This window comes from Jiangella gansuensis DSM 44835 (assembly GCF_000515395.1).
GTDB classification, from domain to species: domain Bacteria; phylum Actinomycetota; class Actinomycetes; order Jiangellales; family Jiangellaceae; genus Jiangella; species Jiangella gansuensis.
The window spans coordinates 56197-113867 of record NZ_KI911782.1; the positions used below are offsets into that span (position 1 = coordinate 56197).

General features: G+C 71.1%; 47 protein-coding genes and 3 tRNA genes (1 of these 50 running past the window's edge). 31 read left to right on the forward strand and 19 right to left on the reverse strand.

Annotated elements, in window-relative coordinates; all coding sequences use genetic code 11:
• From JIAGA_RS0100295 to JIAGA_RS0100320, 6 genes are all read left to right on the forward strand, one after another.
• On the forward strand, positions 1-689 hold the 3' portion of the coding sequence (locus JIAGA_RS0100295; RefSeq protein WP_157552452.1) for an ABC transporter permease subunit. 190 nt of this gene lie to the left of the window's left edge; only the last 689 of its 879 coding nucleotides appear in the window; its start codon lies beyond the left edge, outside the window; its stop codon occupies positions 687-689.
• The gene (locus JIAGA_RS0100300; RefSeq protein ID WP_157552455.1) at positions 686-1591 is read left to right on the forward strand and encodes a carbohydrate ABC transporter permease; all 906 of its coding nucleotides are present in this window, start codon (positions 686-688) and stop codon (positions 1589-1591) included. Before JIAGA_RS0100295 ends, JIAGA_RS0100300 begins: the two co-directional genes overlap by 4 nt.
• A complete protein-coding gene (locus tag JIAGA_RS26520) occupies positions 1588-4185 on the forward strand; it encodes a glycoside hydrolase family 2 protein (RefSeq protein ID WP_051425492.1) in 2598 nt (865 codons plus the stop codon). The genes JIAGA_RS0100300 and JIAGA_RS26520 overlap by 4 nt, the downstream gene beginning before the upstream one ends.
• A gap of 70 nt (positions 4186-4255) precedes the next feature.
• Entirely contained in the window at positions 4256-5638 is a 1383-nt protein-coding gene (locus tag JIAGA_RS26525) for a GH1 family beta-glucosidase (RefSeq protein WP_051425493.1), read from the forward strand.
• Positions 5639-5668: 30 nt separating this feature from the next.
• Positions 5669-7537, forward strand: coding sequence for an alpha-amylase family protein (locus JIAGA_RS26530; protein WP_051425494.1), 1869 nt, complete (start codon positions 5669-5671; stop codon positions 7535-7537).
• Positions 7534-9066: an FAD-dependent oxidoreductase gene (locus JIAGA_RS0100320; protein ID WP_026874138.1), complete on the forward strand. Its 1533-nt coding sequence runs from the start codon at positions 7534-7536 to the stop codon at positions 9064-9066. Before JIAGA_RS26530 ends, JIAGA_RS0100320 begins: the two co-directional genes overlap by 4 nt.
• Positions 9067-9153: 87 nt before the next feature.
• Here the strand turns inward: JIAGA_RS0100320 and JIAGA_RS26535 are convergent, their stop codons facing one another.
• Entirely contained in the window at positions 9154-10848 is a 1695-nt protein-coding gene (locus JIAGA_RS26535; protein ID WP_051425495.1) for a glycoside hydrolase family 84 protein, read from the reverse strand.
• Positions 10849-10872: 24 nt separating this feature from the next.
• Between JIAGA_RS26535 and JIAGA_RS0100330 the strand changes: the two genes are divergently transcribed.
• Positions 10873-12705 carry an MBL fold metallo-hydrolase gene (locus JIAGA_RS0100330; RefSeq protein WP_026874139.1) on the forward strand — a complete coding sequence of 611 codons (1833 nt, stop codon included), beginning with the start codon at positions 10873-10875 and terminating at the stop codon, positions 12703-12705.
• A gap of 11 nt (positions 12706-12716) precedes the next feature.
• Entirely contained in the window at positions 12717-13772 is a 1056-nt protein-coding gene (locus JIAGA_RS0100335; protein WP_211239449.1) for a LacI family DNA-binding transcriptional regulator, read from the forward strand.
• A gap of 27 nt (positions 13773-13799) precedes the next feature.
• Here the strand turns inward: JIAGA_RS0100335 and JIAGA_RS26540 are convergent, their stop codons facing one another.
• On the reverse strand, positions 13800-16391 hold the full coding sequence (locus JIAGA_RS26540; protein WP_084470154.1) for a glycoside hydrolase family 38 N-terminal domain-containing protein: 2592 nt from the start codon (positions 16389-16391) through the stop codon (positions 13800-13802).
• Positions 16392-16649: 258 nt separating this feature from the next.
• Here JIAGA_RS26540 and JIAGA_RS0100345 point away from each other — a divergent pair, with 258 nt between their 5' ends.
• From JIAGA_RS0100345 to JIAGA_RS26555, 7 genes are all read left to right on the forward strand, one after another.
• Positions 16650-18032, forward strand: coding sequence for an ABC transporter substrate-binding protein (locus tag JIAGA_RS0100345; RefSeq protein ID WP_026874141.1), 1383 nt, complete (start codon positions 16650-16652; stop codon positions 18030-18032).
• Positions 18019-18990: a carbohydrate ABC transporter permease gene (locus JIAGA_RS0100350; protein ID WP_084469362.1), complete on the forward strand. Its 972-nt coding sequence runs from the start codon at positions 18019-18021 to the stop codon at positions 18988-18990. The genes JIAGA_RS0100345 and JIAGA_RS0100350 overlap by 14 nt, the downstream gene beginning before the upstream one ends.
• Positions 18987-19907 carry a carbohydrate ABC transporter permease gene (locus JIAGA_RS0100355; protein WP_084469363.1) on the forward strand — a complete coding sequence of 307 codons (921 nt, stop codon included), beginning with the start codon at positions 18987-18989 and terminating at the stop codon, positions 19905-19907. The genes JIAGA_RS0100350 and JIAGA_RS0100355 overlap by 4 nt, the downstream gene beginning before the upstream one ends.
• A 76-nt stretch (positions 19908-19983) precedes the next feature.
• Positions 19984-20994 carry an ROK family protein gene (locus JIAGA_RS0100360; RefSeq protein ID WP_051425497.1) on the forward strand — a complete coding sequence of 337 codons (1011 nt, stop codon included), beginning with the start codon at positions 19984-19986 and terminating at the stop codon, positions 20992-20994.
• Positions 20987-21607 (forward strand): D-sedoheptulose-7-phosphate isomerase, encoded by a 621-nt coding sequence (locus JIAGA_RS26545; protein WP_211239450.1) that lies wholly within the window; start codon positions 20987-20989, stop codon positions 21605-21607. The genes JIAGA_RS0100360 and JIAGA_RS26545 overlap by 8 nt, the downstream gene beginning before the upstream one ends.
• Positions 21604-24207 carry an alpha-mannosidase gene (locus JIAGA_RS26550; RefSeq protein ID WP_051425498.1) on the forward strand — a complete coding sequence of 868 codons (2604 nt, stop codon included), beginning with the start codon at positions 21604-21606 and terminating at the stop codon, positions 24205-24207. Before JIAGA_RS26545 ends, JIAGA_RS26550 begins: the two co-directional genes overlap by 4 nt.
• Entirely contained in the window at positions 24185-26149 is a 1965-nt protein-coding gene (locus tag JIAGA_RS26555; RefSeq protein ID WP_051425499.1) for a YyaL domain-containing protein, read from the forward strand. The genes JIAGA_RS26550 and JIAGA_RS26555 overlap by 23 nt, the downstream gene beginning before the upstream one ends.
• A gap of 95 nt (positions 26150-26244) precedes the next feature.
• Here the strand turns inward: JIAGA_RS26555 and soxR are convergent, their stop codons facing one another.
• Positions 26245-26724, reverse strand: coding sequence for a redox-sensitive transcriptional activator SoxR (gene soxR, locus JIAGA_RS0100380; protein WP_026874145.1), 480 nt, complete (start codon positions 26722-26724; stop codon positions 26245-26247).
• A gap of 92 nt (positions 26725-26816) precedes the next feature.
• Between soxR and JIAGA_RS0100385 the strand changes: the two genes are divergently transcribed.
• Positions 26817-27803, forward strand: a complete 987-nt coding sequence (locus JIAGA_RS0100385) for a zinc-binding dehydrogenase (protein WP_026874146.1) — start codon at positions 26817-26819, stop codon at positions 27801-27803.
• An 18-nt stretch (positions 27804-27821) separates the two neighbouring features.
• Here the strand turns inward: JIAGA_RS0100385 and betC are convergent, their stop codons facing one another.
• The 4 genes from betC to JIAGA_RS0100405 are packed head-to-tail and all read right to left on the reverse strand — an operon-like array spanning position 27822 to position 32097.
• Positions 27822-29366 carry a choline-sulfatase gene (betC, locus tag JIAGA_RS26560; protein ID WP_157552461.1) on the reverse strand — a complete coding sequence of 515 codons (1545 nt, stop codon included), beginning with the start codon at positions 29364-29366 and terminating at the stop codon, positions 27822-27824.
• A gap of 35 nt (positions 29367-29401) precedes the next feature.
• Positions 29402-30415, reverse strand: coding sequence for an ABC transporter substrate-binding protein (locus JIAGA_RS26565; protein WP_051425500.1), 1014 nt, complete (start codon positions 30413-30415; stop codon positions 29402-29404).
• Between the two features lie 48 nt (positions 30416-30463).
• On the reverse strand, positions 30464-31252 hold the full coding sequence (locus JIAGA_RS0100400) for an ABC transporter ATP-binding protein (protein WP_026874147.1): 789 nt from the start codon (positions 31250-31252) through the stop codon (positions 30464-30466).
• Positions 31249-32097, reverse strand: a complete 849-nt coding sequence (locus JIAGA_RS0100405; RefSeq protein WP_084469365.1) for an ABC transporter permease — start codon at positions 32095-32097, stop codon at positions 31249-31251. Before JIAGA_RS0100405 ends, JIAGA_RS0100400 begins: the two co-directional genes overlap by 4 nt.
• Before the next feature lie 193 nt (positions 32098-32290).
• Here JIAGA_RS0100405 and JIAGA_RS0100410 point away from each other — a divergent pair, with 193 nt between their 5' ends.
• Positions 32291-33064: a GntR family transcriptional regulator gene (locus tag JIAGA_RS0100410; RefSeq protein ID WP_026874149.1), complete on the forward strand. Its 774-nt coding sequence runs from the start codon at positions 32291-32293 to the stop codon at positions 33062-33064.
• A gap of 108 nt (positions 33065-33172) precedes the next feature.
• On the opposite strand, the gene JIAGA_RS26570 is transcribed toward JIAGA_RS0100410, so the two are convergent.
• The gene (locus tag JIAGA_RS26570; protein ID WP_051425501.1) at positions 33173-34426 is read right to left on the reverse strand and encodes a PP2C family protein-serine/threonine phosphatase; all 1254 of its coding nucleotides are present in this window, start codon (positions 34424-34426) and stop codon (positions 33173-33175) included.
• Between the two features lie 376 nt (positions 34427-34802).
• Between JIAGA_RS26570 and JIAGA_RS32615 the strand changes: the two genes are divergently transcribed.
• Positions 34803-35480: a hypothetical protein gene (locus tag JIAGA_RS32615; RefSeq protein ID WP_051425502.1), complete on the forward strand. Its 678-nt coding sequence runs from the start codon at positions 34803-34805 to the stop codon at positions 35478-35480.
• A 100-nt stretch (positions 35481-35580) separates the two neighbouring features.
• On the opposite strand, the gene JIAGA_RS0100425 is transcribed toward JIAGA_RS32615, so the two are convergent.
• Positions 35581-36189, reverse strand: coding sequence for a dihydrofolate reductase family protein (locus tag JIAGA_RS0100425; RefSeq protein ID WP_026874150.1), 609 nt, complete (start codon positions 36187-36189; stop codon positions 35581-35583).
• 136 nt (positions 36190-36325) lie between these two features.
• Between JIAGA_RS0100425 and JIAGA_RS35130 the strand changes: the two genes are divergently transcribed.
• The 4 genes from JIAGA_RS35130 to JIAGA_RS0100440 all read left to right on the forward strand — a co-directional run bounded on the left by JIAGA_RS35130 (position 36326) and on the right by JIAGA_RS0100440 (position 42101).
• Positions 36326-38899 carry an ATP-binding protein gene (locus JIAGA_RS35130; RefSeq protein WP_211239451.1) on the forward strand — a complete coding sequence of 858 codons (2574 nt, stop codon included), beginning with the start codon at positions 36326-36328 and terminating at the stop codon, positions 38897-38899.
• Positions 38896-38994, forward strand: a complete 99-nt coding sequence (locus JIAGA_RS35135) for a LuxR C-terminal-related transcriptional regulator (protein WP_211239452.1) — start codon at positions 38896-38898, stop codon at positions 38992-38994. The genes JIAGA_RS35130 and JIAGA_RS35135 overlap by 4 nt, the downstream gene beginning before the upstream one ends.
• Before the next feature lie 165 nt (positions 38995-39159).
• Complete coding sequence (locus JIAGA_RS0100435; protein WP_026874151.1) at positions 39160-40404, forward strand: MFS transporter; 1245 nt, start codon at positions 39160-39162, stop codon at positions 40402-40404.
• 476 nt (positions 40405-40880) lie between these two features.
• Positions 40881-42101 (forward strand): GGDEF domain-containing protein, encoded by a 1221-nt coding sequence (locus tag JIAGA_RS0100440; RefSeq protein WP_169738785.1) that lies wholly within the window; start codon positions 40881-40883, stop codon positions 42099-42101.
• Positions 42102-42218: 117 nt separating this feature from the next.
• Here JIAGA_RS0100440 and JIAGA_RS0100445 read toward each other — a convergent pair.
• Positions 42219-42294, reverse strand: a tRNA-Arg gene (locus tag JIAGA_RS0100445).
• Between the two features lie 161 nt (positions 42295-42455).
• Between JIAGA_RS0100445 and JIAGA_RS0100450 the strand changes: the two genes are divergently transcribed.
• The 3 genes from JIAGA_RS0100450 to JIAGA_RS26585 all read left to right on the forward strand — a co-directional run bounded on the left by JIAGA_RS0100450 (position 42456) and on the right by JIAGA_RS26585 (position 46429).
• On the forward strand, positions 42456-43673 hold the full coding sequence (locus JIAGA_RS0100450; protein WP_026874153.1) for a metal-dependent hydrolase family protein: 1218 nt from the start codon (positions 42456-42458) through the stop codon (positions 43671-43673).
• Between the two features lie 264 nt (positions 43674-43937).
• A complete protein-coding gene (locus tag JIAGA_RS0100455) occupies positions 43938-45788 on the forward strand; it encodes a phosphoenolpyruvate carboxykinase (GTP) (RefSeq protein ID WP_026874154.1) in 1851 nt (616 codons plus the stop codon).
• Between the two features lie 203 nt (positions 45789-45991).
• Positions 45992-46429 (forward strand): VOC family protein, encoded by a 438-nt coding sequence (locus tag JIAGA_RS26585; RefSeq protein WP_035811908.1) that lies wholly within the window; start codon positions 45992-45994, stop codon positions 46427-46429.
• Positions 46430-46456: 27 nt separating this feature from the next.
• On the opposite strand, the gene JIAGA_RS32620 is transcribed toward JIAGA_RS26585, so the two are convergent.
• Entirely contained in the window at positions 46457-47224 is a 768-nt protein-coding gene (locus tag JIAGA_RS32620) for a hypothetical protein (RefSeq protein WP_026874155.1), read from the reverse strand.
• A 102-nt stretch (positions 47225-47326) separates the two neighbouring features.
• Here JIAGA_RS32620 and JIAGA_RS0100470 point away from each other — a divergent pair, with 102 nt between their 5' ends.
• Entirely contained in the window at positions 47327-47866 is a 540-nt protein-coding gene (locus JIAGA_RS0100470; protein ID WP_026874156.1) for a DinB family protein, read from the forward strand.
• Positions 47867-48079: 213 nt separating this feature from the next.
• Here JIAGA_RS0100470 and JIAGA_RS0100475 read toward each other — a convergent pair.
• A tRNA-Ser gene (locus JIAGA_RS0100475) sits at positions 48080-48170 on the reverse strand.
• Between the two features lie 71 nt (positions 48171-48241).
• On the opposite strand from JIAGA_RS0100475, the gene JIAGA_RS0100480 reads away from it, so the two are divergent.
• Together JIAGA_RS0100480 and JIAGA_RS26595 are read left to right on the forward strand one after the other, a co-directional pair.
• The gene (locus JIAGA_RS0100480; RefSeq protein ID WP_035811911.1) at positions 48242-48910 is read left to right on the forward strand and encodes a phosphoribosyltransferase; all 669 of its coding nucleotides are present in this window, start codon (positions 48242-48244) and stop codon (positions 48908-48910) included.
• Between the two features lie 128 nt (positions 48911-49038).
• Positions 49039-50694 (forward strand): LCP family protein, encoded by a 1656-nt coding sequence (locus JIAGA_RS26595; protein ID WP_051425505.1) that lies wholly within the window; start codon positions 49039-49041, stop codon positions 50692-50694.
• Positions 50695-50710: 16 nt separating this feature from the next.
• On the opposite strand, the gene JIAGA_RS0100490 is transcribed toward JIAGA_RS26595, so the two are convergent.
• From JIAGA_RS0100490 to JIAGA_RS34160, 4 genes are all read right to left on the reverse strand, one after another.
• Positions 50711-51688, reverse strand: coding sequence for a hypothetical protein (locus tag JIAGA_RS0100490; RefSeq protein ID WP_084469368.1), 978 nt, complete (start codon positions 51686-51688; stop codon positions 50711-50713).
• 48 nt (positions 51689-51736) lie between these two features.
• On the reverse strand, positions 51737-52216 hold the full coding sequence (locus JIAGA_RS0100495; protein WP_026874159.1) for a hypothetical protein: 480 nt from the start codon (positions 52214-52216) through the stop codon (positions 51737-51739).
• Between the two features lie 28 nt (positions 52217-52244).
• A complete protein-coding gene (locus tag JIAGA_RS34155; RefSeq protein WP_157552467.1) occupies positions 52245-52421 on the reverse strand; it encodes a hypothetical protein in 177 nt (58 codons plus the stop codon).
• A 207-nt stretch (positions 52422-52628) separates the two neighbouring features.
• Positions 52629-52721, reverse strand: a tRNA-Ser gene (locus JIAGA_RS34160).
• Between the two features lie 50 nt (positions 52722-52771).
• Between JIAGA_RS34160 and JIAGA_RS0100505 the strand changes: the two genes are divergently transcribed.
• Positions 52772-53548 (forward strand): phosphotransferase, encoded by a 777-nt coding sequence (locus JIAGA_RS0100505; protein ID WP_026874160.1) that lies wholly within the window; start codon positions 52772-52774, stop codon positions 53546-53548.
• Here JIAGA_RS0100505 and JIAGA_RS0100510 read toward each other — a convergent pair.
• Positions 53532-54395 carry a sulfurtransferase gene (locus tag JIAGA_RS0100510; RefSeq protein ID WP_084469369.1) on the reverse strand — a complete coding sequence of 288 codons (864 nt, stop codon included), beginning with the start codon at positions 54393-54395 and terminating at the stop codon, positions 53532-53534. The genes JIAGA_RS0100505 and JIAGA_RS0100510 overlap by 17 nt on opposite strands.
• Positions 54396-54506: 111 nt before the next feature.
• On the opposite strand from JIAGA_RS0100510, the gene JIAGA_RS0100515 reads away from it, so the two are divergent.
• Entirely contained in the window at positions 54507-54953 is a 447-nt protein-coding gene (locus JIAGA_RS0100515) for an SRPBCC family protein (protein ID WP_026874162.1), read from the forward strand.
• 10 nt (positions 54954-54963) lie between these two features.
• Positions 54964-55284 (forward strand): ArsR/SmtB family transcription factor, encoded by a 321-nt coding sequence (locus JIAGA_RS0100520; RefSeq protein ID WP_026874163.1) that lies wholly within the window; start codon positions 54964-54966, stop codon positions 55282-55284.
• Between the two features lie 100 nt (positions 55285-55384).
• Here the strand turns inward: JIAGA_RS0100520 and JIAGA_RS0100525 are convergent, their stop codons facing one another.
• The gene (locus JIAGA_RS0100525) at positions 55385-55990 is read right to left on the reverse strand and encodes a hypothetical protein (protein ID WP_026874164.1); all 606 of its coding nucleotides are present in this window, start codon (positions 55988-55990) and stop codon (positions 55385-55387) included.
• The gene (locus tag JIAGA_RS0100530) at positions 55991-57655 is read right to left on the reverse strand and encodes a long-chain-fatty-acid--CoA ligase (protein WP_026874165.1); all 1665 of its coding nucleotides are present in this window, start codon (positions 57653-57655) and stop codon (positions 55991-55993) included.
• Positions 57656-57671: the final 16 nt, after the last annotated feature.

A 57671-nucleotide genomic window follows, 5' to 3' on the forward strand; every position in this document is an offset into this window, starting at 1 on the left:
CGTTCTTCTTCACGGTCATCCAGGTGCCGGTCTACGTCATCGTCTCGCTGGGCCTGGCACTGCTGCTGGACAAGGCCGGGCGTGCGTCGGGGTTCTTCCGCACGGCCTTCTTCCTGCCGAAGATGACGCCGCCGGTGGCCGTCGGCATCCTGCTCCTGCTGCTGTTCAACGGGCAGAGCGGCCTGATCAACGGCGTGCTGGGTTGGTTCGGTATCGACGGCCCGGCCTGGACCACCGACCCGAACTGGGTCAAGCCCGGCCTGATCCTGATGAGCCTCTGGTCGGTCGGCTCGTCGGTGATCATCCTGCTGGCCGCGCTGCGAAACGTGCCGCAGGAGCTGTACGACTCCGCCCGCGTCGACGGCGCCAACTGGTGGCAGCAGACCCGGAAGATCACCGTCCCCATGATCAGCGGGGCGCTGTTCTTCATCTTCATCGTCAACACCATCGCCGGGTTCCAGACGTTCACCGAGGCCTACACGGCGTTCTTCGGGTCCGGCAACACGACCTACAGCAACGACGCGGCGCTGTTCTACGTGATCTACCTGTTCCGCGAGGCGTTCGAGTTCCTGCACATGGGTTACGCCTCGGCGTTGGCCTGGCTGCTGTTCGTGATCATCATGATCTTCACCGCGATCCAGATCAAGGTCAGCCGGCGGTTCGTCTACTACGAGGGTGAGCAGCGATGACGACGCAGACGCGGCTCGGACCGCCGACCGAGGCGCCGGAACCGGACGCGCCGCCACGGCCGAAGCGCCGCCGCAGGATCACGCCGGTCAAGGCGCTGATCTGGACCGGCCTGGTGCTGGCGACGCTGGTGTTCATCTACCCGTTCATCTGGCTGATCAGTGCGTCGTTCAAGCCCCGCGGCGAGGTCTTCGACAACAAGCTCATCCCGGAGACGTTCACGTTCGAGAACTACCTGAACGTCTGGGACGAGGCGCCGATGGCGCTGTGGCTGTGGAACACGATCCTGGTGACCGTGCTGGCGGCCGTGACGGTGACGCTGAGCAGCGCGCTGGTGGCGTGGGGCTTCTCGTACTTCCGCTTCCGCGGACGCAACGTGCTGTTCGGTGTGGTGCTGGCGACGATGATGCTGCCGGGCGCGGTGACGATGATCCCCCAGTTCCTCATCTGGAACAGCCTCGGCATGGTGGACACGCTGACGCCGCTGTGGGCGCAGAACCTGTTCGGCAGCGCCTTCTACATCTTCCTGTTGCGGCAGTTCTTCCTCGGCCTGCCACGGGAGCTGTTCGAGGCCGCCCGCATCGACGGCGCCAACAACTGGATGATCTTCCGACGCATCGCGATGCCGCTGTGCAAACCGGCATTGATCATCACGCTGATCTTCGAGTTCCAGGCCGCCTGGACCGATCTGATGCGACCGCTGATCTACCTGCGCGACAGCGACAACTTCACGGTTCCGCGGGGACTGAAGGCGTTGCTGGACCAGTACGGCTTCGGAGGTGAGTGGCACTGGGAGATCGTCGTGACCGCCAGCGTGATCACGACGGTCCCGATGATCATCCTGTTCTTCATCGGACAGCGGCACTTCGTCCAGGGCATCGCGACCACCGGAAGCAAGGGGTGACGGCGGTCGATCTCGGTGGCAGGTGGTCGGTGCGCGAGGCGCTCGGCGACACGTGGCAGTGGTATCTGGACAAGCCGGTGACGGCGCGGAACAACGCCGGTGAGGCGGCGGCGGGAGCCAGCCTGACCCCGGGCTGGCTGCCCGCCTGCGTCCCCGGTGCCGTGATCGGTGACCTGCACCGTGCCGGCGAGCTGCCCGACCCGTATGTCGGCCGCAACTCCCGGTTCGCGGAGTGGGTCAGCGCGCGCTCCTGGGTATACCGGCGCTCGGTCTCGGTGCCGTCGCTGGCGGACGGGGAACGGGCGGTCCTGTGCCTGGACGGCGTCGACCCCGGCGGGACCGTGTGGGTCGACGGTGCCCGCGTCGGCCGCGTGGACGGGCTCTATCGCCGGGCCCGGTTCGATGTGACGGAGCAGGTGGCGCCCGGCGGGGATCACCGGCTGGCGGTCGTGGTGGACCCGGCCCCGGCCACCGAGCCGCAGGTGGGCCGCACCGACCGGGTCACCGTGCACACGCCGCGGATGGGCTACGGCTGGGACTTCTGTCCGCGGCTGATCCACCAGGGAATCTGGCGCGACGTCCGGCTGGAGATCGGCCGGCTGCACCTGGCCGAGGCGTCGGTGCGACCGTCGTTGGACGCCGGTCTGGCAGCCGGCCGGCTGGAGGTCCGCGGCGTGGTCGAGGCCCCGCCCGGCGTGCCGGTGACCGGAGAGGTGGTGGTCCGGTACGACGGCGCCGAGGTCGCGGCCGCGTCCCTCGCGGCCGGCCCGGCGGGTGAGCTGACTGGATCGGTGACGGTGCCGCAGCCACGGCTGTGGTGGCCGAACGGCCTCGGCGACCAGCCGCTGTACGACGTCGAGCTTCGGGTGAGCGAGCCGGACGGTGGCTCGGCGTCCTGGCAGGGCCGCACCGGCTTCCGGCACGTGCGCATGGTGGCGAACGACGGTGCCGAGCCCGGTGCGCTGCCGTACACCGCCGTCGTCAACGGCCGGCGGATCGAGCTGCTGGGCTGGAACTGGGCACCGGCCGACGCGCTTTACGGGGACATCGACGCGGCGAAGGTCGAGCACGTGGTCGATCTCGCCGCTCGCTCCGGAGCCCGGCTGATGCGGGTGTGGGGCGGTGGGCTGGTCGAGACACCCGACTTCTACGCCGCCTGCGACCGCGCCGGGCTACTGATCTGGCAGGAGTTCTCGCAGTCCAGCTCCGGCCTGCAGAGTGCGCCATCGCGCGATCCCGGCTTCGTCGACCATCTACGGGCCGAGGCCGGCGCCGTCGTGCCCGGACGCACCCGCCATCCGTCGCTGCTGATGTGGGGCGGCGGCAACGAGCTGGAGGACGACACCGGCCCGCTGTCCGAGGACCGCTCCCCCGCGCTGGCCGCACTGCGCGAAGAGGTGGCCCGGCTGGACCCGGGCCGGCACTGGGTGGCGACGTCGCCGACCGGGCGCCGCTTCCACAACCGGCTGGACGTCATCGACGCCGACCCGGACGGCCTGCACGACGTGCACGGCCCGTGGGAGCATCAGGGCCTTGAGGCGCACTACACCCTGTACAACCGCGGCCGGGCGCTGGCGCACACCGAGTTCGGCGTCGAAGGCATGGCCAACCGGCGGGCCTGGACGGCGTCGGTGCCGACGCCCGACCAGTGGCCGGTCGGGCGTGACAACCCGGTCTACCGGCACCTGGGCGACTGGTGGAACAACGCCGAGCTGGTGCGCGAGTGCTTCGGCGGCCGGCTCGACTCCCCCGATGCCTACCGCGCGGCGAGCCAGTTCCTGCAGGCCACGGGGCTGGCCTACGCCGTGGAGGCGGACCGGCGGCGGTGGCCCCGGTGCAGCATGGTGCTGCCCTGGCAGTTGGCGGAGTCGTATCCGAACGCCTGGTGTACGGCGGTCGTGGACCACGCGGGCGAGCCGAAGCCGGCGTTCCACGCCGTCGCGCGGGCCTACCGGCCAGAGCGCGTGACCGCTCGGGTCGACCGGATCGCGCATCGGGGCGAAGCGCCCATGGTCGAGGCGTGGGTCTGGTCCGAACCCGGCCGCGCTCCCGGAGGCACCGTCACCGCGCGGCTACTGGACCAGCACGGCCGGCCGGTCGCCGAGGAGCGCTGGACCCTCGGCGCCGTCGCCGAGCCGAGACCGGCAGGCACGCTGAGCGTCGCCGTCGGTGCGCTGTCCACGCCACTGGGCTTCTGGCAGCTGGAGTGGCGCGCGCGGGACGGCTCGGTCATCGACGAGGAAGTCGTCCTCCTGGCCGCGGGAGCGGACCTGAGCGCGCTGCTGGACCTCCCGCCGGTAGAGGTGATGTTCCACGTGGAACGGACAGCCGACCGCTGGGTCGTCGACGTCGAACACACAGGCGGAGCGGTCGCGGTTGGCCTGCGACTGTCCGACGACCGGCCGCCGGAGTCCACCGGCTGGGCCGTCGTCGACGGTGATCCGCGGCCGCTGCTGCCCGGCCGGCGGCGCCGCCTCACCGTCCGGTGGCGACACGACACCGGCCCGCGCCGGCTGCTGCTGGAGTCCTGGAACACCAAACCCCTGACCCTGGAGGGTCGCGCAACACCGGCCGCCGGTCGGGCCGGGTCGTGAGCGACCGGGCGGAACGGGCGCTGCGAGACCCGACAGTCGAATTCGACGATCTGACGAGAAAGGCACCCGCATGACGCACCAGTTCCCGCCCGGCTTCCTGTGGGGCGCCGGCACCTCGGCCTACCAGATCGAGGGCAGCCTGGACGCCGACGGCCGGGGTGAATCGGTCTGGGACGTCTTCGCCCGCCGCGCCGGGGCCGTCGAGGGTGGCGGCGACGGCTCCCGTGCCTGCGACTCGTATCGGCGCTGGGCCGAAGACGTCGACCTGGTGGCTGAGCTGGGGCTGGGCGCGTACCGGTTCTCCGTCGGCTGGTCGCGCGTCATGCCCGACGGCCGGGGCCGGATCGAGCAGCGCGGCCTGGACCACTACGAGCGGTTCGTCGACGCGCTGCTGGATCGCGGCGTCGCGCCGGTCCTGACACTGAACCACTGGGACATGCCGCAGGCTCTGATGGCTGACGGCGGGTGGGCGGCACGCTCCAGCGTCGACGCGTTCGCCGAGTACACGGCCGCCGTCGCGGACCGGCTGGCCGACCGCGTCGAGTGGTGGATCACCCAGAACGAGCCGTGGATCATCGCGCTGCTCGGCTACCAGCTCGGCCTGCACGCCCCCGGAGTGCGTGACCTCGGCGCATCGGTCGCGGCCGGGCACCACGTGCTGCTGGCGCACGGTGCCGGCGCCGACGTCCTGCGCGCTCACCCCGGCACCCAGGTCGGCGCGGCACTGAGCCTGTTCCCCTGCGACCCGGCGACGTTCACCGAACAGGACGCGGCCGCCGCCTGGGGCTCAGACGGCTACGTCAACCGCTGGTACCTGGATCCACTGGCCGGCCGCGGCTACCCGGCGGACATGCGCGAACACTATGAGCGTGCGCTCGGCCGTCCGCTGACCGAGATCCGGGACGGCGACGAAGCAGCCATCGGCGGGCGCAGCGACTTCCTGGGCGTCAACTACTACACTCGGCGGGTCATGGCCGCGGCCGAACCGGCGCCGGGGCGGCCGTTCCCGTGGCGGGTCGTCGGTCCGTCCGGTGACGTCGCCCGCACCGACGAGGGTTGGGAGATCGCTCCCGCGTCCTTCCGGGACCTGCTCATCCGGCTGCACCGCGAGTACCAGCTGCCGGTGGTCGTCACCGAGAACGGCGGGGTGTTCGGCGACACACCCGCCCACGACGGTCGAGTGCACGACGTGCGCCGCTCGGCGTTCCTGCGCGATCACGTCGAGGCGCTGGGCCAGGCGCTGGCCGCAGGTGCGGACGTGCGCGGCTACCTGCACTGGTCGCTGCTGGACAACTTCGAGTGGGCGCTGGGCTACCGGCCCCGGTTCGGCCTGGTTCACGTCGACTACGTGACCGGCCGGCGCACGATCAAGGACTCGGCCCGGCTGTACGCGCGGATCGCCCGCACCGGCGCCCTGCCCGCCGACGACGAGCCGATCGCCCCGTTCGGCTGACCAACCCCGAGAAGAGGAAGAGTTCGTCCGATGACGCTGACCACGCCCGGGATCGCGGTACACCAGGGTGACGACGGCACCGTCGTGCTCGGCACGGGATACCGGCTGGAATTCGACCGCCGGCAACCGCGCGCCGTCCTCAGCGACTCCGACGGGAGGGTCTGGACCGAGCTGTCGCTGCTGGCCGGGCTCGACCTGGTCGGAGGCCGCGACGAGTCGTACGACATCGCGCCGGCCCGGGTGACGGCCGCGTCCGACGACGCCGTCGAGCTGGTGGTGGAGGCGGCCAGCCCGGTGTGGGAGAGCAAGGCCGTGCATCTGCGGTGCACTACGGACGAGATCGAGGTCTGGGCCCGGGCGTCGGACGCGCGCATCCCGGCCTCGGCCCGCCTGGCCGAGGTGACACTGCTGGGTGGGCGCGCCGTGCTGCCGAACGGAGCCGGTGGGACGTTCCGTTCGTCCATCCGCTTCGCGTCCCTGTTCAGCCCGGCCCCGACCGAGCCGGTGCACGTCGTGCGGCCCTCCACCGCGGCGTCGTCCCTGGGCGTGGTGGGTGATGCGGGGCCGGGCCGGCTGCACGGCATCTTCTCCCCGCCGCCGCTGTGCTGGGCGTTGGGTGAGAAGCCCGCGAACGGCGCCACCGACGTGCCGGACGGCCGGTGGTGGGGGCTGTCGCTGCGAGCGCCGGTGGCGGAGCTGACCATGACGGCGGCGCGGTACGCACCGCTGGACGGCGGGTTCGTGCTGCGGCTCGAATACGAGGGGCACACCGTGGTGGGCGCCGAGGGTGTGCGCACCCCGTCGGTGGTGCTGCGGCCGGCGGACACGCCGTGGCAGGCGCTGACGGACTACCGGGACGACCTGGTGCGGCGCGGACTCGCGCCGGACGAGCCGGAGGCCGGCCCCGAGTGGTGGGCCGAGCCGATCTTCTGTGGCTGGGGCGCCCAGTGCGCCCGGGCGGCCGCGTTGACCGCCCAGAGCGCGACGCCCGACGGCGACGGCCTGATCGGCGGCACCACGGTGACAGTGGCGTCGCAGCTGGCACGGCAGGACGTGTACGACGAGTTCCTGAACGTGCTCGACGGCGCCGGGCTGAACCCGGGCACGATCGTGATCGACGACCGGTGGCAGGCCGCGTACGGCACCGGGGACGTCGACCTCGAGCACTGGCCGGACCTGCGCGGCTGGATCGCCGACCGGCACGCCGAGGGCCGGCGGGTGCTGTTGTGGTGGAAGGCCTGGGACCCCCAGGGGCTGCCGGTCGAGGAGTGTGTCACCGACCCGGCCGGCCATCCGGTGGCCGTGGACGTCGCCAACCCGGCCTACCGGGAGCGGCTGGCGGGCATCGTCGCGCAGCTGATCGGGCCGGACGGCCTGGACGCCGACGGATTCAAGATCGACTTCACCCAGCGGGCGCCATCGGGCGAGTCGCTGCGGGCGGCGGACGGGCCGTGGGGCATCGCGGCGCTGCACACGATGCTGGCGACCATGTCGGCAGCGGCGAAGCGGGCCAAGCCGGACGCGCTGATGGTGACGCACACGCCGCATCCGTCCTTCGGCGACGTCTGCGACATGGTCCGGCTCAACGACGTCCTGGACCGTGACGTCGCCGGTGACCCGGTGCACGTGGTGGAGCAGTTGACGTTCCGGCACGCGGTGGCCGGCCGGGCGCTGCCCGGTCACCTGATCGACACCGACCAGTGGCCCATGCCGGACCGCGTCTCGTGGCGGGCCTATGTCGAGGCACAGGGTGACCTCGGCGTGGAGGCAGTGCCGGCGCTGTACTACCTGGAGACAATTGACGGCTCGGGCGAGCGGCTGACCGGTGACGATCTCGCACTCGTCGCGTCGTCGTGGGCGCGATACCGGACCATGCGCGGCCAGGAGGTGACCCCGTGACCGACGTCGTCGTCTACGGGGCCACGTCCGGAGGCGTCTGCGCGGCGGTGGCCGCGGCCCGCGCCGGCGCCGCCGTCGTCCTGGTCGAACCCGGTCGGCACGTCGGCGGCATGACCACCGGCGGGCTCGGCTACACCGACGTCGGCGACGTGCGCGTGGTCCGCGGCATGGCCTGCGAACTGCGCACGGCGATCGCATCCTGGTACGGCGTCGCCGAAGGGCATTTCGCCGGGCCGGAGCCGCACGTCGCGGAGGCGATCTACCGGCGCTGGCTGGACGAGGCCGGGGTGGACGTGCGGTTCGGCGCGGCACTGGCCTCGGTGGAGGTCGCCGACGGCGTCATCGGCGCGGTGGTGCTGGGTGACGGGTCCCGGGTGTCCGGCGCGGTGTACGTCGACGCTTCGTACGAGGGCGACCTGCTCGCCGCGGCGGGCGTGCCGTACGCCGTCGGACGTGAGGATCGCTCGTTGCACGGTGAGCGGTACGCCGGGCGGCAGGAGCTGGTGCCCGGGCGGCACACCGTCCCGGCGTGGATCTCCCCGTTCGTCGACGACGCGGTGGGCGAGACCGGTGGCGCGGTGCTGCCCCAGCTGCACGACCGGCCACTGGCCGACGTCGGCGCCGGCGACGGCGGGGTGATGTCGTACGGGTACCGGGTCTGCCTCACCCAGGCCGCTGACCGGGTGCCGTTCACCCGCCGTGACGGGTACGACGAGGCGCACTGGGAGCTGGGCCGGCGCCTCTTCGACCGCTGGCGGCGCGACGGGCTGCAGGTGCGGGCCGGTCAGCTGCTCGGGCTGGAGAAGAACCTGCCGAACGGCAAGTGCGACGGCAACTCGATCGGGCCGTTCTCGCTCAGCGTGCTGGACGGATCCGCGTGGTCGTACCCGGAGGCGGACCCCGCCGGGCGGGAGCGGATCCGGTTGCACCACCTGTACCACGCGCAGGACTTCCTGTTCTTTCTGTCGCACGATCCGGCCGTGCCTGCCGCGGTCCGCGAGGAGATGCTGACCTGGGGCTACCCGGCCGACGAGTTCGCCGACACCGGTCACCTGCCGCACCAGCTCTACGTCCGCGAGGCCCGCCGGATGATCGGCGAGTACGTGCTGACCGAGCACGACCTGCTGCCGCGGCCACGGCCGCAGCACGACACGGTGGCCATGGGTTCGTACCACATCGACGTCCGCGAAGTGCAGCGCACATGGCGCTGGGTCAACGAGCACCCGAAGCCGGTCGGCATGGTGTTCACCGAGGGCTACCTGTCGGTGCCGGTCCAGCCGTATCAGGTTCCGTACCGGTCGCTGGTTCCCCGCTACGCCGACTGCACCAATCTGCTGGTCCCGGTCTGCCTGTCCGCCTCACACGTGGCGTTCTCGTCCGTGCGGATGGAGGTGCAGTACCAGATGCTCGGGCACGCGGCCGGGCTCGCCGCGGTCCAGGCCGCGTCGTCCGGCCGGCCCGTCCAGTCCATCGACGTCGCCGTCCTGCAGGAGCAGCTGCGCGCCGCCGGCCAGGTCCTCGCCCTTTGAAATGATCACGTGGACCATGGGTGCTCCCGCTTCACCATGAATGCTTGCCTGGTGCGGCGGGAAGACCCATGGCTCACGCCCACCTTTTCAGCGGGCGAGGACGGCGTGGACGAACGGCGGGACGACGGACCTCAGCACGTTGTGCTGCTCGTGCGACTCGGCTGCGGCGACGGCGTCCGCGGCGGCCGTGCGGGCGGCGGCGTCGCCGGGGGCCCTCAGAAGGTCCAGCGCGGCCAGGCCTGCTCGCCCCATGGCGGCCATCGCGACCAGCCAGGGCATGACCTCGGCCTCGAGCCGGTCCACCGGCTCCCGTTCACCGTCCGGCGCCGCGGCGACCATGACGCTGAACCGCTGCCGCAGGTGGTCCGCCGCCGACGCCGAGCCGGCGGACGCGTCGTCGATCAGGCCGGACAGCTCCGGGTCCTGTGGCGCTGACGGCGGCCAGGACGCACACGCGCGGGCCAGCGTCCGGACCGCGTCCGACGCGCCGACGGAGTCCAGCGCCCTGGCGTGCGCCGATGCCGGCTCGTACCCGTTCAGCCGCCAGGCCCAGTCCGCCACGGTCGCCACCGCGATCTCGGACGCGGCCTCGTGCGGCATCGGGTTGGCGGTGATGCCGGCGAACCGGGCACCGGACAGCTCGCCGGTGCGGCCGAGCAGTGGTCCGAGGAAGAGCCGCGGGAAGTCGAAGTCGTTCACCGGGAAGTTGTCCCAGAGCAGCAGCTCGTGGTCGTAGCTGCGGGCGGCGGCATCGATCTCGGCGCGGGTGATGTCGCCGACCACGATGTCGCGGCCGGTCCACCACACCAGGACCTCCGGCGGCAGCTCGGCGGCCAGCAGGTCGCGGTGCGGCGACGCCTCGGTGCCGGCGTAGTCGGTGGGCACCATGATCAGCGGGCGGTCGAGCCCGTGCGGGCGGAGGAACCGGTCGCTGACCTGCCGGCACACCGCGGCATGTGCGCGGGCCGACGAGCCCGGCGCGTCGCCGAACGCCTCCACGTCCGCGTCGTGCGAGAGCTCCGGCGGGATGTCGTCGAACAGCAGCGCGAAGTCGCGGACTCCGACCTGCCGTACCTGCTCCATCTTGGCCAGCAGGAGGTCGAGCTCGGCCGGGTCGCTGTAGACCATGGACAGCCCGGGCGAGATGGAGAAGACGAAGCGCACGTGGGACCGCTCGGCCGCGCGGACCAGTTCGGCCAGCCGCGCCAGCTCGGCCTCGGGGTACGGCGTGCGCCATTCCTTGCGGTGATAGGGATCGTCCTTGGGCGCGTAGACGTACGCGTTGAGCTTGTGCCGGCCGGCGAACGCGAGGTGGGCCAGCCGGTCGGTGTGCGACCACGGCGGACCGTAGAACCCCTCGATGGTGCCGCGCCAGGGCAGGTCGGGCCAGTCCTCGACGGTGGCCCGTGGCAGCACGCCGTCGGCGGCCAGGGACAGGAGGGTCTGCGCGCCGTAGAACGCGCCGGCCGGGTCGGTGCCGGTGATGGTCGCGGTCGAGCCCTCGACAGTGAGCCGGTAGCCCTCCGCCGGCCGGTCGCGTGGTTCGTCGCCAGTCGTGGCGCCGGGCTCGTCGGGTTCCAGCCGGACGACGACGAGCAGGGGCGCGGCGTCGCCGGCCGGGCCGGGCGGTACCAGTGCCGTGAGCGCTTCCGCGGCGGTCGCACAGGACGGCTCGGCGGTGACCTCGACGGAGCCGAAGCGGACGCCGTCGTCGGCGGCCTCGATGCGCTGCGGGCGGGGGATCAGTCGGGACGCGGGCGGGGTAGAAGACCCAGTCTGCATTGTGGGAACGATACCATCGGGCGCATGTCGTGGAGCGAGGTCGCCCCGGGCGTGTTCCGGATACGCGACACCTGCAATGTCTATGTCGTCCGGTCCGAGGGCACCCGCGAGGGCATCGCCATCGACTTCGGATCGGGCGCGGTGCTCGATGTCCTGCACGAACTGGGCATCGACCGCCTCACCGACGTCCTCATGACGCATCATCACCGCGACCAGGGGCAGGGGCTGCCGCGCGCGGTCGAGGCCGGCATCGCCGTCCATGTGCCGCCGGTCGAGCAGGACCTCTTCGCCCATGCCGACGAGATGTGGGCGTCCCGGCCGATCGCCAACGACTACAACCTGCGGCAGGACAAGTTCTCGCTCCTGGAGTCGGTGCCGGTCGCCGGCACGGTCCCGGAGTACCGCACCGGCCGCTACGGCGGCGTCGACGTGCACGTGCTGCCCACGCCCGGACACACCACCGGGTCGGTCACCTACGTCGTCCAGCGGTCCGGGACGCGGGTGGCCTTCACCGGCGACCTCGTCTACGCGCCGGGCAAGGTGTGGTCGCTGGCCGCGACGCAGTGGTCCTACACCGAGAACGAAGGGCCGGCCATGACGGTCCTGAGCTGCTATCAGCTCATGGACGAGCACCTGGACCTGCTGCTGCCGTCCCATGGCGAGCCGATGGACGACGCCCAGGGCGCGCTGTCGCTGCTGGCGGAGCGGATGCAGCGCTACGTCGACTCCCGCCGTCCGTACCCTTGGGACCTGCGCGGCCGGCTGGACTCGCCCTACATCTCCCTCACCGACCACCTGCTGCTGAACGTGACCAGCAATTCCGCGTCGTACATGCTGCTGTCCGAGACCGGCGCCGCGATGGTCATCGACTACGGCTACGACATGACCACCGGCCTGCCGGCGGGCATCGACCGGGCCGCCCGCCGGCCCTGGCTCGCATCCTTGCCGGCACTGCGACGCCGGTTCGGGGTACAGCGGGTCGAGGTGGCGCTGCCCACCCACTACCACGACGACCACGTGGCGGGGATCCCGCTGCTGCGGGAGGTCGAGGGCACGGAGGTCTGGGCGCCGTCGACGGTGGCGCCGATCCTGCGCGACCCGGAGCGCTACGACCTGCCGTGTCTCTGGTACGACCCCATCCCGGTGGACCGGGACCTGCCGGTCGGCGAGTCCTTCCGCTGGCACGAGTACGAGATCACGGTGCACGACCTGCCCGGGCACACGCTCTACCACGCCGGGTTCGAGTTCGTGGTCGACGGCGTGAAGGTCCTGGTGACCGGTGACCAGCAGGAGCACCTCGGCGTTCCCGGTCAACGCCGCGAGATCCTCAACTACCAGTACCGCAACCTGTTCCGGATCGAGGACTACCGACGCAGCGCCGAGTTGTACCGCAGGGTGGCGCCGGGCTTGATGGTCAGTGGTCACTGGGAGCCGCGCTGGGTCGACGACGCGTACCTGGACATGGTGACCGAGCTGGGCGAGGAGCTGGTCGAGATCCACCAGGACCTGTTGCCTCTGGACGAGCTGGACCTCGGCGCCGGTGGTGTCGCGGGCCGGATCGAGCCGTACCGCAGCCGGATCCCGGCCGGCGACGCCCAGACGTTCGAGGTGGCCGTCCGCAATCCGTTGCCGGACAAGGCGGACATCACCGTCCGCATGGTCCTGCCGTTAGGCTGGGCAGCGGATCCTGCCGAGCTGGTCCTGAGCGCCGACAGCGGCGAAGAGGTCACGGGAAGGGTTCGCATCAGGGCGGCCGGCGCGGCGCGGCGCCGGGCTCGGGTAGCGGCCGATGTCACGATCGGGCACCTGCGTCTCGGGCAGCACATGGAGGCGTTGGCCGACGTCGTCGAGCACTGACGGGGGTTGAGGTGGCGCTGGACGGTAGCGCGGGGGCGGCGTCCCCGGACGGGATGACGCGCCGGGCGACCATCAAGGACGTCGCCACGGCGGCCGGCGTCTCGCGGTCCACCGCGTCGCGCGCGCTCACCGGCCGGGGCTACGTCGCCACCGACGTCAAGGAACGCGTGCTGGCCGCGGCGAGGGACCTGCGCTACGTGCCCGACGCCACGGCTCGGTACCTCAAGCAGCAGGTGAGCCTCTCCATCGGCGTGCTGGTGTCCGACCTGCGCAACTCCTTTTACGCGCGGCTCGCCGCCGGAGCCGGTCAGGCCGCCCGGGCCCAGGGCTACAGCCTGGTGCTGGCCGAGGACGGCGGTTCGGCCGATGCCCAGGTCGAGGCCGCCGAGACGTTCGTGGCCACCCGGGTAGCCGGCGTGGTGGTCACCCCGGTGTCCGAGGACGTCACCACGTACCTGTCCCGCCACCGCATCCCCGTCGTCGAGGTCGACCGGCAGTTCGCCGCGGGGGTCTGCGACGCCGTCGTCGTCGACAACCAGAGCTCGTCCCAGCGGGTCATCGAGCATCTCCTCGGGCTGGGCCATCGACGCATCGCGCTGTTCATCGACGAGACGACCTGGACGACCGGCCGGGAACGGCACGCCGGTTACCAGGCCGCACTGGCGACGGCAGGTATCGCGCTCGATCCCGACCTCGTGGTCTCCTCCGGGTGGGACGTCGACGCCGCCCGGGCCGCGGCTACGGCACTGCTGGGTGACGAGAACCGGCCGACGGCCGTCTTCGCGGCCAACAACGTTCTCGCCGAAGGAGTCTGGCGGGCCGCCAACGACCTCGGGCTGGTCATCCCCGACGACGTCAGCCTGGTCTCGTTCGACGACGCGCCCTGGATGAGCCTGGTCACGCCCGGCCTCACCGCGGTGGCCCAGGACGAGGCCGCACTGGGCGAGACCGCGGTGCGGCGGCTCCTGGAGCGCATCGCCGAGCCGGCGGCCGCTCCGGTGACGGTTATGATGTCCACCAAGATCGTCCACCGAGACTCCACCCGCGCCATCCCGGGCCGCGCCTGAGCCGCGCCGCGGGTCAGCGGGTCGTGCTCAGCGCGAGCGGCGAAGCGCGACGTCGGTGACGGCGTGAGGTGCGAGCCGGAGCTCGAGTCCTGTGTCGGGGCCGATCGGCCGCCAGCCGCCCGGCTCCGCCCCCGAGTCCGCCCCCGACGCCTCGACTGCGTCCGCCGTCGCCCAGCCCAGCCGCACGGTCAGCGGTGCGTCCGACAGCGACCGCAACCGGGCGCGTACCGGGCCGTCCGCGCGGGCCGGCAGGAGGTCGACCAGCACGTCGTCGGCGGGGTCGACCAGGAGCCCGGCCGCGCCGGCCGGCTGCACGGGACCGGCGTACTGCCGCCCGACCAGCGGATGCAGCAGGTCGTCGCCGAAGCGCCGGACGGCCGCGGCGTCGTGTGGGCGCGGCGCGAACCGGTAGCGGAACGTCTGCGTCCCGCCTTGCGCGGCGCGGAAATTGGTGAAGTGCAGGTTGTTCATCAGCCAGCTGTTGACGTGGCCGGACGACGCATCCAGCGTGCGCGCCCACAAGCCGGTCCGGAAGGCGCCCAACTGCACCAGCGGTGCGTCGTAGGAGCCCCACAGCACGGCGCTGCCCGACCCCGCCGTCGCCGGTGCCACACCCACCGCGTGCTGGATTGCGTACCAGTCGCGGCTGGTGTCGGGCAGCTGCTCGTGCTCGGCGACGAACGCGGCGCCGGCGGTCTCGACCAGGAACCGGGGGTCGGCGACGGCGAACGGGAACGTCACGAAAATGCTCTCGGGCTCGAACGACTCCGCCTTGCGCACGGTCACGTCCAGGTCGATGACGTCCGACGACGGGTACAGGCGCAGCGTCGACTCGGTGTCCACGCCGCCGACCTGGCCGGACCACGTCAGCGCCACGAAGCCGGCGCCGTGAGACATGCCCGCCGGTGACGGCGACGTGGCCGCCGTCCGCTCGAATGCCGGCCCGGGGAAGTCGGGGTGGAAGTCCCGCGGCCTGATGCGGAACGGATGGTCGGAGTCGGCCGGTATCGTCTCGGCCACCAGCGCGCCCAGTGGGAACGGACCGTCCGGGTCGACGAGCTCGCGACCGGTGCGCCGGTCGACCAGGCTGGTCACGCCGCCGCGTGCGGGGTCGACGGTGACGGCGAACTCCGGTGTCTCGAGCGTGTTGCCGCTCCCGCCGTCGACGGGTTCAGCCGGCAGCTCCACCGTGGTCACCCCGAACGGCTCGACGTCCGCGGCGACGACGGCCCGACCGCCTCCGGCGACGTCGACGAGCACCGGATCCGTGCGCCGCCGCGCGGTCGGGTTCACCAGCACGATCGACGACCCGCCGAGGCAGGTGCGGTCGGTACCGAGGCCGGTCCGGTGCATCGCGGGCTCGCCGTCGGAGCCACTGGCCAGCAGCCGGAACAGGCCCTCCACGGCGACGTCGCGGGCGAGGTCGTAGGCGCCGTAGGCGAATCCCGCCTTCGCGTTCCAGTGCGAGGCGGTGTAGGTGCTCTCGGGGTTGGAGAAGCTCTCCCAGGAACCCCAGGTGTGCTCGCCGAACAGCCAGAGCAGCCGGTCCACGTCGGCGAGATCGGCGGCCAGCTCGGCGCGGGAGCGCAGCCGCACCGGGCCACGTGAATGCCCGAGCACGGACGCCAGGTCCACCGCGCCGTCGCCGCGCAGGTCGGCGAGCGCGTGCATGACCTCGCCGGTCAGCTGGTGGCTGCGGACCAGCCGGTGCACCGACAGCTCACGCGCGGTGGATCCGTGCCCGTGCGACCACCAGTCGGCCCACTCGCCGCGCACCACCGGCACGTCGACGCCGTCCGCCGCCACCCGTTCCAGCCGGTCCAGCGCCTCGTCCATGGTGGCCAGGCGCATGGGCCGGTCCGGGTGTTCGGAGTTCCAATGCGACATGAGGGGCAGGAACTCCAGCGTGGGCCAGCGGTTGTCGTTGGCCGCGTGCACGACGGCGACGTCGAACGGGTAGTCGTCGCGTTCGTCCAGGTCGTCGACCAGCGCCCGCACGCGCTTCGCGGCGAGCCGGACGTCGCCGTCGATGATGCCCCACTCCTCGCCGATCCCGTAGTGGGTGCTCAGGAACACGAAGATGCGTGCGCCGTCCGGACCTTCCCACCAGAACCCGCTGGGCTGGGTGAACGGTGCCCGGCCGTGGTCGGGGTTGAGTGCCATGACCAGCCGGGTGATGCCGTGGCGTCGCATCGCCGGCACCGTGCCCCATGGCAGCCCGTTGACGTCCCCGTGCTGTTCGGTGCGGATCGGGATGCCCGCCTCGACCAGCGGCGTGAGCGCCTCGTACGTCCGCTCGATCTCCTGCTCGCCGGGCAACTGGGTCATGTTCAGGTACCCGCCGGTGACGGCGATGCGCCCGTCGTCCACCAGCCGCCGCAGGCGCTCGACGTCGGCGGGGTCGGCGTGCCGGACGAACTCGACGACCGGCCGGCTCACCTCGAACGTCCAACGCAGCGCGGCGGGCCCGTCGGATGCCGTCGCGTCGCACAGGTCCAGAACCCGGCGGACGATGTCGCGGTGCTGCCGGTCGATGAGCCGCGGGCTGTCGGTGTAGCCGACGTCGTGGTGGGTGTGCGGGACGAGCAGGACCTCGGCGATGCGGGGGCGCGACGGCACGATGGACACTCCGTTGTGGGAACGATCTCGGCATCCGAGCCAAACATGTGCTTCCACTAGGCGTCAAGGGTCAGTCCCGGTGACGTGCCTGGACCGCGGAAATCGGTTCCCGGCGGCTACTTCCGGGGTTGACGCGCCATCCGGACAGTTGCCATGATGCCGGTGCATGGTGGGATCGATCCCACCCATTCCATCGATCATCCACGTGGCGGCTCGTCGCCGCTGCCAGAAATCGACGTACGAACAGGGAGCGCAACGATGCGGAGACCCCCCGTCCTGCCGGTGGCCATCGTCGGAGCGGCCGCGCTGGCCTTGACCGCCTGTGGCGGCGTCGGCAGCGGAAGCTCCGACGGCGACGGCGACAACGCCCAGTCCGGCGACCTGTCGGCCGAGCCCAGCGGCTCCATCACCACGATCGGCTTCGCCCTGCCCGACGAGATCGCCACGGTCCGGGTCGAGACGTTCGAGGAGATGTATCCGGACGTCGACGTCAACATCAACGAGGGCGGCTTCGACGAGCAGCAGTTCCTGTCGTCCGTCGCCAGCGGCAACCCGTCCGAGCTGGTGTACATCCCCGGCGACCAGGTGGGCGCGTTCGCCGCCCGCGGCGCGATCCAGCCGCTGGACGAGTGCATCGAGCAGCGCGACATCGACCTCGAGCAGTACCGGCCGAACGTGCTGGACCTGGTGCAGTACGACGGCTCCACCTACGCGATCCCGGAGTTCTACAACACCCCGGTGCTGATCGTGAACAACACCGTGCTCGCCGAGGCCGGGCTGACGCCGGAGGACATCGCCATCGCCGACCAGCAGAGCCTGCTCGCGGCGGCCCAGGCGATGACCGTCCGCAACGGCAGCACGTACGAGCGCATCGGTATCCACCTGCGCCTGCCTGACCTCACCCCCTTCTACGGCGTCGTCGACGGCAACCCGTGGGTGGCCGCGGCCGACGACTTCCGGCTCGACGACCCCGCCACGGCCGCCACCATGGAGCGGCTGAAGGCGGTCCAGGACGCGCAGGGCGGGCACACCGCGCTCAAGGACTTCGAGAACACCTGGGACCTGTTCGGTGAGGGCAACCCGTTCGCGCAGAACCAGGTCGGCGCCATGGTCATCGAACAGTGGTACGTCAACGTCCTGGCCAACACCTCCCCGGACGTCGACATCACGGTCCTGCCGATCACCGACGTCAACGGCGACACCGTCACCTGGGCCACCTCCAACGCGTGGGCCATCCCGAAGGACGCGGACAACACGGCCACGGCGTGCGAGTTCATGAAGATCATGACCGCGCCGGACACCTGGGCCGCGGCGGCGCAGGAGCGCATCGAGCTGCGGCAGGACGAGGGCAAGGCGTTCACCGGCATCTACACCGCCAACGAGGCCGCCGACGACCAGGTCTTCGGTGAGCTGTACACGCCTGGCACCGGGGCGAACCAGAAGTGGGACGACGCCGTCCAGGCCGTGCTGGAAGCCCAGGCCGACGCCTGGGTGATGCCCGCGAACCCGATCGGGGCCCAGTTCAAGGCCGCGTGGCTGGAAGCCTCCAACCGCATCCTCGCCGGGACGCAGGACGCACCCAGCGCCCTGGCCGACGCCCAGGACAGGGTCGAGCAGGCGCTCGCCGATGTCGGCGACTGACGTCCGTGTACCGCCGGTGGCGCCGCCGATGACCCGGCGGCGCCGCTGGCGGGCGGCCTGGCGGCGGCCCGAGACGCGATGGGCCTACCTGTTCCTGCTGCCGTGGATCGTGGGCTTCCTGGTGTTCACGGCCGGGCCGATGCTGGCCAGCCTGGTGCTGTCCTTCACCGACTACGACGTCATCAACCCGGCGACGTACGTCGGCGGTGAGAACTACCAGCGGATGGTCGAGGACCCGCGGGTCCGCACCGCCCTGTTCAACACCCTGCTCTACACCGTTGTCCACGTGCCGGTGTCCATCGCGATCGCCCTGGCGCTGGCGGTGCTGCTCAACCAGATCGGCGGCCGGTTCGCGGGGTTCTTCCGTACCGTGTTCTACCTGCCGGCCATGACGCCCACCGTCGCGGTCGGCGTGTTGTTCCTGCTGCTGCTGAACGGTCAGAACGGCCTGGTCAACGCACTTCTGGGGCTGTTCGGGATCGACGGCCCGGCATGGACGACGGACCCGGCCTGGGTGCGCTGGGGCATCATCGTCATGAGCCTGTGGACCATCGGCGGCACCATCGTCATCCTGTTCGCCGCGCTCAAGAACGTGCCGACGGACCTCTACGAGGCCGCGCGCATCGACGGCGCCGGTGCGTGGCGGCAGTTCCGCGAGGTCACCGTCCCGATGATCTCCGGGTCCCTGTTCTTCGTGACCATCGTGAACACCATCGCCTCGCTGCAGATGTTCACCGAGGTCTACACGATGTTCTACGGGAACGCCCAGAGCCAGTTGCAGGCGTCGGACAGCGCGCTGTTCTACGTGATCTATCTGTTCCAGCAGGGCTTCCAGTTCCTCCAGATGGGGTACGCATCGGCATTGGCATGGGGGCTGTTCGTCATCGTTTTGATCGTCACGCTGGTGCAGGTCAAGGTCGGCGACAGGTTCGTCTACTACGAGGGGGACGACCGATGACCCAGGTGGTCCAGGTCGAACCGGCTCGCGAGGAGCCCAGCGGAGCCGGGCCGGGGAGCCGGCGTCCGCGGGCCGGCGCGTCGCCGGTGCGTCGTGTGGTGCGCACCGGGTTCATCGTCACCGCGGTGGCCATCGTGGCGGCCACGTTCACCTATCCACTGCTGTGGCTGATCAGCGCGTCGCTCAAGCCGCGGTACCAGGTGTTCGACAACGTGCTGATCCCGCGGGAGGTGCAGCCGGAGAACTACACCGGCCTGGTGGACACCGTCCCGTTCCTCACCTGGTTCGGCAACTCGATGCTGGTCGGGGTGATGGCCGCGCTGACGGTCACGTTGAGCAGCGCGCTGGTCGCCTTCGGGTTCGCGTACTTCCGCTTCCCCGGCCGGAACGTGCTCTTCATGCTGGTGCTGGGCACCATGATGTTGCCGGCCGCGGTGACGATGATCCCGACGTTCCTCATCTGGCAGGAGCTCGGGCTGTCGCAGACGCAGGTGCCGCTGTGGGCGCACAACGTGTTCGCCTCGGCGTTCTACATCTTCCTCATGCGGCAGTTCTTCCTCAGCCTGCCGCGCGACACGTTCGAGGCCGCCCGCGTGGACGGCTGCGGGTACTTCGGTCTGTTCTGGCGGATCGCAATGCCGCTGTGCAGGCCAGCGCTGATCGTGGTGTTCATCTTCGAGTTCCGGGCCAGCTGGACCGACCTCATCCGGCCGCTGATCTATCTGCAGGACGAGGCGCTCTACACACTCCCGCGCGGCCTGAAGGCGGTGCTGGACGCGTTCGGACAGGGCGGTGAACAGCGCTGGGAGATCGTGATGGCGGCCTCGGTGTTGGCGACGATCCCGCTGATCATCTTGTTCTTCTGCGCGCAACGCTACTTCGTCGAAGGCATCGCCACGCAGGGGCGCAAGGGGTGAACAGACGGACACCGCTCTCGGGAATTCCGAGTGGCCGGGAGAACGGTCCCAGACGGGACGGGGAAGAGCAGGGCGGATGAACGAGGCAACGCGGGCACACGCGACACGGGGCGCCGGTGGCGCCGACCCCGCCGTGCTGGCACTGGACATCGGCGGCACCAAGCTGGCCGTCGGGGTCGTGACGACGGACGGCCGGGTGCACGCTCTGACCGTCGAGCCGACCCGGCGCTGGGAGGGGCCGGACGCCGTCATCGCTCGGCTGTTCGACATGGGGCACCGCGCCGTCGAGGCGGCCGGACTGGACCGGCCCGTCAGCGCGGTGGGCATCTCCTGCGGAGGGCCGCTGGACAGCGCCACCGGCGTCCTCATCTCGCCGCCGCACCTGCCGGGTTGGCTCGATGTGCCGCTCGGTGAGATGACGCGGACGGAGTTCGGCGTCCCCGCGTTCCTGGAGAACGACGCCACCGCGGCGGCGTTGGGCGAGCACCGGTTCGGCGCCGCCCGCGGCACCACCACGATGATCTACCTGACCATCTCCACCGGGGTGGGCGGCGGTGCGGTCATCGGCGGCTCGCTGCACCGCGGCGCGGCCGGCAATGGCGGCGAGCTGGGCCACGTCATGGTCCGGCCCGGCGGACGGACCTGCTCCTGCGGGCGGCGTGGCTGCCTGGAGGCGTACGTGTCCGGAACCAACATCGCGGCCCGCGCGTCCGAGGGCATCAGAGCCGGCCGGACGACGAGCCTGGCCGCGGTCGATCCCCTGACCGCCGCCGAGGTCGCTGCGGCCGCCACCGCCGGCGATGCCTACGCGCGCGAGGTCTGGGACGAGACCACCGACGTGCTGGGCCAGGCGGTCACCGACCTGGTCAACGTGTTCGAGCCGGACCTGGTGGTGCTCGGCGGCGGCGTCACGCGCTCCGGCGCGATGCTGCTGGACCCGGTCGCGGAAGCTGTGGCCCGCGATGCGATGCCGCCCGCGGCCAAGGCCGCGCGAGTGGTGCTGGCCGGCCTCGGGGACGTGGTGTGTGTGGTGGGTGCCGGGGTGGTCGCCTTGGACGCCCTGACGACGGAGGTGGAGCATGCCTGACCAGACGACCGACGTGGTGGCCGGCGTCCTCGATCAGCACCTGGCGGACCACGTCGCGGTCGCCGGGGCGATGCGCGAACTCGTACCGCTGGTACGAGAAATCGGTAGCCTGATCTGCGAGAGGTTCGCCTCCGGCGGCGTGCTCTACACCTTCGGCAACGGTGGCAGCGCCGCCGACGCCCAGCATTTCACCGGGGAGTTGATCGGGCACTACAAGCGCGACCGCCGGCCGCTGCCCGCCGTCACGCTCACCACTGACCCGACCGTCATGACCTGCATCGCCAACGACTATTCCTACGACGATGTCTTCGCCCGCCAGGTCACCGCGCTGGCCCGCCCGGGTGATGTCGTCGCGGCTTTCACCACCAGCGGCCGCTCGCCCAACGTCGTCGCCGGCCTGGCCGCGGCGCGGGCGAAGGGCGCGACGACGGTGTTGTTCGCCGGTGGCGACGGCGGACCGGCGGCGCGACACGCCGACCACGCGCTGCTGGTGCCGTCCACGCAGACCCCGCGCATCCAGGAGATGCACACGCTGTCGCTGCACCTGATCAGCGAGATGGCCGACACCTGGGCCGCCGCCACCGAGAGCACACCGGAGGAGCCGACCGCATGACCGCCGAACCGACGACCGAGGGCTACCGGCCCCTCGCCGCCCGGAAGCGAACCCTGCACATGGTGGGCAACGCCCACCTCGACCCGGTGTGGTTGTGGCCGTGGCAGGAGGGCTACCAGGAGGCCCGCGCGACGTTCTGGTCGGCCATCCACCGCATGGAGGAGTACCCGGACTTCGTCTTCACCTGCGACCAGGTGGTGCTCCTGTCATGGGTCGAGGAGCAGGACCCAGCCCTGTTCGAGGAGATCCGCAAGCGGGTCGCCGAGGGCCGCTGGGTGATGACGGGTGGCTGGTGGGTCGAGCCCGACTGCAACATGCCCGGTGGCGAGTCGTTCGTCCGGCAGGGCCTGTACGGGCAGCGGTACCTGCACGAACGCTTCGGGGTCATCGCCACCGTCGGCATGAACGTCGACCCGTTCGGGCACAACGTCATGCTGCCGGCCATCCTGCGCGGCCAGCGGATGGACTCCTACACGTTCCTGCGTCCCGGCCCGCACGAGAGCGATCTCGACGGCACCGCGTTCTGGTGGGAGGCGCCCGACGGCAGCCGGGTGCTGGCCTACCGCATCCCGTTCGAGTACTGCAGCCCGCCCGGCGACGTCGCGCACCAGACCGAGAAGTCGCTGGGCCAGCTGGACCGTTCGCTCGGCGACCTCATGATCTTCTATGGGGTGGGCAACCACGGCGGCGGACCGACCAAGGCCAACATCGAGTCGATTCACCGCCACGACCAGCGCGGCTCCTACGGAAGGCTGATCATGTCCTCGCCGCGGCGCTACTTCGACGAGTTGATGGCCCGGCGCGGCCCGGACGGTATGGAGGAACTGCCGGTCTGGCGCGATGACCTGCAGCACCACGCCTCCGGCTGCTACTCCGCGCACTCCGGCATCAAGCAGTGGGTGCGCCGCGCCCAGGCCGCGCTGCTGTCCGCGGAACGATGGGCCGCCGTCGGCTCGGTCACCCACGACCTGGCCTACCCCCGCGACGAGCTCGGCCACGCCTGGAAGCAGCTGTTGTTCAACCAGTTCCACGACGTGCTCCCCGGCTCGGCCATCGAGCCTGGGTACGACGACGCCCGCGACCAGCTCGGTGAGGCGGTGGCCATCGCCAAGCGCATCATCACCCGGGTGCAGAACGTCATCGCCCGCGACGTGGAGGTACGGTTCGAGGACGGCACGCAGCCGGTGCTGGTCTTCAACCCGCACCCGTGGCCGGTCACCACCGACGTCGAGCTGCAGTACGGCGTGCAGCCGTCCGGCGTGCACGTCGTGGACGCGGAAGGCCGGCTGACACCGTCGCAGCCCACCCAGTCGGTGGCCACCACCAACGACAAGGGCCGCGGCGCCGTCGTCTTCCGCGCCGAGCTTCCGCCCCTGGGATACCGGCTCTACCGGCTGCGCCCCGGGCTGGTCCCGCTCGAGCCCGCTGCGTGGAGCAGTGACGCTCCCGGTGGGCTGTCGGCGTCGGAGACGGTGCTCGAGAACGACGTGTTGCGGGCCGAGTTCGACCCGGCGACCGGGTGGCTGTCCAGCCTGCTCGACAAGCGCACCGGGGTTGACGTCGTGGCCGGCGCGGCCGGCGAGCACACCCAGGTCAGCGAGGACCCCACCGACACCTGGGGGCACGGCGTCGTCTCCTACGCCTGGCCCGGTGAGGCCATGCGCACGACCCGGATGGTGCTGCGCGAGAGCGGCCCCGAGCGCGCCCGGCTGCGGGTCGAGCGGTCCTGGGGCCGCTCCACACTGGTCGAGGAGTTCATTCTGCGGCAGGGTGCCGACGAGCTAGAGGTGCGGGCCACCGTCGACTGGCGCGAGCAGGCGCATCTGCTGAAGCTGCGTTTCCCGGTGGCGCTGACCGACCCGGAGGCCACGTACGAGATCCCGTTCGGCACGATTGCGCGTCCGGTCGACGGTGCCGAGGAACCGGGCCAGTCGTGGGTCGACCTGACGGGCGGTATGGAGGGGTCGGCCGGCGCGGCCGGTGCTCGTGCCGGGCTCGCCGTGGTCAACAACGCCAAGCATGGCTACGACGTCTCTCCCGCCGACGGCTCGGTGTCGCCGAGCATCGGTATCACCGCGGTGCGCAGCCCCGTCTACTCCTGGCACGACCCACGGCTGCTCGACCCCGACGGCTTCTACTCCTTCCAGGACCAGGGCGTGCAGCGGTTCAGCTACCTGCTGGTGCCGCACGCCGGCGACTGGCGGTCGGCCGAGCTGAGCCGTCGCGCCGCCGTGCTCGGGTCCGCGCCGCGCGCCATGCTGGAGAGCTTCCACGAGGGCCGGCTGCCCGCGGCGGACAGCTTCGTCGCCGACGGTTCCGGGCAGGTCATGGTGACGGCGGTGAAGGGCTGGGAGGACGGCGACGCTTCGGCACCCGAGCTCATCGTCCGCGCGGTCGAGACCACCGGAGCACCGGCGAGCGCCCGCATCGAACTGCCGGTTCTGGGCCGCGTGCTGGAGGCGGACTTCGGCCCGAGCCAGCTGCGCACATTCCGGGTGCCGCGCGACGCCTCGCGACCGGTCGTCGAGGTCGACCTGCTGGAATGGGACGTCGACGGCGAACCGTCGGTGCCGAGCGATGACGACGTCGACGCAGGCTGATCCGGCGCCGGCACCGGACGGAACGCCGCCCGTGCTGCGCGTGGAGGTTCTGGACGCCGATGGCGTCGTCGTCGGGACGGCGGAGCTGGACGGTGGGCACGACCTGTCGGCCCAGGTCGTCGCCGGGCCGCTGCGCATCGAGGCCGAGGCCGGTTCCGCGGCCGGCCGGGCCGGTGCGGTGGTGGACCTGGTGCTCGATGTGGTCAACGCCGGTGACGATCCGTTCACCGGGCATCTGCGGCTGGTGGCCGACGTCGCCGGTGCGGCAGAGCCGTGGTGGCTGATCCCCGGCCTGTTCTACGGAGAGAACCGGCCGGAGGCGTGCGAGCGGCTGTTCCCGCGCTTCGCGCCCGGCGCCGACGACCCCGACGGCATGGTCAGCGACCACTGGTCGTTCCGGTCCGACCGGGCCGCAACCCCCGCGGTCTTCGCCTGGGGACAGCGCGACGGCGTCGTGGTCGCGGTCGCGGAGCTGTCGGAGTGCGGCCCCACCGGCGTCGGGTACTCCCACTTCGGTTCCGTGGCCAGCGCACATGTGGTGTTCCCGTTCCGGGAGGCACCGGTCACGTATTACGGATCGCCGCGGCCGCGGCCGGCGGAGGTCGCGCGGTTCACTTGGCAGCCCGGCGAGCCGGTCACGCTGCGCGCGTCGGTGGGCCGGCTGCCCGCCGACCGGCACGCCTATGCGCCGGTGCTGCGTGCGATCCACGACCGGAACCGGGCCCTGCACCCGGTGGAGCCGTGGCTTCCGGTCGCGCAGGCGGCGGACATCGCGGCCGAAGGGCTGGTGCGCTGGCACTACGACCCCGACCCGGGTGTGCTGCTCGAGACCGTCGGGTTCGACCGCGAGGTCACCGGCGGCGACGGCCGCCCGGTCGACCGGCAGGCCATGCACGTCGGCTGGGTGAGCGGCATCCCGTGGGCGTACGCGCTGCTGGCTCACGGGCGACGGGTGGGGAACGCGGCCGAGGTGGCCGCGGCGTCACACGTCGTGGACTTCATCTGCGGCAACCTGTCGCCGTCCGGAACCTTCTGGGGTCGCTGGGAGCGGGCGAGTGGCTGGACGCAGAGCTGGACGCCGGTGCGCGGCGGACTGCACGCGCGCACCCTCGGTGAGGCAACCCTGTTCCTGCTGCGGGCGCTCGAGCTGGTGGCGCCGGACGAGCACCCGGACTGGGTGGCCGCCGCGCGCTCCAACCTCGACGTCGTCCGGGACCGGCAGCGTGCCGACGGCAACCTCGGATCCGTCCACCACGCCGTCGACGGCACCGTACTGTCCTGGGCGGGCGCGTCCGGGCTGACCTGGATCTCCGCGTTCTGTGAGGCGGCGGCGTGGGACTCCGACGGCGAGTACCTGGCGGCGGCGGTGCGGGCCGGCGAGTACTACGCGCGGTTCGTGGAGCGGGAGTTCATCCACGGCGCGCCGGAGGACGTCGACCTCGCGCCCACGTCCGAGGACGGGTACGCCGCCGTCATGGCGTACGTCGCCCTGCACCGGCGTACCGGGTCGCCGCGCTGGCTGGACCTGGCTCGCCGGGCCGCCGACTGGATGCTCACGTTCCGCTACACCTACAACGTGAAATTCGCGCCGCGGTCCCAGCTGGGCGTGTACGGGTTCGCCAGCCGGGGCGCCGACCAGGCCTCTCCGTCCAACCAGCACCTGCACGCGTACGGGCTGGTGTGCACGCGGGAGCTGACAGAGCTGTCGGCCGCCACCGGCGACCCGCACTACCGCGAACGGGCCGAGGAGGCGCTGGCGTGCTTCCGCCAGCTGATCGCCAGCAAGGACGGCGAGGTGAACTCCTACCGCGGGATGATCACCGAGCGGTACTACCAGACCTCGTGCTTCCAGCCGAAGGGCATGCTGCTGACCCTGTCGCACGCGTGGAGCGCCGGCGTCCTGCTGCTCGCCTGCGAACAGTCGCTGGCCGCTCCGAAATGATCACGTTCGGCATGGGTGTACCCGCGAAACCATGAATGCTTGCCTGGTGGAGCGGGAGGACGCCTGTTGGTGGCCCTCCGGGCTGACGTCACCCGTCACGACGCGCATTCGGGCCCGATGTCGTCCTCGATGAGCCGGCGAGGTCCGGGGCCGTGCTCCCCCAACGCGTCGCGCGAGTTGGCCAGCGCGCAGCAGCTGAGCGACAGACAGCCGCATCCGATGCAGTCGGTGAAGTCGTCGCGCAGCTGCTGCAGTCGCTTGATGCGTTCGTCGAGGTCGGTGCGCCACTGCAGGGACAGCCGCTCCCAGTCCGCCTGGTCCGGCGTGCGCCCGTCCGGCAGGCTCGACAACGCGTCCGCGATCTCGGCCAGCGGGATGCCCACGCGCTGAGCGATCCGGATCAGGGCCACCTGGCGCAGCGTCGCCCGCCGGTAGCGGCGCTGGTTTCCGGACGTACGGCGGGATGCGATGAGCCCTTGGCGCTCGTAGAAGTGCAGGGCCGACACGGCGACGCCGCTGCGCCGGGACAGTTCTCCCACGGTCAGTTCGGACTTGTTCCACGCCACGGTCTCCATCGCGTCGTCTCCCGGCGGTTGACCTCAACAATGATTGAGGTTCTAGCGTAGCCGGTGCCCCGCGAGACCGTCACCCCCTAGGAGCTGCACCGATGCACGCCATCCGACTGCACGAGTTCGGCCCGGCACAGAACCTCCGCTACGAACAGGCACCCGATCCGTCGCCCGGACCCGGCCGGGTACTGGTGGCCGTGGAGGCCAGCGGCGTGCATCTGATCGACACCGCGCTGCGCGCCGGGACCACGGGCGGCGGTCCGATCCCGGTGCCGGAGCTGCCGATGATCCCCGGTCGTGAGGTCGCCGGGACCGTCCGCGCCGTCGGGTCCGACGTCGACGCCGCCTGGTTGGGACGGCGCGTGGTGGTCCACCTGGGGCTTGCCAGCGGCGGGTACGCGCGGCTCGCCGTCGCTTCGGCCGACGCCGTGCACGTCCTGCCGGACGGCTTGGCGCCGGACGTCGCCGTCGCGATGATCGGAACCGGCCGGACCGCGGTTGCCGTACTCGACGTCGCCGCGCTCACCGCCGGAGACGTCGTCGTGGTCACTGCCGCGGCGGGCGGCCTGGGCAGCTTGTTCGTGCAGGCGGCGCGGCATGCTGGAGCCGTCGTCGTCGGGACCGCCGGCGGCGCGGACAAGGTGGCGCGGGTCCGGCAACTCGGCGCCACCCACGCCGTCGACTACCGGAAGGGCAGCTGGCCGGACGAGGTCCGCGCGGCGCTCGGCGACCGGGAGGTGAGCGTGGTGCTCGACGGTGTCGGTGGCGTGCTGGGACGGGCCGCGATGGACCTGCTGGGGGTGGGCGGCAGGCTCGTGATGTTCGGCTGGTCGTCCGGGGAACTGCTGCCGTTCACCTCGAATGACCTGGTCGACCGTGGCCTGACCGCCACCTGGGCCATCGGCCGGCGTGTCGTCAGCCGTGGTCCGGGCGCGCTGCGTGAGCTGGAGGCCCGGGCCCTGGCGGAGGCGGCGGCCGGCCGGTTGGTTCCTGTCGTGCACCGGTTCCCACTGGCCGACGCCGCCGCGGCCCACGTCGCGCTGGAGAACCGGAACACCGTCGGCAAGGTCGTCCTCGTCCCCTGAGCGAACCGCGGCTGGCGTTCAGAACCCGAACAGCGGATCCCAGGGATCGTCGTCGGCGCCACGGATCCACTGCCGGGCGGCGTCGGTGTCCGGCTGGTGATCCCAGGAGTGGTGCCGGCCGTGGGCCATCGCCTCGCCGAGGAATGCCCGGATCCGCTGGCTGCGTACCACCGTTCGGTGCGCCTCCTCGGGATCCCACGACCGTGACATGTCCGCCCGCATCCGCGCCGACACCTCGGCGTAGGCCGGATCGTCGACGACGTTGTGCCGCTCGCCCGGGTCGTGGCCCAGGTCATAGAGCTGGTCCTGCAGGTCCGGCGCCCGGACGAGCTTGTGCCGGCCGCGTACGACTGCTCGCACCGGCGCGATGGTGCCCTCCGCGTAGTTCTCCAGCACGACGTCCGGGTGCTCGGCGTCCTGCCCGGCCAGGAGCGGCGCGACGCTGGCGCCGTCGAACGCCTCGCCCACGCACGCCGGAACCGATGTCCCGGCCAGGTCGGCGAGCGTGGGATGGATGTCGACCAGCGACACCGGCACATCCACCCGATGCCCAGGGCGGACCCCGGGGCCGGCCGCGATCAACGGCACGCGCACCGACCACTCGCGCAGTGTGCGTTTGAAGAACATGTCGTTCTCGCCGAGCTGGTCACCGTGATCGCTGGTGAAGATCACGACCGTGTTGTCGGCCAGGTCGAGCCGGGTCAGCTCCGCGGCGAGCTGCCCGACGACGTCGTCGACGTAGCTGATCATCGCGTAGTAGCCGCGGCGGGCACGGTAGACCTGTTCGTCGGTGACGTCGTGCAGATCGACCCCGTGGAACGCGTTGACCCACACGTCCAGCGGATGCGCCTCGCGGGGGCCGGACCGGTCTGGCAGCCGGATCTGCCGGCCCTCGTAACGGTCCCAGTACTCCTGCGGCGCCGCGTACGGATCGTGCGGCTGAGTCATGGACGTCACCAGCAGCCACGGTTCGTCATGGCGCGGTCCGGTGTCCATGGCCAGCTCCCGCAGCCGCTGCAGCGTGCGGAACCGAACTTCCTCGTCGTAGTGCATCTGGTAGGTCCATGGCTGCGGGCCGGACCGGTTGAGGATGTCGACGTACTCCCGCCCGCCGCTGCGCTGCTTGCCGGACAACCGCGGCGGGTCGCCGAGCGTCTCCCAGGGCCGGGTCCAGGTGAGATCGGCCGGGAAGATGTCGGTGGTGAGCCGCTCCTCGAAGCCATGCAGTTGGTCCGGGCCGACGAAGTGCATCTTTCCGGCGAGGATGGTGCGGTACCCGGCCCGGCGCAGCGTGTGCGCGAACGTCGGGACCGAGGCCGGGAACTCCTCGGCATTGTCGTTGCACGGTACGGCGCTGGGCAGCCGCCCGGTCATCATGGCCGCCCGCGACGGCACGCACAGCGGCGAGTTCGCGTACGCGTTCTCGAACACGACACCGCGGTCGGCGAGAGCGTCGAGGTGTGGCGTGAGCACGTCGTCGTTGCCGTACGCGCCCAGCCCGAACGCCGTCAGCTGGTCGACCATGACGATGAGCACGTTCGGGCTCGTCGGCTGCCCAGTCACGTGGGTGGTTCTCCTTGTCTCGGTGAGCGTTGGGGTCAGGAGCCGACCGCGTCGGTGAAGATCGAGGTGTCGAAGAACTCATCCGGCTCGACGAACTCCGGTAGCGCGCCGATATCCACGAAGACCTGCTCCATCCGGCCGACCCAGTCCAGCGCGGTGCCGTCCTCGTAGAGGCCGGCCCACTCGTCGTTGGTGAACGTCTGCGTCTTGCCGTAGATCTCGACACACGTCTCGGCGTCCATGAACTCCTCCAGGCGCGGGCAGGCCTCGGCCAGCGCGGCCTCCTGGTCGGTCATGAGGTCCTCGTTCGAGCGCAGCCACACCTCCGCCAGCCGCCCGAGAGTCTCCTTGTTGTCGGCGTAGAAGTCGTTGTTGGCCACCCAGCCACCGGCGATGGCGGCGTCCTCGTAGTCGGCCGAGGTCGCGATGAGGTTCGCGTCCGGCAGCTGCTCCTCGACCTGGGTGTCGAACGGTGCCCACAGTGCGGCAGCGCCGATGCCGCCGGTGACGAACGTGTTGGCCACGGCGGGCATATCGAGGTTGACGATCTCGACGTCCTCGGCCGGGACGCCCTCTGCCTCGAGCGCGACATGCAGCAGCAGGTGTGCTGCCGAGCCGGTCGTCGTCGCGACCTCCGTGCCGGCGAGGTCGGAGACCGACTCGATTCCGGAGCCCGGTGCCGCCCAGATCTGCTGGATGTCAGCTTCGAGATTGTTCAGCAGGAACAGCTTGCCCTGGCCGCGGGCCGGGAAGTTCGCCACGACGGCGCCCATGACGCCGACGTCGATGCTGCCGCCGGTCAGCGCGTTGGACAGGGAGATCCCGGTCTGGAACGGCGTCAGCTCCACCTCGATGTCGTTCTCGGCGAAGTAGCCGCGTTCGTCGGCGAGCAGCAGGTTCATGGCCGGTGCCGGGCCCGGGATGTAGCCGATCCGCACGGTGGCAGGGCCTCCCGCGGCGGTGTCGCCACCGTCGTCGCCGCCACAGGCAGTCAGCATCAGGCTGAGTGCGGCGATGCCGGCAATGGCCGCAGACGTCGTCGTCCGCATGATTATCTCCTTGGGTGTCAGGGTGTGGTGGGGCCGCTGCCCCGCGGATCAATGCGCCGACGAGCGCAGCAGGGTCTCGATGCGCCGGCGCAGCTGGACGAACTCCGGGTCGGTCTTGATCTCGTGCGTGCGCCGCTCACCCCAGGGGACGTCGACGATCTCTTGCACGGTGGCCGGCCGGGCACTCATGACCACGACCCGATCAGCCAGGAAGATGGCCTCCTCGACCTGGTGCGTCACGAAGAGCACCGTGCGACGTTCGCGCTGGTTGATGTCGACCAGGGCTTCCTGCATCTGTTCCCGGGTCTGCGCGTCCAGGGCGGCGAACGGCTCGTCCATGAGCAGGATCTCGGGATCGACGGCGTAGGCGCGGGCGATCGCGACCCGCTGGCGCATGCCGCCGGAGAGCGTCTTGGGCAGCGCGTCGGCGAAGTCGTTGAGGCCCATCATGTCGAGGTAGCGCTCGGTGATGCGGGTGCGCTCCTGCTTTGAGCCGCGCCATGCCCGCAGCCGAGTGCCGAAGTCGATGTTCTTCCGGACGCTGAGCCACGGGAAGATGGCGTACTCCTGGAAGACCACACACCGTGACGGCCCGGGCCCGCGCACCGGTTCTCCGTTGACCAGGATCTCGCCGTCGTCCGGTTCGACGAAGCCGGCGATGGCGTTGAGCAGGGTGCTCTTACCCGAGCCGCTGGGACCGACAACGGCGACGAACTCACCATCGGCGATCTGGAGGTCGACGTCGTGAAGCACGCGGACGGCCTTCTCACCGGTGCCGAAGCTCTTGCCGACCTCGCGAACCGAGAGCCCGCTCCGGGTGGTGGTGTGCTGCGTCATCGAGTCCCCCTGTCCTGCCACCGGACGACGTAGGCGGAGAGCATGCGGATGCCCATGTCCATGACCAGGGCCGAGATCCCGATCAGCACGATCCCGGCGTAGACGGTGGGGATGTCGAGGAAGTTGCTCGCGTTCTGGATCACCGCGCCGAGGCCCTGCTGCGCGGCGACCAGCTCGGCCGCCACCAGGGATGCCCAGCCGATGCCCAGCGAGACCCGCGCGGCCGTCATGATGTGCGGGATCGAGAGCGGGAAGACCACCTTGGTGAGGACCTCGAACCGGGTGGCCCCAAGTGTTTGAGCAGCCCGCACGTACTTCTCGTCCAGCGACGCCACGCCCTCGTAGACGATGACGATGGTGGCGAAGAAGGCCGCCCACACCAGCACGATGCCGCGGGACAGCTCGCCGATGCCGAAATAGACGATGACGAGCGGCACCAGCGCGATCGGCGGCAGCGCACGCAGGAAGTTCACCAGCGGGTTGAACATCGCCCGGGCGACGCCGAACCAGCCCAGCACGAACCCGATCGGCGTGGCGATGGCCAGGCCCAGACCGACACCGACGAGCACGCGCCGGAAGCTGATCAGCAGGTCGTCGAGCAGGCCGTTGCCGAGCCCGTCGACGATGACCCTGCCGACCTCGACCGGGGTGGGCAGCAGGCCCTCACCGAAGACCTCGCCGACGGCCATGAGCTGCCAGGCCACGATGACGATGGCGAACCCGGCGGTGCCGAGGCTCAGCCGCCCCAGCGCCTGGGCGACGCCGGGGCGGCCGGAACCAGGCCGGCGCGCCGGCCTGCTGCGGATGCGGCTGGGCCGGTCCACCCGGGTGTCGACCCCCGTCATGCCGCGGTCCTGTGTCGGGGAGCGGTGGTGACCATGGGCGCTCCTTAATGATCGGACTAATAGATGGATAAAGGCCGGAGAAAGATGCGAACTTTTTACGCCTGCTTGGTCCTGTCGTCAAGCTCAGCGCGGACACTTGCCTGGGTGAAAGATCGGCTATATGGTTCGACTATTGACGGAAGGATCATTGCTCATGGCTGCGCTGAGCTCGGACGACACGGCCCGACGACCCCGGGTCGACACGGTGACGACCAGATTGCGCGTGCTGATAGACGAGCAACGGGCCCGCGGTTTTCACCGGTTGCCCCCGGAGAAGGAGCTCAGCGAGCAGCTCGGTACGTCACGGGGCACCCTGCGCGAGGCTCTGGCGACGCTCGAGGCCGCCGGTGAGATCGAGCGGCGCCGACGGGTCGGCACGCTGATCACGACGCCGCAGAAGATCACCCTGGACCACGCCGTCGCCTACCCGATCGACTACATCTGCTCGGTCTCCGACATCCTGGGCGGCGCCGGTACCACGTACGCCGTGCGCGAGGTCAGCGTCCGGCGCGAGGCCGCGGACGACGCCGACGCGCCCCTGCTCGGGCTGCGGCCGGGTGCCCCGGTGTTCCGGGTGTGCCGCTCCTACGAGGTCGACGGCGCCGCGGCGGCGCTGGTCGAGCACACACTGCCGACGGAACTCAACGGCCACGACGTGCGCATCAACTCGCTCACCGACGGTGTCACCACGTTCTTCCGCGACGTCGAGCACATCCCATTGGTGCGCAGCGACCATGCTGTCACCGCCATCGCCGCGACCGGGGAGCTTGCCGCCGAACTGGACGTGACGCCGGGCGCGCCGCTGCTGGTGGTGCACTGTCGCCTCTACACCGACGGCGACCGCATCATCGCCCTCGGACGGCTCGTCTTCCGCCCTGACTCGCTCTACCTCACCGCCAGCGCCTATCCCCGCTCCCTGGCGAAATGATCACGTGAAGGATGGGTCTTGCCGCTCCACCAGGAATGCTTGCCTGCTGAAGCGAGAAGACCCCTGGTGCTGCGCCGATCGACGGCCGGGCGGGCGGCGCGCTCGGCGTCAGTGGGCGCCGTCGACGCAGCGGAGGCCCGGGAAGCCGTCGTCCTGTGTCTGCTCGCCGGAGGCGCGGTCGCGGTGTGCCTGGCAGGCCTCGCGGCGCAGGGTCTCCACCACCTGGACGGCCGAGTCGAGATCGTCGGCGGAGATGGTGGCGCCGATCTGTTCCCGGAACACCTCCGGCAGTGCGTCCACGGGAAGGTCACCAGGGATCTCGTGCAGCTCGGAGAGGTGGATCGGGCCCAACTCCTGGCTCACCCCCTGGTACACGGCCACCTGGCCACCGCTGCTGCCGATGTAGTACTGCTCGCGCACCCAGTCGTTGGCCAGGGTCAGCGCGGTCCAGCCCATGGCGGCGACGACGCCGACCGCGATAACCGGGCGCAGCCAGGACCGTCGACGTGGTGGCTGCGGGGCGTACCGGGCGGTCTCGGGGTCGTCATCGGGTACGTCGACCTCGGGGTGGCTCTCCGTCACGGCGCCGACCATGAACACCTGTGCGGTGTCGTCGACCGGCCGGTGTCCGTCGTCGACGGGGACGAACTCACCGAGCACGACAGTGACGTTGTCCGGCGCGCCGCTGTCCAGCGCCAAAGCGATCAGCCGGTCAGCGGCGTCGGCGATGGAATCCGGCTGCGTCAGCGCCTGCTGGATCTCCGCGTTTCCGACGACGTCGGACAACCCGTCACTGCAGATCAGAAACCGGTCGCCGGCATGGACGTCGATGAGCGAGAAGTCCGGCTGGATGGGCCACTGCCCTTGCAAGACCTTGGTGACCACGGAGCGCGCCGGGTGCTCGCGGGCGTCCTCGGCGGTGATCCGGCCGTCGTCGACCAGCGACTGGACGAACGTGTGGTCACGGGTGATCTGGGTCAGGACGCCGTCGCGCAGCAGGTAGGCGCGCGAGTCTCCGATGTGCCCGAGCGCGAGCTGGTTGCCGTCCCACAGCAGCGACGTCGAGGTGGTGCCCATGCCGGCTCGTGCGGGGTCGGCGAGAGCGAGCTCGTTGATGCGCTCGTTGGCGGCCACGACGGCGGCGGAGAGCGTGTCGATCGGACTTGCGTCGTCGTGGGACGGCGGATGGTCGGCGTGGCCGAGTTCGTCGATGGCAGCCTTGCTGGCTACCTCGCCGGCCGCGTGCCCGCCCATGCCGTCGGCTACTGCGAGAAGGTACGGCCCGGCGTAGCCGGAATCCTCGTTCCCCTCCCGCAGGAGACCGACATCTGAGCGCGCCACGTAGCGCAGCGTCAACGGCATCGATTACTCCCGCACTATCGAGGCACGGCGGGCTCCGGGCGCGCCCACCGCGTCGCCTCCCCCCAACGAGTCGATCACAGCGGATCGTAACGGCGTTGGCCCGCTGATGGAGGAGGCGCCCCGTGAACGCGGGCGGATATGTCGTCGCGTCCGGGCGTTCGAGTGCCGCCCTGCGGTTGCGGTGAGGGCGTGGCCGCGGCTGCGTGGTGACGGCGGGTGTTGTCCACAGGCTGCACGGATTTGACGAGTTGTCCACATTCGGGTTCTGGGCGGGTGCGCCGCAGAATTCGCCGGGCAACGATGGCAGGGCGCCGGCCGCGGAGGCCGGGCCGAGGCCTCAACGGTCTCGTTCGTTCGGCCCGAAAGGAACTCATCCATGCACGTCACCAAGGTTTCCGTGGCTGCCGGTGTGCTGAGTGCGGCGGCGTTGCTCGCTGCGGCTGGAGCCGGTGCGGCGCCCGCCATGGCCGGGGTGCACACGACGTCGCAGGTCGAGTCGCCGACGGCGGTGGCAGTCGGTGGTGAGCTGCCTGTCGGTACGCCGCCGAGCGGCGTGAACGCTGCGGCCGGGGCCACCGTTGTCGAGCCGACGGTTCCGCGGGAGAGTTCCTGTGGCCGGGTCCCGCCGGCACGACATCGCGAGTGGCTCGACGGCTTCCGCATCCGGTGGCTGCCGCCCGGCCTCGGGCCGTTGGTGTCCGACTTCGAGTACGAGTGGGACGACGTCGGCTTCGCCTCGCGGGTCTGGGAGACCGGTCCGGATGAGGACGGCGCCTACGGCGTTGATCTGCAGGTCACGGTGATGCGCAGCGCCACCCTCACCGACACGGCGGCGTTGCATGCGTTCCTCACCGAGTACCACGAGCGCGATCCCGGCGACTGGACGCCTGAGCCGTTCCAGCACCCCGACGGTCCCGGGTTCCGCACGGGAACCGAGCTCTTCTGGCTGGCCGAGCCGGGCGTCGCGGTCCGGGTACATGGTGACGGCCAGCGGTTCAGCTCCGACGACCTGACCCGGACGGCGTGCGACGTGCGACAGGTGCGGGCCGGATGAAAGCCGCCGCCCCGGGCGCTGTCCCCCTGAGCGCCCGGGGCGGCTCCGCCCAGGTCACACCGTGCGTTGTGCTGCTCGGGCCACGCCGCAGGTGGCGCCGTCAGTTGGTGATCCGGTCGTAGACCAGGCAGAGTGCGCCGGACTCGCTGGTCGACAGGTCGGTCAGAGACCACGACGTCCGTGGCACGCCGTCAACGAACAGCGTGGCGCCCCCGCCGGCAAGTTCAGGGCACAGATTGATCATGAGCCGGTCGATCTCACCGGCGTCGAGCAGCTCTCGGATGACACTGCTGCTGTTCTGGACGACGATGTCGCCGCCGGACTGCTCGCGCAGCCGTCGAACCGTCGTGGCCGGGTCGGCGTCGGCTATGCGGGAATTCTGCCACGTCGCCTCCGTCAGCGTGCTGGAGAAGACGACCTTCTCGGTCGAGTCCAGCCAGCGGGCGGTGGCACGGTCGCGGGGTTCGGCGTTCTCGTCCTGAGCCACGGACGGCCAGTAGCCGCCGAAACCCTCGTAGTTCTTGCGGCCGAGCAGGATCGTGGTGGCGGTGTCGGTCAGGCGGACCATCAGGTCTCGCGCGGCGTCGGTGACTGCGTGCGGAGCGATCCAGCTCATGTCGTAGTCGCCGCCGGGTCCGCTGACGCGTCCGTCCAGCGACAGCGAGATGTTGGCGACGACCCTACGGCCGGGGGTGGTGTTCGCGGTCATGTCGGTGCCTCCTGTGTGGTGGCGCTCGGTACGCGCCGTCTGACGTCGATCCTTCCGCCGTGGCGGTGGTGGAACATCTGCCAACTGGCCGATATCCGGCGCGTCGGGTGGCCGAGGCGGTGAGAGACTTCGAGCGATGCCTGCTCACCACGTGCCACCCGAGCTGACGTCGTTCGTCGGCCGTGCCGCCGAGCTCGCCGCCATCGGCTCCGCCGTGGCGCCGGGACGGCTGCTGACTCTGGTCGGCCCGGGCGGATGCGGGAAGACGCGGCTGGCTGTGCGCGCGTGTCACAACCTGGCCGAGCGGTGGCCGGGTGTGGTGTGGGTGAACCTGGAGGACGAGCACGACGACGCTCAGGTCACTCACCGTGTCGCGGACGCTCTCGGCGTGCTGCTGCCACCGGGGCCCGACCCGCTCGGAGCTGTGGTCGCGGCGCTGGGTGATCAGGAGACGGTCGTCGCCCTGGACAACTGTGAGCACCTGCTCGCCGGTGTGGCGCCAGTGGTGGCGATGATTCTGGCGCGGTGTCCGCGGGCGGCGATGATGGCGACAAGCCGAGCGCCCCTGGGCGTCGGCGGTGAGCGTGTCTGGCGGGTGCCACCCCTGGACCTCGCCGACGCCCTGGAGCTGTTCCTCGCCCGGGCCGGCGCCGACGCGGCCGGCGGGGCCGACGCGCGAGCGGGTGCCCGCCGCGTCTGCGACCGGCTCGACCGGTTGCCGCTCGCTCTGGAGCTGGCGGCCGGGTGGGCGGGGACGTTGTCGCCAGCACAGATCGCCGACGCGCTGCATGATCCGTACGCGATGCTCGACGGTGGGGCGCGGACGGCCACGTTCCGCCAGCAGACGCTCGAGGGATCGATGCGGTGGAGCCACGACCTGCTGGGCGACGACGAACGGGTCCTGTTCCGCTGGCTGGGTGTGTTCGAACCCGGGTTCTCGGCCGACGCCGTCACGGGTTTGGCGACACTCGGCGGGCCTACAGCGGAACGGCTGGTCAAAGCGCTGCGGGGGTTGATCGACACGTCGTTGGTGGTCGCCGACACGACGGGCCCGGTGGCGCGGTACCGGATGCTGGGCGTGGTCCGTGACTACGCGCTGGCCAGACTGGCGGAAGCAGGCGAGACGGAACGGCTGCGCGATCGGCATCTGGACCTCCAGCTGGTGCTGGTGGACGAGCTCGCGCAGCTTGCCGACACCGACAAGGACGCCTGGCGGGCTGCCGTCTCCGCCGAGCACGCCAATATCCGCGCTGCCATCGAATGGGGTCTGGCGTCGGGTGACCCGGACCGCGGCCGCCGGCTCGCCGCGGGTGTGGCCTGGCTGTGGCACCTGGAGGGCCGCGGCTCGGAGGGGATGCGCCTGCTGCGCCTGGCCGCCGAGCGGGGCGCGGGCGAGCGCAGTGTGCTGCAGGCGGAGGTGATGGCGGCGCTCGCGCTGGTGGCCGACACGACGGTGCCCGGAGGCATCGGTGTGGACGAGGTACGTGAGGTCGTGCGGTTAGCGGCCGAGGTCGGCGCGGATCGGGCCGGGCGGCAGGCCCGCTCGCTGGCCGCCATCGGTGAGCTCGCCTCCGACCTGGACCGGGCCAAGGAGGACGCGGCGCGGGTCCGCGACGACGCTGTTCGAGCCGGCGACGGGTTCGCGGCCGATGCCGCGGCCGCGCTGATCGGCCTGGTTCACCTGATCCGCGACGAGCATGCGCTGGCGATCGCGCACATCGAGCCGGCCCTGGACGGCCTGCTGAGGCGTGGCGACCGGGGGGTGGCGTCCTCCGGCCTGGGCTGGCTGGCCACGGCGACCGCCCGCTCCGGCGACCTGCGGCGGGCCGCGGAACTGGCGGAGCGGGCGATCATCACAGCGGAACCGCTGCGCGACTTCCACCGGTCCGGCTCGGCTCGGAGCGTCCTGGCCGAGATCCGCGTCCTGCAGGGCCGGCTCGACGCCGCCGCTGAGGTGCTTGCGCCCATGGATCGGCTGATGACCGGCCTCGACGAGGATCCGTTCATCCCTGGCTGGGAGCGCGTCAAGGCGCTTATCGCTCTCGGTCACGGGCGGCCGGCCGACGCGGTGGTGTGGTGCCGGCGAGAAGCGCGGTGGCATTCGCATCCCGTGGACGAGCACGTATCGCCGCAGACGCAGGTGGTCCTGGCCGCGGCGCTCTGGGAGGCCGGTGACGAGGCGGCCACCGCGAAGCTCCTGGACGCCGTGGACGCGGCATCGGTGACGCGACAGGTGCCTGGGGTTCAGGCGGCGGCCCTGACGGTTCGCGCCCGGACGATCGCCGCGACGGACCCGGACAAGGCGTTGGCGCTGCAGCACGACGCCCTGCGGATCCGGGCCGAGCACGGACTCGGCCTCGACTGCGTCGACAGCCTGGAGTCGCTGGCCGAGACGCTGCTGCGACGCGGCGCCACCGCGCCTGCCGGCGTGCTGGCCGGTGCTGCCCGGCGCGCCCGCCATGACGTGGGGGCCGGCCCGGGGCCGTCGTCGCTGGCCCGGTGCTCACCGACGGACGCGGTCTGGGTCGCGGCAGTGGAGCGCGGGGAGGCGATGTCACTGCAGGACGCGGTCGCGTACGCCAGCCGGTCGCGCGGTCCCCGTGGGCGGCCAGAGTCCGGGTGGGAGAGCCTGACGCCCACCGAGCGCTCGGTCGTCGAGCTCGCAGTCCAGGATTGTCCAATCCGGAGATCGCGACCCGGCTGTTCGTGAGCCGCGGCACTGTGAAGACCCACCTGGCACATGTGTACGCGAAGCTGCAGGTGGCCAACCGCACTGAGTTGGCCCGGCTGGCCGCCCGCCGGTGACGGGTCAGCGGTCGCAGGTGTGCCGCGGGCTGGTGACTCCCGGCCGGGTTCATCCAGCAGGTGCCGGCAGCTCGTAGACGAGCGGTGCTTCCTTACGCCTGACCCGTCGCGACATTCACCCCCGACTGCCCGCAATCACTGTGGTCGGGCACACTCATTGCCACGATGTCCGACTCGCCGGCCTCTTTCGCCCAGGTGCTCGCCGTGCCGGAGTTTCGCCGGCTGTGGGTAGCGCATGTGCTCTCCGTCGTCGGAGATCAGCTGGCCCGTCTGGCCTTGACGGTGTTGGTCTATGAGCGCACGAACTCTGCCGGGCTCACCGCGTTGACCTACGCGTTGACCTATCTGCCCGACTTCGTCGGCGGCGCCGCACTGGCCGGGCTGGCGGATCGGTTCCCACGGCGCAGCGTCATGGTCTACACCGATCTGTCCCGGGCCGCGCTGGTGGCTCTCATGGCGGTCCCGGGGATGCCGCTGTTGGCGCAGGCGGCACTGCTGTTCGTCGTGCAGGCCGTGGCGAGCCCGTTCGCCAGCGCGCGTCAGTCGGTACTCGCGGACATGCTTCCTGGCGACCAGCTCGCCGCCGGATTCGCTCTCGTGTCGATGACGTCGCAGGCATCGTTCGCGATCGGGTTCGGCGCCGGCGCTGCCCTGGTGGCCGAGTTCGGCACGAGCGCGGCCCTGCTCGTCGACGTCGTCACGTTCGTGGCGTCGGCCGTGATCATCCGGGTGGGCATCCAGCTCTACCGGCCGGCCGCGGGGACGGCGCCGCAGGGTGCCGTAACGGGATCTCGGGACCTCGGATACTGGGCGACGGTGCGTGCCGGGTGGGCTGTGGTCGTCGGCGACGCGCGGCTTCGCACCCTGCTGGCGGTCGCCTGTTGCAGCGGTTTCTACGCTGTTCCGGAGGGCTTGGCGGTGCCGTTCGGCGATCAGTTGGGTGACGGTACGGCGGCGGTGGGTTGGCTGCTGGCGGCCAACCCGGTCGGGACCGTACTCGGCATGATCGGGCTGCGCTTTCTCGGTCCGAGGCGGCGGCTGGCGCTGCTCGGGCCGATGGCGATCGGCAGCAGCCTGATCCTGCTACCGACGGGGTGGGCGCCCGGCCTCGCCGTGACGGTGGTCCTGTGGACGCTGAGCGGGGTGCTCTCAGCGCACGACATCGTCGCCCAGTCCACCTACGTACGTCTGGCGCCGGCGGAGAGCCGCGGGCAGGCGATCGGGGTCGCCGTCGCCGGGCTGCGGGCAGCCCAGGGCCTGGCGATCGTCGCTGCAGGACTGCTGGCGCAGCTCGCCGACGCAGCAGTGATCGTCGGCGCAGCCGCAGCAGCAGGCACGGTGGTGACCGCCGTGGCGGTCCACCGGTGGCGGCGTGCGGTCTCGGCCAGTCCGGAGCCCCTCACGCCGTAACTGCCGATTCGAATCGGCAGGAACGCACCGCGGGTTATCAATCCCAGGAGTTGCCGCGCATCGAGTTCACCTCCCTCGGCACTCGTGTGGATCAGTAGTGGTCGTCACCGGTCAGTCCCAGCTGTTTCCGCGCATGGCGAAGCCCTCCCCTCGACAATCGAGACCGGGCAGCGGCCGCTCCGGCCGCAGCGGAACCTTCGCGTGGCGTTGCGTGGTGCCCGGTATTTCCACCTTCGCCCCTAACTGTGGTCGTAAGAGCGGTTGCGCCCGGCCTGCGTGGGCCAGGTCTATTTTGCGTCCTACGTCTTGGTTACACTGTGCCGCACGTCCTCACATTGGGTTGGCGGAGCCCACCGGGCGGAGGAACAGTGCACCGATTGCGATCATGGCTCCGAGGCTGGGCGCTGTTGCGCACACCTCGGCCGAGCCGGATCCTGATTATGGCCGTCAACGCCCTGGCAGTCACTGTCGCCTGCGTGACCCTGATCCTCGTTCCGGTCCCGATCGGGCAGACCGACCTGATCCGCTTCGGAGTGCTCGCCGGATGCGCCTGGGCGGCAACCGAACTCACCCGGCGCGTCGAGCAACGGCGCGCGGTCGCGCATGCTCCCACCGTCGCCCACATCGACTCCGCCGCCGTGTGGGTGATGGCCACCACCATCGTGCTCCCGCCAGCACTGGCCATGACCATGGTGGTCCTGACGAACGCGCTGCTCTGGGACCGCGTCAAGCGTCGCCGGACTCCCCCGTACCGGGCCGTCTACACGACCTCGACCATTCTGCTCGGCACCGAGCTCGCCATCCTCATTCTCGCCACCGGTCTGAGCGCCTACCCGGGCCTACCCACCACGGCCGTCGAGTTCGGCGTCATCGCCCTGGCCGCCGCGGTTGCCTGGGCCGTCAACTTCGGCCTCATCGTGGCCGCGATCGCCACCCACAACCCCACGACCTCAGCTCGCGAGCTGTTCTCCGACCTCTCCGGCCAGGTCCTCGAAGCCGGTGCGGCTGCGCTGGGTGTGCTCGTCGCCGTCACCATCGTGACCACACCGGTGGCCATGCCGGCCGTGCTGGTCGTCATCGCGGCACTTCACCGTGGCAGCCTCGTCACCGGCCTGGAGAAAGCCGCCAGTATCGACGCGAAGACGGGCCTGGCGACGTCTGCCCGCTGGCACCACCATGCCGAGCAGATGCTGGTTCGCGCCCGAGATGCCGGCACCGGCCTCGGCGTGCTCATGGTCGACCTCGACCACTTCAAGAAGATCAACGACACGCACGGCCACCTGTTCGGGGATCAAGTTCTCCGGGCCGTCGCCGACGAGCTCCGCGGCGAGGTCCGGGAGCTCGACGCCTGCGGCCGATGGGGTGGCGAAGAGTTCGCTGTGGTCGTCGCCGACATCGACAGCGACCAGAGCCTGCGGCGCATCGCCGAACGGATCCGGCTCCGCGTTCAGGCCATCATCCTGGACGCCCCCTCCGGCGACACCGCGGACCCGGTGACGATCACCGCCTCCATCGGCGGCATCCACCACACTCCCGACAGCTCAACCACGGTCGACGACCTCGTCGCCGCCGCCGACGCGGCTCTTTACGAGGCGAAGCGGGAACGAAACACCAGCCACGTCTACCTCACGAACCCGCCACCGCCGCAGGAGCCCACCGCTCCAGCACCGGAACGAACCGACCCACCACTGCGCTGAGGACCGCCGCGGCCTGCCGCCGAAACCACCTGGTGAGAGGCCGACGATCGACAGCCGCGCAGGGCGAGAACTCGTGGCAGACCACGTTGAGGTGGATCGTCGCCGTAGCGACCTTGCTGGCGCGCCCGAAGGGATTCGAACCCCTAACCTTCTGATCCGTAGTCAGATGCTCTATCCGTTGAGCTACGGGCGCCCGGCCCGCGGGGCGGACCGATGACCGAGTGTACCGGTCCGGGCCGTCTGGTTGAAATCGGTAACGCAGCTGAGGCGGCAGCCCCTCGGTCACCTGCGACGACAGCACCTATACGGTGTGACGTGTCACGACGCCGTCGCACGCGGAAGGGCCTCACCTCCATGGGTCAGCAGCCGAGCCTCACCATCATCAACGCCCGCATCTTCGACGGCACGCGTGCCGAACTCGTCGAGGGTGGCGTCCGCATCGTCGACGGGATCGTGGCCGAGGCCGGCCCGTCGGTCACCGGCAGCGGCGCGGCCGACGGCGACGGTGGCCAGGTCGTCGACGCTCGGGGCGGGGTCGTGATTCCGGGGCTGATCGACGCGCACTGTCACGCGTACGGCGTCGGGCTCGACATGGTGGGTATCGAGTCCGAACCGCTGAGCTACGTCGCGCTCAAGGCGGCGACGCGGCTGGGGAACGCACTGCGCCGGGGTTTCACCACCGTGCGCGACGTCGCCGGTGGCGATCCCGGTCTGGCCAGGGCCATCGAGGAGGGTCTACTCGCTGCGCCGCGCTACTTCTACACCGGCCCGGCGCTATCGCAGACCGGCGGGCACGGCGACCCTCGTCCCGGCGACCGTGATCTCTGTGTGGGGCACACGCACATGACGGAGATCGTCGACGGGGTGGACGGGGTGCGGACGGCGGTTCGCGAGCGGTTCCGCCGCGGGGCGCACGCCATCAAGATCATGACGTCCGGCGGCGTGGTCTCGCTGACCGACCCGATCCGCCGGCCGCAGTACAGCGCGGACGAGGTACGCGCCATCACCGACGAGGCGGCGCGCCGCGGCTCGTACGTCGCCGCGCACGCGTACTCGCCGGAGGCGATCGAGCACTCGGTCACCAACGGGGTGCGTTCGATCGAGCACGGCAACCTCCTCGACGAGCCGACGGCGAAGCTGATGGCCGACCACGGCGCGTTCCTGGTGCCCACGCTGGCCGCCTACGACGCGCTGGACCGCCGCGGCGACGCGCTCGGCCTCAACCCGATCTCGAAGGCCAAGAACCGCGAGGTGCTGGCCGAGGGCAAACGCGCGATCGAGTTGGCGCGGGACGCGGGCGTGCCCGTCGGCTTCGGGACCGACCTGATGGGCGACCTCGAGGACGACCAGCTCGTCGGGCTGCGGCTGCAGGTCGAGGTGCTGGGGGTGCTCGACGCGCTGCGTTCGGCCACCTCCGTGAATGCGCGCCTGCTGGGCAGCGACGACCTCGGCCGCATCGGCGCGGGGGCTGCCGGCGACCTCGTCCTGTTCGACGGCGACCCGTTCGACGACCCGTCGTTGCTGTGGGCCGCCGGCGGCCGCACCGTGGTCGCGCGGGGCCGCGTCGTCTGAGTCAGCCATTTGCACGGGCTGGTACGTACCACCACTGTCACGAGGTCCGGTGGGGTACGTACCAGTGTCATAGTTTGTCCCGATTCGGCCCTTCGGTGTGGCCCTGATCACCCTCGCCTGAGTCCCAGCACCTGAGACATCCAGCCCTAGCGTGCTGAGCATCCCCGCGGCACCGCAGCCCGCCTCCGAATGACCTGAGGCCGGGCCGCAGCCGCGTTCCCGACCCGCACCTGCCGGGCCGACACAGAAGAGGGTGACCAGCACATGACGACGTTCGCCGAACCGGGTACCGACCACCACCTCGACGACGCGCCGACATCCCACGCCCGCCTCCTCGCATGGGTCCGGGAGGTCGCGGAACTCACGCAGCCCGACCGCATCCACTGGTGCGACGGCTCCGACGCGGAGTGGACCGCCCTCACCGACCAGCTCGTCGCGGCCGGAACGCTGGTCCGGCTGAACCCGGCGAAGAAGCCGAACTCGTTCTGGGCCCGCACCGACCCGACCGACGTCGCGCGGGTCGAGGAGCGCACCTTCATCTGCTCCGTCGACGAGGCCGACGCCGGCCCGACCAACAACTGGCGCGACCCGGCCGAGATGAAGGCTGAGATGACCGAGCTGTACCGGGGGTCGATGCGGGGCCGCACCATGTACGTCGTCCCGTTCTGCATGGGGCCGTTGACCGCGGAGAACCCGATGTTCGGCGTCGAGCTGACCGACTCGGCGTACGTGGTCGCGTCGATGCGGATCATGGCCAGGATGGGCGCGCAGGTGCTGGCGGCCATGGGCACCGACGCGGACTTCGTGCCCTGCCTGCACTCGCTCGGCGCGCCGCTGGAGCCCGGCCAGGCCGACGTCCCGTGGCCGTGCAGCCAGACGAAGTACATCACCCAGTTCCCCGAGGAGCGGATGATCTGGTCGTACGGGTCCGGGTACGGCGGGAACTCGCTGTTGGGCAAGAAGTGCTACTCGCTGCGGATCGCCAGCGCGATGGCTCGCGACGAGGGCTGGCTCGCTGAGCACATGCTGATCCTCAAGCTCACCTCGCCGGACGGCACGGTGCACTACATCGCCGCCGCGTTCCCGTCCGCCTGCGGCAAGACCAATTTGGCCATGCTGGAGCCGACCATCCCGGGGTGGAAGGTCGAGACCCTCGGCGACGACATCGCCTGGATGCGTTTCGGCGACGACGGCCGGCTGTACGCCGTCAACCCCGAATACGGCCTGTTCGGCGTCGCGCCCGGCACCGGCTGGAAGACCAACCCGAACGCGATGCGCACGATCGAGCGCGGCAACAGCATCTTCACCAACGTCGCGCTCACCGACGACGGCGACATCTGGTGGGAGGGCATGACGGACGAGCCGCCGGCGCACCTCACGGACTGGAAGGGCCGTGATTGGTCGGCACAGTCGCCGCATCCGAGTGCGCACCCGAACTCGCGGTTCTGCACGCCGATCACCCAATGCCCGATCATCGCGCCGGAGTACGACGACCCGCGCGGGGTCCCGATCTCGGCCATCCTGTTCGGCGGCCGACGGGCCACGACGATCCCGCTGGTCACCGAGGCCCGCGACTGGACGCACGGCGTGTTCATGGGGGCCACGCTGTCCTCGGAGACGACGGCGGCCGCCGCCGGCAAGGTCGGGGTGGTACGTCGCGACCCGATGGCGATGCTGCCGTTCATCGGGTACAACGGCGGCGACTACTTCGCGCACTGGATCGCGCTCGGCAAGGAAGCCGACGCCGTCAAGCTGCCGAAGATCTTCTACATCAACTGGTTCCGGCGCGAGCAGGCTGCCGACGGCAGCCAGGGATCCTTCCTCTGGCCGGGCTTCGGCGAGAACGGCCGGGTGCTCAAGTGGGTCGTCGAACGGCTGGAGGGCACCGCCGCGGCGGCGGAGACCCCGATCGGGCACGTGCCCACGCCGGAGTCGCTGGACACCACCGGCCTGGCCCTGACGCCGGAGCAGTTGGCCGCCTGCCTCGAGGTCGACCCGGACGAGTGGCGCGCCGAGGTACCCGGCATCACCGAGTGGTTCGAGAAGTTCGGCGACCACCTGCCGACGCTGCTGTGGGCCGAGCTCGACGGACTGCGGGCGCGGCTGGGCATGTGACGGACGCGTCCGGGCTCGTGGTCACGTTCCTCGAGCCCGGACGCGCGGCTCCGTCAGCCCGGTCAGGGCAGGGTTCATCTCCTGCCCGTGCTGCGCGCCGTGGACCTCGGGCCGCCACCCGGCGTGAGCGCGTTCGCCCGAAGCGTCGTCCTGGCGCGGGTCTACCGTGGACGGGTCGGGAGACGTGCCGGAAGGAGAACCTCATGGCCACTCTCACGCCGTATCTCTGCGCCATGGACGCCGCCGCGGCGCTGGACTTCTACACCCGCGCCTTCGGCGCCGAAGAGACCGTCCGCTGGACCGACCCCGCCACGGGCGCCATCGGGCACGCCGAATTCGTGGTCGACGGCGCCCGCGTCATGATCGCCGACGAATGGCCCGACGGTGGTGTCTACAGCCCCACCACGATCGGGCGTACGCCGGTCTCGCTGGTACTCGAGGTCGAGGATGTCGACGCGTTCTTCGACCGGGCGGTGGCCGCCGGCGCCACCGTCGAGCGTCCGGTCGAGGCCGCGGCACATGGTCGCGGCGGCTGGCTGGTCGACCCCTTCGGTCACCGCTGGCACATCGCCGGCGCGGAACCGGGGACGTCGAAGACGGAACTGCAGGACGTCGTCGGCGACGAGTACGTCATCAGCTGAGCGCCGAACCGGCCCGGCCGGCCCCTCCTACGAACCCGAGGCCTGCAGCGCGGCGTCGATGGTGCGGGCGATGTCGGGCAGCGCCGTGCCGCCGCTGGCCAGGCTGGCGCTGATGCTGGCGGAGATGCTCGCCCGACGCCATGCAACCTGCAGGTTGGACGACGCTCCCAATGATGCCCAGGCCTCGTCGCCGAGACCGGAGACCGCTGTCGGCGGGGTGCCCGGTACGGCGCCGGCGGGCACCCAGTCGTCGTAGGTGGAAACGCTCACGATGAGTTCCTGGCCGCCCTCGCCGGTCCAGTAACAGATGCCCGGGTCTGCCTCGTCGGCCACCGGGGTGGCGCTCGCGCCCAGCAGGCCGGTGATGGCCTGGGCGCCGAGTGTGCACACCTGGGCCGCGGACCCGTCCGGCGCACCATCGGTGCCTGGGTCGGGTTCGGTGCCCGGGTCGGTTTCCGGCTCGGGGTCGGTCTCCGCGGCGGGCGGTTCGACCGGCGGTGCGGGGTCGGGGTCCGGTGCGGTCTCGCCCGCGGGCGGCTGTTCCTGCTCGGCGGCCGGCGGCTGCTCGGCGGTGTGCGGCGGCACCGGGTCGGCCGGTGCTGTCGTGGCCGGTGTCTCGGTCGGCGCCGCGGGGTCGGCGGTGGGCGTGGCCGGTGCTTCGGCGGTCGCCGCAGGGGTGGTCGTGGCCAGAGCCTGCGGGTCGTCGTCGCCGCCACAGCCGGCCAGGACGGCGCCGAGCGCGACGACGGCGGCCACCGCGGCCGCAGGACGGAGCTGCTTGAACGGAGTGGGCACCGGCGGAACCTCTCGTCAGCACGTCAAAGCCGCCGCAACAGTAACAACCCCGGCATTCGGCCTGGGCGCCGGACCGTGCCGGCGCTGCCTAGACTGCCGCGCATGACGGACCTCGACGAACAGGGCCGGCCGGAACCACCCCTCGCGGCGGACGAGGCCGGCACCTTGCTGGGCTTCCTCGACTTCCAGCGCGCCACGCTGGCCTGGAAGTGTTCCGGAGTGGACGAGGACGGCCTGCGGGCCACCGTCGGCTCCTCGTCGATGACGCTCGGCGGCCTGCTCAAGCACATGGCGTTCGTCGAGAACGACTGGTTCGCCTACTGGCTGCACGGCCGCGACCGGCAGCCGCCGTGGGACGCGGTCGACTGGGCCTCCGACCGCGACTGGGATTGGCGTACCGCCGCCGACCACACCGGCGAGGAGCTGTTCGCCATCTGGCAGGGCGCCGTCGACCTCTCCCGCACCCTGGCCGCCGACGCCATCGCCGACGGCGGACTGGACCGCCCGGCGGCCCGCACTTGGTCCGACGGCCGGGCCCCGAGCCTGCGGTGGATCCTCTGCCACATGGTCGAGGAGTACGCACGCCACAACGGCCACGCCGACCTCATCCGCGAAGCCGTGGACGGACAGACCGGCGAGTAGCCGCCGTGTCCCGCTGCTCTGGGCCGGTTCGTCCGCCGATCTCCCGTTGATCTTGGAGTAACAGCGGAATCTATCGGACATTTCGCCCTGGGTTTCCGCCATTACTCCAAGATCAACCGGAGGGGACGATGCCAACTGAGACCAGAACTGAGACCGGACGCACGTCGGGCCGGTCCTGGTGTGGACCGGCCCTCGGTGTTGGTGCTGGTGGGGCGGAGGCGGCGGGATTTGAACCCGCGAGAGGGTTTGAGCCCTCAACCCGCTTAGCAGGCGGGCGCCATAGACCGGACTAGGCGACGCCTCCTTGCCCGAGAGAACAACGGGCGACGCAAGGCTACCCTTCCGCGGCTGGAGGCGGCAAAGTCAGGGGGTGTGATGCCTTCCGAAGAAGCATGGCGCAACCGCCGCGAAGCCGGCGAGGAGCTGGCTGCCGCCGTCCGCGAGCAGCTGGGCCGGCCGATGGATGTGCTGGTCCTGGGGTTGCCGCGGGGTGGAGTCGCGGTCGCGGCACCGGTGGCGCAGGAGCTGGGTGGCGAGTTGGACGTGCTCGTCGTGCGGAAGGTCGGTGTGCCGTGGCAGCCTGAGTTGGCGCTCGGTGCGGTGACGGCGGCCGGTCAACGGGTCCGCAACGACGACGTCATCACGCACGCGCGGCTCTCGGCGGACGAGTTGGAGTCGGCTTTCCGGCGGGCCGAGGACGAGGCGCGCGACCGGGAGCGGCGGCTGCGGCCACATGGCACCGGCGCCGGCGAACGCCAGCCGCTGCGCCTGGCGGGGCGGACAGTGGTGCTGGTCGACGACGGCATCGCGACCGGCGCGACCGCCCGGGCAGCCGCCGCGTTGGTGGCCGCTCAGCAGCCTCCGCCAGAACGTGTCCTGATGGCGGTGCCCGTGGGCGCTAGGGAGGCGATCGACGACCTCGCGGAGTTGGTGGACGCCGTAATCGTGCTGCGCCTACCCGGCCAGTTCGCCGCCGTCGGCGCCTGGTATCGCGACTTCGCGCAAGTCACCGACGACCAGGTGCGCGCGATGCTCGCACAGTGACGGTGGTCACGAACGCAACTTCTCGGGCTACTCGGGCGTCATCTAACACAGACAGCCCACGTCGCGGGTGCAAGGTGTGATTATCCTGGCACCGGCGGATCATGCGAGCGAGGAGGGGTGGAGGGCACGTGAACGACGTCCGGCGCAGACCGTCCGATCGCCGCCCTTCGGGTGCCCGCCGGGCCCGGCTCCAGTCGCGGCGGCAGGCCCGCAACCAGCGTTACGGACGGTTCATCGGACTGACCTTCCTCGGATCACTCATCCCCGGGACGGGTCTCATCGCCGCCGGGAAGCGCCGGCTCGGCACGACCATAGTCGTCCTCGTCGGTCTGGCGCTGCTCGCCACGCTGGCGGTCGTGCTGCTCATCCCACCGACGGAGCTGGCCTCGTACGGCGGTGACCGCGACATCATGTTCATGCTCGGCGGAACACTCGCTGTCGCCGCCGTCGCGTGGCTGCTCATCGCTCTCGGCACGCACCGTGCACTGGAGCCCGAAGGGCTGCCGACCGGGAAGCGACTTGCGGGTGCGGGTGTCGTCATCGTGGCCGCGTCGGTCATCGTCGCGCCGATGGCCGTCGGGTCCATGTACGCGTTCACGCAGCGCACGCTCATCGGCAACATCTCGTCGAGCGGTGCCAGCAACACCACTCCGGACCTCGACACCTCGGACCCGTGGGCCAACAAGCCCCGGCTCAACGTGCTGTTCCTCGGCGGCGACGCCGGTGACGGCCGCACCGGCCTGCGTCCGGACACCCAGATCGTGGCCAGCATCGACACCGAGACCGGCGCCACCACCATGATCTCCTTGCCGCGCAACCTGCAGGGATTCCCGTTCCCCGAGGACAGCCCGCTGGTCGAGCGGTACCCCGACGGTTTCACCGGCGGCGGCGACGCCGGTGAGTGGATGCTCAACGCCGTCTACCAGAACGTGCCGCGCGACAATGCCGACGTGTTCGAAGGGGTGGGCGACCCGGGCGCCGACGCGAACAAGTGGGCCGTCGAAGGCGCGCTCGGCATCGACATCGACTACTTCATGATGGTCGACCTCGCCGGGTTCGAAGCGGTGGTCGACGCGCTCGGCGGTATCACCGTCGACGTCCCACGCGACATCCCGTACGGCAACAAGAGCCTTCCCGACGGTTCGTGCACCCAGGCCAACGGGTACATCGAGGCCGGCGAGGACCAACTCCTCGACGGGTTCCACGCCCTCTGGTTCGCCCGGTCGCGCTGCGGCAGCGACGACTACGACCGCATGGAGCGGCAGCGCTGCGTCATGAACGCCATCGTCGACGAGGCCGACCCGGCCACGCTGCTCAGCCAGTACCAGAGCCTGGCCAGCGCCGCGGGCGACATCATCACGTCTGACGTGCCCTCGGATCTGTTCCCGGCCCTCATCCAGCTCATGGCGAAGGTGCAGGGGCAGCCGCTGGAGAGCCTGACGCTGGACAACAAGTTCTTCGACAGCATGGGCACCACGTCGGCGAACCCGGACTACGACGAGCTGCACGCACGGATCGCTGAGATCCTGTCGACGGAGCCCGACGCCGGGACCTCTACGGAGACCCCCGCCGGCGAGCCCGAGGACACCACCGAGGCCGCCGACCAGGACGATGCGAACGCCCAGACCGGCGAGCGCAGCAACGCCGCCGAGGCGCAGGTCCAGCAGACCTCCGGTGACGCCGAGGAGGACGGGACCGAGGAAGCCCCGGCCGACGAGCCCACCGACGAGGAAGAGTCCGACGAGCCGGCCGACCAGCCGGTCGACGCCGGAGCGGTGTGCTGACCGGTCAGCTGACGGCTCACTCGTACATGACGTAGTCCGGCGCTGGTGACAGCGCGAGGACCTGCGCGGGCGTCATCAACGGTCCCTGTTCGGCGTCCTCTTCGAAGAACAGCTTGAACCCGGCCGCGACGTGCGGTGGCTTGGTGCGCATAAGCGTCCGCCAGGTCTCCTCCTTGCTGCCGCGGTCACCGATGCCGTCCACGCTCTTGATGGGGACGACGCCGTCGTGCGGGCGCAGCGCCGCCTCGTCCTGGACCACCGACGCGTGCACCTGGTGGAAGACCATGACCTTCTCCGGCAGGTCGTGGTCGCGGACGAGCCCGGCCAGGTAGGCCGCCACCCCGTCCAGCTCCGCACCGGTGGTGCTGCCGTAGACGTCACCGGGCACCTGGTCCGGTCCGACCGCCCATTCCGGGTCCAGCGCCACCCCGACGTCGGGTTCGAGCAGCCAGCGCTCCAGCCTGGTGACCTCGTCGAGGAAGTCGGCCCGGCCCGGCTGGATGTTCAGCAGCAGCATCGCGCCGTGCTGGCGGGCGGCGGCGAGATAGCGCTCGATGACCGCGTCCGGCTCGTGGGTCCGGTACAGCCCGTCCGTGGCCGGCGACCCGTGCGCGATGACCGTGATCAACTCGAACACCGGCAACGGACGGCGCCCGTCCGGCACGTACTGCGCGGCGACGCCGTCCAGCTGGGCCGCCGCGGCCTCCAGGTCGTCGGCGAACAGCCGTCCGAACGAGGCCGACCGGCCGCCGGCGAAACCGACCAGCCGGTGCTCGGGCAGGATCGCCCCGCTGCCGTCCGGTTCCGGCGACGGCGACGGCGAGGGTGACGGTGTCGGGCTGGACGCCGTTGGTGGGCTGGGGCTCGACGACGGCAGCGACCCGCCCGGCGCCGCCGAGCCGGTGGGCGCCGAGGCGTCAGTCGACTCCGTCCCCGAGGAGCACGCGGCCGGGAGAAGAGTCAGAAAAGCGAGCAGAACGAGACAACGACGCATTGGTTCCAGTGTGCCCACCTTCGTCCGGCGCACACCGGACGCGGTGCGTCAGTGCGGATTCTCGGGCCCGCTCAGCGGCCGGTAGCCGCGGTCGCGGTTGAGCCGTCCGCGCAGCTCGCGGGCGAGAACGCGTGGCTCGACGTCGATGGCCGACGTCCGAATCAGGCTCTGCCGGCCCTGGGCGAGGTCGACGGAGACGATGTCGCCGTCGGTCTGGACCTTGCGCACGTCGCGCCACGGAACGCGTTCGGCGCGTACGCCGAACCCGGTCGCGTTGACGAAGCCGTCGTCGTCGAGCACGAGCCGGGTGCCTCGGCCGAGCACGCGCGCGACCCCGGCCAGCAGGATGACCAAGGCGACCAGGGCGGCGAGGGCGAGCAGCACGAGCAGCGCGGTGCGCGGCCAGCCGGTGAGCTCGGCGGCGAGCACGAGTGTCAGTGCGATGGTGACGAGGCCCAGGCCGACGGCGCCGACTCCGACGCCGCGGACCGCCAGCTGAACGGGTGGGCCGTAGACCGTGCGTGTCACGCCGTCCAGTGTGGCACGGCGGGGCAGGTCAGCCGGCGGCGGCCAGGCGGGCGCGGTTCTGCGCGATGAACCGGCACAGCGGGCAGAGGTCCTGGCCATGCCAGCGGCTCCAGCCGCTCAGGACGGACCGCGCCCGCTCCGGGGTGGAACCCACGGTACCCAGGTCGCCGCATTGATCGCAGACGATGGCCACCTGTGCGCTCATCGTGCTCCTCGCCTGGTCGGTGCGCCGCTGGGAACGCGGCGCGTGATCTTCTTCAAGCATGCCCGACCAGCTGCGGCCGCGTCAGCGGATTCGGCGAAGCTGTACCCCACCTGACCTGCCAGAATGGGTCGTCTTCGACACTTCGGACATGGTTGACGCCCAGTGCGGATCGCCGCCGGGAGCTGACACGCCCCGGTGGCGATAGAGCGGAGGGCATGGGATTCGAACCCATGAGGACGGAGAGGGCCCCGCCCTAGAACTTTTCAAGAGTTCCCCGTTCGGCCACTCCGGCAGCCCTCCAGGCATGGCAAGTGTGCCACGTCCGGCCAGCCCTGATCTAACCTCAGCCGATGAGCGAGATGCGCGAACCGGCCGCCGGTTCGGCCGAGACGCCGCTGCCGGGCGGCAACGTCGGCGGCGCCCGCCGGGTCGGTGACACGGTGCGGCGCCCGACGGGACCCTGGACGCCCGCCGTCCATGCGTTGCTCAACCATCTGCGCCGCGCCGGCCTCGACTCGATCCCGACCGTGCTGGGCATCGACGAGCAGGGCCGCGAGATCCTCACTTTCCTGCCCGGCCGCAGCATCGGCGCCGACACCGACCACGTCAGCGACGCGTTGCTGACGAACGGGGTGCGGTGGCTGCGCCGTTTCCACGACGCCGTCCGCTCGTTCCGCCCGGCCGGGGAGGTGCGGTGGCGGCACGGCACGCGGGCGCTGGCCGACGGCGAGATCGTCTGCCACAACGATCCGGGCGCCTACAACTGGATCGTGGACGGCGACGACCTGGTCGGGGTGATCGACTGGGACATGGCCGGCCCCGGCCTGCCGGTCGACGACCTCGCGTTCATGGCCTGGAAGTCGCTTCCGTTGCATCGCGAGCTGCCGCCGGACGTCGTCGCCGCGCGGCTGGGGCTGATGGCCGACGCGTACGGCGACATCGCCCCGGCGGCGATCCTGGCGCACGTCGAGCGCCGGATAGGACGCGCAGTCGACAGCATCGAGGCCGGTCAGCGGCGCGGCGACCCCGGGCTGCTGAACCTGGCGCGCATCGGTGAGCCGGCCCGCACCCGCACGGAGCTGGCCGCGCTGCGCGAGCGGCTGCCGGCCATCACGGCCGCACTGTAGGTCCGGGGTCGCCGGGTTCCGGGCCGGTGGCGGCCGGCCGGTCCGGGTCGGCCGACCACTGCGACCAGGAGCCGGGGTAGAGCACGGCGTCGATGCCGGCCACGGCCAGCGCCGCGACCTCGTGCGCGGCCGTGACGCCGGAGCCGCAGTAGACGCCGACCGGGCGGCCGGCGTCGGCACCGAGGGCCGCGAAGCGTGCCCGCAGGTCGCCGGGGGCGCGGAAGCGCCCCGTGGGGTCGAGGTTGTCGATGGTCGGTGCGCTCAACGCGCCCGGGATGTGCCCGGCCCGCGGGTCGACGGGCTCGACCTCGCCCCGGTACCGTTCCGCCGCGCGGGCGTCGAGCAGCACACCGTCGGCGGCCAGCACGGGAACGTCGTCGATGCCGGCGACGGGCAGAGCTCCGGGCCGCAGCTCGACGTCGCCCGGCTCTGGTGTGACCTCGCCGGTGTCCAGCTCGCCGCCGGCGGCGGTCCATGCGCCCAGGCCACCGTCCAGTAGCCGGACGTCGTCGCTGCCGCCCCAGCGAAGCAGCCACCAGGCCCGGGCCGCGGACGTGCCGCCGACGTCGTCGTACGCGACCACGAGATCACCTGCCCGGATGCCCCAGCGGCGGGCGGCGGCTCGCAGGGTGTCGGCGGAGGGCAGCGGGTGCCGTCCGTCCGCCGGGGTGGCCGGTGCGGCGAGCTCGGTCTCGAGGTCGACATAGACGGCGCCGGGCAGATGTCCGGCCAGGTAGTGGCGGTGGCCGTCCGTGTCGCCGAGCTTCCACCGGACGTCGAGTAGGACGGTCCGGCGGCCGGACGCGAGCCGCTCGCGCAACTCGTCGACGTCGATCAGCACGGTCATACCGGCCACGCTAGCCGAAACGCCAACTGCAACCCAGGGGTTGCGCATCAGCGGAACATTGTGCAACCCTGGAGTTGCAGATAGGCTCGTTCATCGAATCGGAGGAAGCTCATGACCACCAACAGCATCGAGCGCGAGATCGTCATCGCCGCCCCGCCGCAGCGCGTCTGGGACGTCGTCACCCAGGCCGAGCACCTGGGCACCTGGTTCGCCGACTCCAGCGCCGAGATCGACCTGCGGCCGGGCGGCGAGCTGACGCTGACCTGGCGGGAGCACGGGGTTGCCCACGGCCGGGTCGAGACCGTCGAACCGCCGCACACATTCGCCTTCCGCTGGGCGCTCGACCACGGGAGCCGTGTCGAGCAGGGCAACTCCACCGTCGTGGTCTTCACGCTCGCACCCGAGGGCGACGGCACCCGGCTGCGCGTCGTCGAGAGCGGCTTCGCCGAGCTGGCCGTCGACGCCGAGCGCCGCGACCGTCACGTCCAGGAGAACACCCAGGGCTGGCGCGCCGAGCTCGACGAGCTGCGCGCGTACGCCGAATCCGTCAGCGTCTGAGGACTCCCGCATGAAGCAGGCCGACCTCGACGCCGTCCTGTCGGCGCTGGCCGAGCCCACCCGGCGGCAGCTGCTCGATCTATTGGCCGACCGTGGCGAAGCCAGCGCCAGCACCCTCGCGCAGGCCGTTCCGGTGACCCGGCAGGCGATCGTCAAGCACCTCACCGTGCTCGACGGCGCCGGCCTGGTCACCGGCCGGCGGGTGGGCCGCGAGGTGCTCTACCGGGCCCGGCCCGAGCGGCTGGAGGAGGCCGCCCAGCGGATGAGCGCCCTGGCTGCCGCGTGGGAGACCCGCCTGGCCGCCATCAAGCGCATCGCCGAACAGGCCTGACGGAAATGATCACGTCCACCATGGCTGCTCCCGCCCCACCACGCATGCAGGCATGGTGAAGCGGGAGAACGCCTAGGGTTGGGGGCCGCCGCGGCCGCGGTCATTCGGCGGTGGCCGCCGACTCCGGTCCTGACGGCGGCGACGGCGGCGGCGCGTTCCGCGTCCACGTCTCGTGCGTGGCGATGACGGCGGTCGAGTGGGCGCGGCCGCCGTTGCCGGTGACCTCCGGCCGGCCGAGCACCCGGGCGCCGTCGACCTCGAGCGTCGCGTCGGTGCAGAACGTCAGCAGATTCGTCAGCGTCCACGGCACCCCGCCCAGCTGCCATGCCACCGCCTCGCCGGGGCGGGTCTCGACCGGGCGGCTGATGGTGGCGATCACCCGGGAGCCGTCGGCGCCGACGACCTTCGCCCGGGCGTTCTCCGCACCGATGTGCCATTCGACGACGTCGCAGTCGACCGGCTCGGCGATCTCGGGGAGGCCGTCGAGTTCCGGGAAGTACCGGCTGAACGTGTCGGCCAGCCAGCCGCCGAGCACGGGGTCCGGAGTGAGCAGGCGGATCTCCTCGTCACCGTCCACCCAGGCCAGCACGGCGAGCCCGGTGCCCTGGACGCTCCACTCGGCTTCCCACAGCGACACCAGGCCGGCGCGCGCGTCGCCGCGCATGAGCGTGGCGCACGGGTTGGCTCCGATGAACTCGACCGGCATTCAGCTGAGCGTAGTGACGTTGAGGTCGTCGTGTGCGTATGCAGCGCGAATGATCTTCTTGTCGAACTTGCCCACGCTGGTCTTGGGGATCTCCGGCACGATCGTCCAGCGTTCCGGCAGTTGCCACTTCGCCACTCGTCCGGCCAGGAACTCGCGTAGGTCGTCGACGTCGGCGTGCTGGCCCTCCTCGAGGACGACGGCGGCCAGCGGCCGCTCGCCCCACTGCTCGTCCGGTACGCCGACGACGGCGGCCTCGGCGACCGCCGGGTGCCCGGCGAGGTGGCCCTCCAGCTCGACGGAGCTGATCCACTCTCCGCCGGACTTGATGACGTCCTTGGTGCGGTCGGTGAGCCGGAGGTACCCGTCGGGAGTGATGGAGCCGACATCGCCAGTGCGCAGCCAGCCCTCGTCGAAGCGGTCCTCGTCGGCTGTGTCGTCCGGCCCGGAGCCGGAACCGTCGCGGCCGCGCCCGTCATGGTACGAGCCGGTGATCCACGGTCCGCGGACCTCGAGCTCGCCGACGGACTCACCGTCCCACTCGACGAGCTCGCCGTCCGGTCCGACTAGCCGCGCCTCGACCGGTGCGGCGAAGCGGCCCTGCGTGAGCCGGTACCCGGCGACGGCGTCGTCGTCGGCTCCGGCCGGCGGCCGGGAGAACGTCCCCAGCGGGCTGGTCTCCGTCATGCCCCATGCGTGCAGCAGGGTGATGCCCCGGGCGTCGTAAACGGACATCAGTGCCTCGGACATGGCCGACCCGCCCACGACCAGGTGCGTCAGTGACGACACGTCCACCTCGGGGTTCGCCTCCAGGTGCCGCAGCAGGCCACCCCACACCGTCGGGACCCCGGCGCCCCTGTTCGGCCGGGCCGCCTCGATGAACGCCGCCAGCGGCTCCGGCGCGAGAAAACGGTCGGGCATGGCCAGCGACGTCCCGGTGACGAACGCGGCGTACGGCAGACCCCACGCGAGCACGTGGAACTGCGGGACGACAGCGAGCAGCAGGTCGTGCGCGGACAGGTCGAACGCGTCCGGCAACGCCTCGGCCAGCGCGTGCAGGTAGATGGAGCGGTGACTGTAGACGACACCCTTCGGATGGCCGGTGGTGCCGGACGTGTAACACATGGCGGCCGCGGAGGTCTCGTCCACGTCTGGCCAGTCGAAGTGGGCGGCCTGGCCGGCGAGCAGGCGGTCGTAGTCGTGGACGCCGACGCCCGAGCCCTCCAGTACCGCGTGGTCGCCCGGGCCGGCGACGACGACGTGCCGCACCGTCTTCAACGACGGCAGCAGCTTCGCGAACCCCGGCAGCAGTGACCCGTCGACGATGACGACGCGGTCGGCGGCATGGTTGGCGATGAACGCGATCTGCTCGGGGAACAGCCGGATGTTCAGCGGGTGCACCACGGCACCCATGGCCGGAACCGCGAAGTACGCCTCGACGTGGCGGGCGTTGTTCCACATGAACGTCGCCACCCGGTCGCCCGGCCCGACGCCCAACGACGTCAGCGCGCCGGCCAGCCGGGCCGCCCCGGCGGCGATCTCGGCGAACGTGACCTCGTGCGGTCCGCCGTCGGCGGCGGTGACGACCCGGCTGCCACCGTGGATGGTGGCGCCGTGTTCCAGCAGCCGTCGCACCTGCAGCGGAACGTCCATCATCGTGCTCTTGATCACGACAACCTCCCCA

What these genes read in the sequence shown, in the direction of transcription:
- JIAGA_RS26565 (WP_051425500.1), bottom strand. Translation starts at nt 30,415, where the DNA reads ATGCGGACGACGACGTCTGCGGCCATTGCCGGCATCGCCGCACTCAGC.
- soxR (WP_026874145.1), bottom strand. Translation starts at nt 26,724, where the DNA reads ATGGAGACCGTGGCGTGGAACAAGTCCGAACTGACCGTGGGAGAACTG.
- JIAGA_RS0100455 (WP_026874154.1), top strand. Translation starts at nt 43,938, where the DNA reads ATGACGACGTTCGCCGAACCGGGTACCGACCACCACCTCGACGACGCG.
- JIAGA_RS34155 (WP_157552467.1), bottom strand. Translation starts at nt 52,421, where the DNA reads ATGAGCGCACAGGTGGCCATCGTCTGCGATCAATGCGGCGACCTGGGT.
- JIAGA_RS26525 (WP_051425493.1), top strand. Translation starts at nt 4,256, where the DNA reads ATGACGCACCAGTTCCCGCCCGGCTTCCTGTGGGGCGCCGGCACCTCG.
- JIAGA_RS26570 (WP_051425501.1), bottom strand. Translation starts at nt 34,426, where the DNA reads ATGCCGTTGACGCTGCGCTACGTGGCGCGCTCAGATGTCGGTCTCCTG.
- JIAGA_RS0100520 (WP_026874163.1), top strand. Translation starts at nt 54,964, where the DNA reads ATGAAGCAGGCCGACCTCGACGCCGTCCTGTCGGCGCTGGCCGAGCCC.
- JIAGA_RS0100300 (WP_157552455.1), top strand. Translation starts at nt 686, where the DNA reads ATGACGACGCAGACGCGGCTCGGACCGCCGACCGAGGCGCCGGAACCG.
- JIAGA_RS0100355 (WP_084469363.1), top strand. Translation starts at nt 18,987, where the DNA reads ATGACCCAGGTGGTCCAGGTCGAACCGGCTCGCGAGGAGCCCAGCGGA.
- JIAGA_RS26530 (WP_051425494.1), top strand. Translation starts at nt 5,669, where the DNA reads ATGACGCTGACCACGCCCGGGATCGCGGTACACCAGGGTGACGACGGC.
- JIAGA_RS35130 (WP_211239451.1), top strand. Translation starts at nt 36,326, where the DNA reads ATGCCTGCTCACCACGTGCCACCCGAGCTGACGTCGTTCGTCGGCCGT.
- JIAGA_RS0100525 (WP_026874164.1), bottom strand. Translation starts at nt 55,990, where the DNA reads ATGCCGGTCGAGTTCATCGGAGCCAACCCGTGCGCCACGCTCATGCGC.
- JIAGA_RS0100470 (WP_026874156.1), top strand. Translation starts at nt 47,327, where the DNA reads ATGACGGACCTCGACGAACAGGGCCGGCCGGAACCACCCCTCGCGGCG.
- JIAGA_RS0100480 (WP_035811911.1), top strand. Translation starts at nt 48,242, where the DNA reads ATGCCTTCCGAAGAAGCATGGCGCAACCGCCGCGAAGCCGGCGAGGAG.
- JIAGA_RS32615 (WP_051425502.1), top strand. Translation starts at nt 34,803, where the DNA reads ATGCACGTCACCAAGGTTTCCGTGGCTGCCGGTGTGCTGAGTGCGGCG.
- JIAGA_RS0100410 (WP_026874149.1), top strand. Translation starts at nt 32,291, where the DNA reads ATGGCTGCGCTGAGCTCGGACGACACGGCCCGACGACCCCGGGTCGAC.
- JIAGA_RS0100385 (WP_026874146.1), top strand. Translation starts at nt 26,817, where the DNA reads ATGCACGCCATCCGACTGCACGAGTTCGGCCCGGCACAGAACCTCCGC.
- JIAGA_RS0100350 (WP_084469362.1), top strand. Translation starts at nt 18,019, where the DNA reads ATGTCGGCGACTGACGTCCGTGTACCGCCGGTGGCGCCGCCGATGACC.
- JIAGA_RS0100405 (WP_084469365.1), bottom strand. Translation starts at nt 32,097, where the DNA reads ATGACGGGGGTCGACACCCGGGTGGACCGGCCCAGCCGCATCCGCAGC.
- JIAGA_RS0100425 (WP_026874150.1), bottom strand. Translation starts at nt 36,189, where the DNA reads ATGACCGCGAACACCACCCCCGGCCGTAGGGTCGTCGCCAACATCTCG.
- JIAGA_RS0100330 (WP_026874139.1), top strand. Translation starts at nt 10,873, where the DNA reads ATGTCGTGGAGCGAGGTCGCCCCGGGCGTGTTCCGGATACGCGACACC.
- JIAGA_RS0100510 (WP_084469369.1), bottom strand. Translation starts at nt 54,395, where the DNA reads ATGACCGTGCTGATCGACGTCGACGAGTTGCGCGAGCGGCTCGCGTCC.
- JIAGA_RS0100515 (WP_026874162.1), top strand. Translation starts at nt 54,507, where the DNA reads ATGACCACCAACAGCATCGAGCGCGAGATCGTCATCGCCGCCCCGCCG.
- JIAGA_RS0100345 (WP_026874141.1), top strand. Translation starts at nt 16,650, where the DNA reads ATGCGGAGACCCCCCGTCCTGCCGGTGGCCATCGTCGGAGCGGCCGCG.
- JIAGA_RS0100360 (WP_051425497.1), top strand. Translation starts at nt 19,984, where the DNA reads ATGAACGAGGCAACGCGGGCACACGCGACACGGGGCGCCGGTGGCGCC.
- JIAGA_RS0100505 (WP_026874160.1), top strand. Translation starts at nt 52,772, where the DNA reads ATGAGCGAGATGCGCGAACCGGCCGCCGGTTCGGCCGAGACGCCGCTG.
- JIAGA_RS0100450 (WP_026874153.1), top strand. Translation starts at nt 42,456, where the DNA reads ATGGGTCAGCAGCCGAGCCTCACCATCATCAACGCCCGCATCTTCGAC.
- JIAGA_RS0100490 (WP_084469368.1), bottom strand. Translation starts at nt 51,688, where the DNA reads ATGCGTCGTTGTCTCGTTCTGCTCGCTTTTCTGACTCTTCTCCCGGCC.
- JIAGA_RS26585 (WP_035811908.1), top strand. Translation starts at nt 45,992, where the DNA reads ATGGCCACTCTCACGCCGTATCTCTGCGCCATGGACGCCGCCGCGGCG.
- JIAGA_RS26550 (WP_051425498.1), top strand. Translation starts at nt 21,604, where the DNA reads ATGACCGCCGAACCGACGACCGAGGGCTACCGGCCCCTCGCCGCCCGG.
- JIAGA_RS0100400 (WP_026874147.1), bottom strand. Translation starts at nt 31,252, where the DNA reads ATGACGCAGCACACCACCACCCGGAGCGGGCTCTCGGTTCGCGAGGTC.
- JIAGA_RS26545 (WP_211239450.1), top strand. Translation starts at nt 20,987, where the DNA reads ATGCCTGACCAGACGACCGACGTGGTGGCCGGCGTCCTCGATCAGCAC.
- JIAGA_RS26555 (WP_051425499.1), top strand. Translation starts at nt 24,185, where the DNA reads ATGACGACGTCGACGCAGGCTGATCCGGCGCCGGCACCGGACGGAACG.
- JIAGA_RS0100435 (WP_026874151.1), top strand. Translation starts at nt 39,160, where the DNA reads ATGTCCGACTCGCCGGCCTCTTTCGCCCAGGTGCTCGCCGTGCCGGAG.
- JIAGA_RS26535 (WP_051425495.1), bottom strand. Translation starts at nt 10,848, where the DNA reads ATGCAGACTGGGTCTTCTACCCCGCCCGCGTCCCGACTGATCCCCCGC.